Source organism: Fictibacillus sp. WQ 8-8, assembly GCF_024494405.1.
GTDB classification, from domain to species: domain Bacteria; phylum Bacillota; class Bacilli; order Bacillales; family Fictibacillaceae; genus Fictibacillus_C; species Fictibacillus_C marinisediminis.
In genome coordinates, this window is record NZ_JAMXKG010000017.1 from 1 (window position 1) to 56748 (window position 56748).

Here is a 56748-nt window from a genome sequence, read left to right on the forward strand (position 1 = left end):
GAGAACACGTTTTTGGTGTTCGTAGGAGGGATTGAAACGACCTCGAGGATATGGTTCATGGAGCTGGACGTTAGCATCAGTGAAAGTTTGGATGGAAAGTTATCTAGTTTTGAGGGAATATACCTCATTTTTTCTAAAAAAGCTCTTGTCAAAAGAGCAAATACATTGTAAAATGTAACTTGTCCTTGAGAAAATAGGACATCCTTTGAAAGACAGTCTGGTGGCGATAGCGAAGAGGTCACACCCGTTCCCATACCGAACACGGAAGTTAAGCTCTTCAGCGCCGATGGTAGTTGGGGGCTTCCCCCTGTAAGAGTAGGACGTTGCCAGGCTATCATTTCATACATACTCGTATGTGGTTTTATTATTATTCCACAGTAGCTCAGTGGTAGAGCTATCGGCTGTTAACCGATCGGTCGTAGGTTCGAGTCCTACCTGTGGAGCCATGCTTCCATAGCTCAGTAGGTAGAGTGCTTCCATGGTAAGGAAGAGGTCACCGGTTCGAGCCCGGTTGGAAGCTCCAGTCGGCCCGTTGGTCAAGCGGTTAAGACACCGCCCTTTCACGGCGGTAACACGGGTTCGAATCCCGTACGGGTCACCAAGTTTTTTCGTTAAGAAAATAACATTCATTAATACGGAGGATTAGCTCAGCTGGGAGAGCACCTGCCTTACAAGCAGGGGGTCGGCGGTTCGAACCCGTCATCCTCCACCATTATTTATCCCAACGGCAGGCCGGTTTAGCTCAATTGGTAGAGCAACTGACTTGTAATCAGTAGGTTGGGGGTTCAAGTCCTCTAGCCGGCACCATTTTTTTATAAGTAATGTCTGAAGCCTTTTTTTATGTGGAGGGGTAGCGAAGTGGCTAAACGCGGCGGACTGTAAATCCGCTCCTTTGGGTTCGGCGGTTCGAATCCGTCCCCCTCCACCATCTTTATTTCCGACAGATTATGTTACAACACGAGCCATTAGCTCAGTCGGTAGAGCATCTGACTTTTAATCAGAGGGTCGAAGGTTCGAGTCCTTCATGGCTCACCATTTGAACTTCTGAATAAAAGATGATATCAATGGTTACAAAGTATAATATGCGGGTGTAGTTTAGTGGTAAAACAAGAGCCTTCCAAGCTCTGGTCGTGAGTTCGATTCTCATCACCCGCTCCATTATGGGGCCTTAGCTCAGCTGGGAGAGCGCCTGCCTTGCACGCAGGAGGTCAGCGGTTCGATCCCGCTAGGCTCCACCATACATAATAAGTACTGTCCTTAGACGAATGTCTAAGGGCTTTTTTATGTCTTTCAAACCTTCAAGGATTCCTGATCCAATAAAGAGGACGGTGCTTTTGTCCTAATAATTATCCATCAACCTGCTCGAAAGCGCTTACGTATCGGTATATCTATGCATATTTCTGTCCAGTTGAACCAACACGAATAGACAGGCTACAATGAATTTATAGAATTTTTTGAAACACAGCATAAGGGGAGGCCGTACAGAATGAAGAAGGATATTACGATCATCGGAGTACCGATGGATTTAGGGCAGACAAGGCGCGGCGTTGACATGGGGCCAAGCGCCATTCGATATGCAGGAATTGTGGAACGTTTAGAAGATATAAATTATAATGTCCAGGATTTCGGGGACATAGAGATTGCCCGGCCTGGGACAATAGAAGAAAAAATAGACACCAATCTTAAGAACCTTCAAGAAGTTTCAACTGCAAGTGAAAAGCTGGCAGACACGGTTTCTAATGTCATTCAGGAAAACCGGTTTCCTCTTGTCTTTGGGGGAGACCACAGTATCGCGATCGGCTCTCTTGCTGGAATTGCCAAGCACTACGAAAATCTTGGCGTCATCTGGTATGATGCTCATGGAGACTTGAATACCGCTGATACTTCACCAAGCGGAAACATTCATGGTATGCCCCTTGCAGCAAGTTTGGGAATCGGGCATGAATCCTTAACTTGCATTGGAGGATATGAGCAAAAAGTTAAGCCTGAAAATATTGTTATTATCGGTGCCCGTTCATTGGATGAAGGAGAAAAAGAATTAATCAAAGAACGCGGTATTAAAGTATACACGATGCATGAAATTGATCGGATCGGCATGACCAAGGTAATGGAGGAAACGATTGAATACCTTTCTAAAAAAACGGACGGTGTTCATTTAAGCCTTGACCTTGATGGATTGGATCCGCTTGACGCACCGGGTGTAGGTACACCGGTTCTTGGTGGAATCAGCTACAGAGAAAGCCATTTGGCGATGGAAATGCTGGCCGAGTCTCAGATTATTACTTCAGCTGAATTTGTAGAGGTCAATCCAATTCTTGACGAAAGAAACAAGACAGCGACAGTAGCTGTGGCGCTAATGGGATCACTATTTGGCGAAAAATTATTATAATTATAAATCAAAAAAACAGCTCTCGATTACGAGTAGCTGTTTTTTACGTTTGCTTTTTGGAATTCATTTAATAGAGCATCTATGTGTTGGCTGATTTCAACAATTTCTTCAGCGATTAAAGGCATAATTTTAGACATTTCATTCATTTTTTTCCGTGAAACTTCAATTTCTCTTAGCAGGATATTGCGGTCCATGTGTACACGCTCCTTAAAAAAAATCTTTAATTCCACTATTCCCTCAATTATCCAAATTAAAACTCATTTTCTAAATTTTGTACAAAACATTTCTCTATCCCTGTCTGTTTTCATGCTAAAATAAAAATTGCTCAATTTTTTATGGAATATGAAACTTTTTTGAATACTAAACGTAGAAAAATACGAACCGCAACTGGTGGTGGAAAATTGAAATGGATTCATTAATTAATAATCTGGTTACCCAAGTGAAAGCAGGAAACCAGGAGGCTTTTGAAGGTCTTGTTGAAATTTACAAAGATAAAATATACCGGCTGTGCTACAGAATGGTCGGAGACAGCCATGAGGCGGAGGACCTTGCTCAGGAAGCATTTGTCCGCGCTTACGTAAACATTGATAAATACAGTGGAAGCTATAAGTTTTCAACGTGGCTGTATCGCATCGCCACAAACTTGTGTATTGATAAACTGCGGAAAAAGAAACCGGATTACTCTATGGATGCTGAAATTCCAGGAACGGAAGGAGCAACGCTTTACAGCCAGGTGGCAGGAGCGGATCCACTTCCGGAAGAGGAAGTGGAGGAAAAGGAGAAGCGGGATCATCTCCAGCAGGAAATCATGAAACTTCCGGAAAAGTACAGGACAGCGATCCTGCTAAAGTATGTCGAAGATCTATCGCTTGAAGAGATCAGCTCTGTTATGGATTTGCCCGTTCCGACTGTCAAAACACGGATACATCGGGGAAGAGAAGCGTTAAAAAAGGTGTATAAAAAGGTTGCAAAATCGAGGTGAACATAATGTCATGTGATACAGAAAAATATATGAGCCTGATTGATAAAGCCCTGGATAGGGATATAACGGAGCTGGAGCAGAAAGAGCTGAACATACATCTGGAAAATTGCGAAGCCTGCAGAGAGCACTATTATGCCCTGAAAGAAATCATTTCCGACATGAAAGAATCAGCGCCTGTTGTTGCTCCCGACCATTTTACAGAGAATGTAATGAAGAAGCTTCCTGCCGTGAAAAAGAAAAGGATGCCGGCTCAATGGATCAGGCGTTATCCAGTCCTGACTGCGGCTGCAGTATTCTTAATCTTAATGTTCGGTTCAGTCATGGCCAATTGGAGTACGGGGAATGAACTATCAGTAGTCTCCGGCTCGGATAACGTTCAGATCAAGCCATCCACGCATACAGTTATCGTTCCTAAAGGAAAAACGGTCAAAGGTGACCTGGTCGTAGAAAATGGCGATGTTAGGGTGGAAGGAAAGGTTGACGGCAATGTCGTCGTCATCAAAGGGAAAAAATATATGGCTTCCGCGGGCCAGATAACCGGTGACAGCCAGGAAATCCATCAAGTGGTTGAATGGGTCTGGTATAAACTTAAAATGTTCTTCACAGGAGAGGAACAAAAATAATATTTAGTATCGAACTAATATGAAGATCTAAAAAGCCGCCTGTTTATGGCTGGCTTTTTACTTTTTCGGGACTTTATAACGCAGCCAAAGACACCCGGCCAGCCAGTCTCCAACTTTTATGGCAGCGGATGGGATATGCTATAATAAGGGATACCGAATAATTATGATCATTGTTGCACTACATTAACATAGAAAGAGTAGTTCCCTGAAGTGGAGTGATGTCATGTTGCCTGTTGGAAGTTTTAGTTTAGGTAGCTATATCAGCCAGATCGTTGATATTTTGCTGGTTACCTATGTTTTTTATAAATTAATAATGCTGATAAGAGGAACCAAGGCGGTACAGCTTTTAAAAGGAATTGTGGTCATTGTAGCTGTATGGCTTGCGAGCAGTTTCTTTGAACTGCGGACAATGGGCTGGCTGATGGATAAAGCCATTACATATGGATTATTGGCCATTATTATTATTTTCCAGCCTGAATTAAGGAGAGCGCTGGAGCAGCTCGGCAGGGGAAAACTGTTTTCCCGATCTGGTTTAGCTGACGAAGAGGAGATGGGAAACTCCATTGATGCGATCGTTAAGTCAACCAGTTATATGGCCAAGCGCCGAATTGGGGCCATCATATCGTTTGAAAGAGAAACCGGTCTTACCGATTATGTGGAAACAGGGATTCCTATTCATTCGAAATTGTCATCAGAGCTGCTGACCAATATTTTTGTGCCCAACACGCCTCTGCACGACGGAGCGGTTATTTTGCGGCAGAATGAGATCGTTGCGGCAGGCTGTTATCTTCCGTTGACCGAAAGCCCGTTTGTTTCCAAAGAACTGGGTACAAGGCACAGAGCGGCTATCGGTGTAAGTGAAGTGACAGATGCGATTACTGTCATTGTCTCAGAAGAAACCGGTGGCATCTCGATTACGAAGAACGGAGAAATCCATCGCAACCTGAATGAGGAAACACTGAGAGTTTTATTGAATGCGGAATTAATGGTATCAGGCAGAAATGCTTCCTCATCACGCTGGAATTGGAGGGGGAAGAAAAATGGACAAACTCCTTAAGAGCAATTGGTTTGTAAAAATTATCGCTTTTCTTTTGGCATTAATGCTTTATACCGTCCTATCCATGGAAAACCAGCAGCAATCTGACCGGCAATCCCTGTTCACCTCCGTCTCCAAGACGAGTGAAACAGTAAGCGGGGTTGCCATTACGCCTTTTTTTGATGAAAATAAATACGTACTTACAGACTTGCCCCGATCGGTGAACGTCAAGCTGACGGGTTCTTCCAATCTGCTGACGAAAGCATTAAAAGTAGACCGTCGAATGGAAGTCTATATCGATCTTACGAAGATGGGTCCAGGTACAAAAAAAGTTCCTGTGAAAATCAGGAATGTTCCGGAAGGGTTAAGAGCCGTTCCATCACCTCAGGAAGTGGAAGTAACGCTTCACAGAAAACAAACGAAGCAGATCCCGATTTCTGTGGATATCAAGAACAAGAATAAGCTGCCGGAGGGTTATGAAGCCGGAAAACTTAGCTACTCGCCGAAGAGTGTGTATGTAACAGGTCCAGAGGATTACATCAGTGATATTGCAAGTATCCGGGCATCAGTGGATGTTTCGAATGCCAAGGATAAGGTAGAATCAAGGGTGCCGCTGCGGGCTTACGACAGTCAAGGCAATCTGCTCGATGTACTGATTGATCCAAAGTCTGTCAATGTTACGGTCCCTATTACAAAACCAAGTAAAACGGTACCGCTGAGCCTGAATGAAAAAGGCAACCTTCCTGACGGGCTTACCCTTGCAGGTATAACTGTGGATCCAAAAGAAGTGACGTTAACAGGTCCTTCATCCGCCCTTGATAAAATCAGTGAAGTAAGCGGCGTAGACATAGATTTAGACAAGATTAAAGAAGATTCAACGATAGACGTTGATGTGCCTCTTCCAAAAGGCACAGAAGCTGTAAATCCCAAACAAGTCCAAGTAAAAGTGGATGTAGAGAATGACGTGAAAACAAAGACCTTTAAGGATATCCCTATTGAAATGAGGGGAGAGACTCCTGAACAGCAGGCGTCCTTCTTATCTCCTGCGAGCGGAAAGATGGATGTGACCATTACAGGCAGCAAAAAAACAGTTGATGCATTGGTGGCTTCAGATATTAGGGCATATGTTGATGTCAGCAAGCTGAAACCAGGCGAGCATACGATTTCGATAAAAGCCTCAAACTCCAAGAACCTTCAAATGAAAAAGGAGTTTACGACGGCGAAAATCAAAATCGAAACCACAGAAACCCAGACTGGCTCTGATAACCAGACTGACCAAACCACATCGCAGAGCGGGGATAAGAACAGCAATAACGAGAATAACGGCACTGCCGGCAGCAAGCCGGACAATAACCCAACCTTTTCTCAATCAAAGGCAGAGGGACAATCGGATCGTACCGAATCAATTACTGAAGGAGAGAATTAAATCATGGGAAAATACTTTGGAACAGACGGGGTAAGAGGAGTTGCCAATACAGAGCTTACACCAGAATTAGCTTTTAAACTTGGCCGATTTGGGGGATATGTATTAACAAAGGAAACCCAAAAACCAAAAGTACTGATCGGCAGAGATACACGAATTTCTGGTCATATGCTTGAAGGAGCATTGGTGGCTGGCCTTTTATCTACGGGAGCTGAAGTATTGCGTTTAGGTGTCATCTCGACACCTGGCGTTGCTTTCTTGACAAAGGCACTTGGCGCTCAGGCAGGTGTCATGATCTCTGCTTCCCATAACCCAGTCGCTGACAACGGAATTAAGTTTTTCGGAGCGGATGGCTTTAAGCTTTTGGATGAGCAGGAAGCAGAGATTGAAGCTCTCCTCGATCAGGAGAAAGACGAGCTTCCGCGCCCTTCAGGCGGCGATATCGGCTCAGTAGGCGACTATTTCGAAGGCGGACAAAAGTACCTTCAATATTTAAAACAAACCGTCCCTGGCGATTTTTCCGGTATGCATATCGCACTCGACTGCGCTCACGGTGCAACATCTTCTTTGGCTCCGCATCTGTTTGCTGACCTGGAAGCCGATATCTCAACGATGGGAACGAGCCCAAATGGTCTAAATATTAACGATGGTGTAGGTTCCACACACCCTGAAAAATTGGCTGAACTGGTCAAGGAAAAAGGAGCAGACATGGGTCTGGCCTTTGATGGGGACGGAGACCGTCTGATTGCGATTGATGAAAAGGGGAACATCGTGGATGGCGACCAAATCATGTTTATTTGCGCCGTCTACTTAAAAGAACAGGGAAGACTGAAGAACGATACCATCGTCTCCACTGTGATGAGCAACCTTGGATTCTATAAAGGACTTGAAGACAGAGAAGTAAAATCGGTTCAGACTGCTGTCGGCGACCGATATGTGATGGAAGAAATGAGAAAGAGCGGATATAACCTGGGCGGAGAGCAATCAGGACATATCATTTTCCTTGACCATACCACGACGGGTGATGGCATGTTATCGGCTATTCAATTAGCAAGTATCGTCCAGCAGACGAAAAAGCCATTATCTGAGCTTGCGGATGAAATGAAAAAGTTCCCTCAGCTTTTAATCAACGTAAGAGTTGTAGATAAAACAAAGCTTGAAGGCAATACAACGATCCAATCTGCGATCGAGAAGGTCGAAGCAGAATTGAACGGAAACGGGCGTGTACTTGTCCGTCCATCGGGAACTGAGCCGTTGGTGCGTGTCATGGTCGAAGCACCTACGAAGGAACAATGCCAAATCTATGCTGATCAGATAGCTGATGTGGTCAAGGCGGAACTTGTTTAGTCAAATGCACCCTCATTCATCAAGATAGGCACGAAACCTATGCATAAGCGTATCACCAGCGGGTTCGCTTATGCATATTTTATTAAATATTTATTAAGCTGCTTAGCAACCAATTGACGCTTAAATCGAAACAAGATATCATTAGGTTTGAATTTACTTCGAAACGGGAAGGTGGATAGAGCGGCCAATTTATTAACCTAAGCGCCTGAACTATTTTCGGACGGAAGAAAATAGTTGACGAGGAAGAGGTTCATCGATTTTTCGGCGGATGCCTCTCGGAACCAGTCACTTTCGTAAGCTTTTAAATAAAACAGGCAAGGCGACTTCCTGTACAAAATTAAAAGCAGTGGCTAACAAAATAAATCAAACATAGGTGGGGCTGTGAGCCCCGCTCACAGTCCCCCTGTTACAGAGGCAGGTGCCAGCCCATATTTTGGGCTATACCTGACCCAAGGGAGGATATATTAAATGTGCGGAATTGTAGGTTATGTAGGGAATAAGGATGCTAAAGAAATCTTGCTTCGCGGACTGGAAAAATTAGAGTACCGCGGTTATGACTCAGCAGGTATTGCTGTAGTTGATAACGACGGCGTTCAAGTCTTCAAAGAAAAAGGAAGAATTGCTGTATTGCGTGATATCGTTGACTCAGGCGTTGAAACATCAATGGGGATCGGACATACCCGCTGGGCAACACACGGAGCGCCAAGCAAGGTGAACTCTCACCCACACCAAAGTACTGCAGAGCGATTTACGCTTGTGCATAACGGTGTTATTGAGAACTATGAGAATATTAAAAGAGAATACTTACCGAATGTTGAATTCGTAAGTGATACAGATACAGAAGTTGTTGTACAGCTTATTGAAAAGTTTGTCAGCGAAGGAGAGAACGTGGAAGAAGCATTCCGCCACGCGCTTTCTGTTATTAAAGGCTCTTACGCGATTGCGTTAGTCGATAACCAAGATTCAGACACCATCTATGTTGGTAAAAATAAAAGCCCGCTATTGGTCGGCGTAGGAGAAGGATTTAACGTTGTAGCAAGTGATGCTATGGCCATGATTTCTCAAACAGACCAATACGTTGAACTGATGGATGAGGAGATCGTTATCGTAACACGTGACTCCTATACCATCAAAACACTGGACGGCAAAGAAGTAGCACGTGATCCATACACAGCTGAATTGGATGCAAGTGATATCGAAAAGGGAACGTACCCTCACTATATGCTGAAAGAAATTGATGAGCAGCCATTTGTTATGCGTAACATCATCAAGCAGTATCAAAACGAAGAAGGCAATCTTAAGCTTGATGACGATATTCGCAGCGTGATGAAAGGTGCAGACCGCATTTACATCGTGGCTTGCGGAACAAGCTACAATGCAGGACTTGTAGGTAAACAGCTGATCGAAAACATTGCCAATATCCCTGTAGAGGTTCATATTGCCAGTGAATTCGTTTATAACATGCCGCTTCTTTCTCAGAAGCCATTGTTCATCTTTATCTCTCAATCAGGAGAGACAGCCGACAGCCGTGCGGTATTGGTAGAAGTGAAAAAGCTTGGCCATAAAGCGTTGACGATTACTAACGTTCCTGGCTCTACCCTTTCAAGGGAAGCTGACCATACACTTCACCTATATGCAGGACCTGAAATCGCAGTAGCATCAACAAAAGCTTATACAGCGCAAATTGCTGTCCTTGCTATTCTTGCCGTTGATTCTGCTCGTGCAAAAGGCATCGAGCTTGATTTCAATCCGCTTCAAGAGCTTGCGATTGTGGCAAACGCAATGGAAACATTGACAGACCAAAAAGAAACTATGGATCGTGTAGCACAGGAATACCTATCAGTAACACGCAATGCCTTCTTTATCGGCCGTGCGGTTGATTACTTTGTTTGTTTGGAAGGTTCTCTAAAGCTTAAAGAAATCTCTTATATCCAAGCAGAAGGCTTTGCAGGAGGAGAACTTAAGCATGGTACGATTGCTTTGATTGAAGAAGGAACGCCAGTTATCGCTCTAGCTACACAAGAACACGTGAACTTGAGCATCCGCGGAAATGTAAAAGAAGTAGCAGCCCGTGGAGCAGAAACTTGCGTGATCAGTACAGAAGCGACGAAGGACGAAGGCGACCGCATCGTACTTCCAGAAGTACATGAGTACCTTACTCCGCTCGTATCTGTTGTACCGCTTCAATTGATTGCTTACTATGCAGCACTTCACCGTGACTGTGATGTTGATAAGCCGCGTAACCTTGCGAAAAGTGTAACAGTAGAATAAGTATTAAGTAAAAGCCAGTGGAAATTTACTGGTGTTTTACGCTAAAATAGCATTTTACTAGATAAAGAAGTCCTTTACTGAATAATAAAGTGCTTTTCTCCCTTGGAATTTAACTTCCAGGGGTTTTTTCATTATGGAGCACTTAGTGAAATATTATATGGATATTTCACTCTTATAGCATTCCACTATGAAGCAGGCTATGTCCTTGATCAAGTGTTTAGCACAACAAAAAAGTTTGACAAGTATCAGTAAAGAACTCTTTTATCTTACAACAGAAATGTCTTTTTAAAACTAAGTTGTACCCTGGCTGTCCAAGAAGTCTGTAAGCTGTTGATTTCCGTTCCAGGGTGCTCGCTTTCCGCGGGGCGTGCGGTGAGCCTCTTGGCGCTAGCGCCTACGGGAGTCTCACCTGTCACGCTAGTCCCGCAGGAGTCTCGCACCTTCCACTTCAATCAACTTTTCATTGAAGATTTTCAAGCCAAAAAGGAGCTGCTGAAGGTCAATTTTCGACTTTCAGGACAGCCCCTTTTTTTGTAGTAATTATTTCAAGTTATTTTTACATCAACTAAATCAGACAACTTAATCCTATGTACTTCTTTGTGGTTATCGACAATTCTCAATTCTTTTTTATAAATGGTGTCTTCAAATTAAACCCGTCGGTGAACAAGTTTAAAGTGGCTTAAAATTAATTATAACTGAAATAACATCTAAATACATATGAATCGTTCACAATTATCATTTAATTAACGAAGTGAACGCTTCCATCATCCGTAATATAAATAGATTGATGGCTACTTAAATATTTCAGTGCATCTTTCATTATTCCATGCTCTTTTAAATCAGCCTGTCCACGTATGTAAGTGTGCACATCTAAGATCAGCACATAGGAATAGCATTGCTGGCCATCGATCGGCTCAACATTTGAGAGCTGAAAAGCATCGCCATACTTTTCTTTAAACCATAACTTTGCCTGTTCATGAGTCTTAAATGAAGGGATTTTTGCTTCGTCAATTACTCCTGCAGCGTACACTCCTACACCAACTCCTTTATGTAGATTTTCCCTATAATCATTCGCTGCCTCAGGATGAATTGCTGTTGGTCAAATCCTTTGTAATTTTAACCAGCACCAATATATATAGATATTATTTGATCAGAATAGTGCTGAGATGTTATTTGAAGGTGTGTTTAAGCTCCGCGAGTTTATAGAACAAGAGGCATAAATAATCACGAAAATGAGCCAAAGGTAATTGTTTCAGGAGGTGAGTCTAATGAAGAAAAAGGACAAGGACAAGCTACGTAAAGAAATTTTAGATTTTGAAGAAGGCTTTCCAGATGGTATTTATGGATGGCAGCTTTTTTTATGTTTTAAACATGACAACAAGTATGGTGACAAAATGCCCTTTTCTTTTAATTGAAGTATGGTGTGTAAACGCTTTATTATTAGAGCATAAGACCTATAGATTGTACGAATAGTACCAAATAGGAAAGGGGTTTCGATTGATATGGCAAGTTCTGAACAGACAAAGACAGGCGCTAAAGTAAAAATACAGCGGTTTGGCAGCTATTTGAGCGGTATGATCATGCCAAACATAGGGGCGTTCATCGCCTGGGGAATCATCACGGCATTATTCATTCCTACAGGATGGCTTCCAAATGAAGATATGGCAAAACTGGTTAGCCCGATGATCACTTACTTGCTGCCGCTGCTTATCGGATTTTCAGGCGGACGCATCGTTTATGACCTGCGAGGCGGTGTCGTTGGTGCCACGGCAACGATGGGGGTTATTGTCGGAGCTGACATTCCAATGCTTCTAGGTGCCATGATTATGGGGCCTCTTGGCGGGTATGCCATTAAGAAGTTTGACAAGATGATTGAAGGAAAAGTGAAATCCGGCTTCGAGATGCTCGTGAATAACTTTTCCGCCGGGATTATTGCCGGAATTTTAACGATTATTGCCTACAAAGGAATTGGACCGGTTGTATTAACGTTAAACAAAACGCTTGCTGCAGGAGTACAGGCTATTGTAGACGCACACTTGCTGCCGCTGGCCAGCATCTTTATCGAACCAGCAAAAGTGTTATTCTTAAACAATGCCATTAACCATGGGATCTTAAGCCCGCTGGGAATTGAGCAAGCCACCAAAGCAGGAAAATCCATTCTGTTCTTGTTGGAATCCAATCCGGGACCAGGGCTGGGTGTCCTATTGGCTTACATCCTTTTTGGAAAAGGAATGTCGAAACAATCGGCACCAGGGGCTGCCATTATCCATTTCCTTGGCGGGATTCATGAGATCTACTTCCCGTATATTCTGATGAGACCGTTACTTCTTTTAGCGGTAATCGGAGGCGGTGCTTCCGGTGTATTCACTTTCTTGCTGTTTGACGCAGGATTGGTAGCCGCTCCGTCACCAGGAAGTATCTTTGCTCTTATTGCCATGACACCGAGAGGACACTACCTTGGGGTCATAGCTGGAGTTCTGGTTGCGGCAGCCGTATCCTTCTTGATTTCTTCTGTCATCTTAAAATCTTCCAAACAAACAGATGAAGATGATTTGACAAAAGCGACAGAAAAAACATCTGCACTTAAAGGAAAAGAAAGCCGTGCTTCATCACTTGTCCAACCGAAAGAAACGCAAGCGCAACAAACGTCTGGTGGTGCCAGGCACCACATCGCTGTAGAAAAAAGCCGTGCCGACGTTCAAAAGATTATTTTCGCTTGTGATGCAGGTATGGGTTCAAGTGCAATGGGCGCCTCAATCTTAAAAAACAAAGCACGAAAAGCGGGACTGGATGTATCGGTGTATAATACATCGATTACGAATATTCCCGCTGATGCAGATATCGTCATTACGCATAAAGATTTAACAGACCGGGCGAAAGCAAAACTGCCGAATGCCGAACACATTTCAGTAGAAAATTTCTTGAACAGTCCTAAATATGAAAAACTGCTGAATGAGTTAGTAGAAAGCAAAGGTACAACAGCATCTGCCGAGCCTGAAGGTATGCCAATCGCAGAAAACGAGTATGAAGACGTTTCGAAAATTATCTTTGCCTGTGATGCGGGTATGGGTTCGAGTGCGATGGGAGCTTCTATACTCAAAAATAAAGTTCAAAAAGCAGGGCTGGATGTTTCCGTGTCCAATACTTCGATTACCAATCTGCCCGCTGATGCAGACTTGGTCATCACCCACAAAGATTTAACCGATCGTGCAAAAGCTAAACTACCGGGCGCAAAACATATTTCAGTTGAGAACTTTTTAAACTCACCGAAATATGAAGAACTGCTTGAGAAGTTAAAAGCAGCCAAAAGCCTGCACTGATCGAAAAGTCCGGTTCCCAGGAATCGGACTTTTTCTATACTTTTTAAATCATGGCAACAATGATGATGACGAAATCGGCTTTTCATTTCGTTGTATTAAGGAACGGCGGGGCTTTATTATTTAATTAAGGGTATACAAATTAAATATTGTCATTAACGTGGAGTGAAGAACATGTATATATCGGCAAGAGAACGACTGATATTTGAAATCTTATTATCTAAAAAAGAAGAGATGACGGTCAAGGATCTTGCGGATGAAATTGATGTGAGTACCCGGACGATCCACCGTGATCTAAAAGAACTTGAAAATACGCTAAAAGAGTATGAACTGGAGCTGATCAAAAAATCAGGAGTGGGTATACAGATCATCGGGGACGAACAGAGAATGGAAGAACTGAAGCTGGCGCTGTTTCATTTATCGTATAACGAGTACACGCCTGAAGAGCGGCAGACCATGATTTTTTGTTCCCTTCTGGAAGCGAAGGAACCGGTTAAGCTTGTCTCACTGGCTCATGATTTAAACGTGACCATCGCTACGATCAGCAATGATTTAACAAAATTAGAAAGCCGTCTGCTTGAATTTGATCTGACCCTTGTTAGAAAAAGAGGATACGGGGTAGAAATTACAGGGGACGAAAAAGCAAAAAGAAGAGCGATGAGCCAAATCATTGCGCAAAATCTTAACGAAACTGAATTCTTATCACTCGTAAAAGAAAATATCCAGAAAAAATCTCTTCATACGGCTGATTCCATTTCTGAGCGGTTATTGGGACTCGTTGAAAAGAACCGGCTATTGACGGTAGAGAAAGCGATCGAAGAAGTGAATGAAGAGCTTCCCTATCCCATTGCAGACAGTGCGTATATCGGCCTGGTCGTCCATCTGACACTGGCCATCGAACGAATTCTGCAGGGAGAAAACATCAATATGGACGAGGCTTTTCTGGAGACGTTAAAGACTGCACCGGAATATAAGGCAGCTGAAAAAATTATTGAAAAGCTGAAGAAGGTCATTCATGCCGACATACCTGAAGCAGAGGTAGGCTATATTACGATGCATCTGCAAGGTGCCAAGCTTAGGCAGGACAAAGGATACTTGCTGGAGGAGTCGAGTTTTCAAACGGCTTTAAAAGCGAAAAGCCTGATGATGTTTGTCGGTGAAAAGACCGGTATTGAACTTTTAGGGAACGCATCGCTCTTTCAGGGGCTAGTTACGCATTTAAAACCGGCGCTGTACCGGATCAAGCAAAACATGGGGATCTCTAACCCGCTCATGCCCAAGATTAAAAAAGATTATGAAGATCTCTTTCACATCGTACAGGATGGGGCCGCAGCTATTTTTCCGGATTTGCATATTCCAGATGAGGAAGTGGCCTATCTTGTCATGCATTTTGGTTCCGCTTTGATGAACGGGCGCCATGCTGAACGATTGAAAGCTTTAGTGATCTGTTCTACGGGTATTGGGACGTCCAAAATGCTTGCGACTCGACTGAAACGGGAAATACCTGAAATTAAGGAACTGAAAAATGTATCACTCTTTGAATTGAATGAGATGGACACGGAAGAGTATGATCTTGTCATTTCTACGATACATCTGCCGGATTATCATTCTCCGTATATTGTCATCAGCCCCATCCCTAATGAGGAGGAACTGCAGAAGGTTAAGCAATACATCGCAGAGACAGCCGGAGCACATTCAGAAGAGAAGCGTTCGGCTTTGCTCGAAACCAGCACGGGGGAAAAAGATCCTAAACAGTTTTTGGAAGGGCTGGAGAGCATCAAGAAGTATACCGATGCCATCGTGGACCTCTTACAAGGATTTAAACTGACCCCTGTCCATGGCCGGAAAGGCGTTGAGCTCATCCTAAAGGAAGCCTGTGAAGCTCTGGCTGCAGCAGGTGCCCTGCATAGCAGCGAACAGGTTGCTGCTGCACTGTTTGAACGTGAAAAACTGGGCGGACTTGGGATACCGAATACCGAGCTTGTGCTTTACCATGCACGCAGTGATGAGGTCGTTAAACCTTCCTTTACCATTTATGGGCTGGAAGATGCCGTCAGGGTGCCCGCCATGGATCAGACTGTCATTGAAGCTGACAATATACTGCTTCTGCTTGCGCCCAGCGAGTATTCAAGCCAGGGATTAGAGGTACTCAGCTTTATCAGTTCCATTATTATTGAAAACGAACAAAGCATTGCGCTGTTCGAATCAAAGGATGAACAGAAACTATCGGCCTATCTGGCGGAAAAGTTTGATCAGTTTTATAAAGAAAAACTAACAGAATTAAGGAGAGGATAATATGTCATCAGTGTTAACGAAAGAAAACATCCTATTAAATGCGGAAGTGGAGAGCAAGGAAAATGCGATCCGATTAACCGGAAACCTGTTAGTGGAAAATGGATATGTTGAACCGCAATACATTGAAAAAATGCTGGAGAGGGAGCAGCTGACCTCTACGTATATGGGGAACTTTGTGGCCATCCCGCATGGTACGGAGGATGCAAAGCAAGCGGTCAAGGAGTCAGGGATTGCTATTATCCAAGTGCCGGGCGGAGTGGAATTTGGACCTGGAAATGAAGTGAAACTGCTGATTGGAATTGCCGGAAAAGGCGACGAGCATTTGGAGATTCTTTCACAAATCGCCATTGTTTGTTCTGAAGAAGAAAATGTACTGGGGATCGTAAATGCCGGTTCAAAAGAAGAGATTCTAGACTACTTTGAAGGAGTAAACTAATATGCTGGCTGTACATTTTGGAGCGGGTAACATTGGCAGAGGATTTATTGGCAACTTATTGTTTCAATCAGGCTATCAAACAGTATTTGTAGATGTAAACCAGGAAATCGTAGACTTATTGAATGAAAAGAATCAGTATACTGTAGTTCTTGCGGATAAAAGCCAGGAAGAACTTCAGATCAGGAATGTATCAGCGGTTAACAGCGGAACAGATCCTGATCAGGTAATTGAGCTCATCGCAAATGCGGACCTGGTAACAGCAGCAGTTGGACCAAACATTCTTCCGTTTATCGCTGGCTCCATTGCTGAAGGACTTCGTAAAAGAATAGCAGCAACTAACGCTCCTTTAAATATCATCGCCTGTGAAAACATGATCGGCGGAAGTACACTTTTAAAAGAAAAAGTTTACGAGAAATTGGAAGAAAGCGAGAAGCAGCTGTTTGATTCCCGCTTTGGATTTCCGGATGCAGCGGTTGATCGCATCGTTCCCAATCAGTCCAATGAAGATAAACTGATGGTTAAGGTAGAACCTTTCTATGAGTGGGCAGTAGATGAGACGAAAATCATCGGGAGCAGACCTGAAGTCGAAGGAATCACCTATGTAGAGGATTTGAAACCGTATATTGAGCGAAAGCTGTTCACGGTGAACACTGGACATGCAGCAGCTGCATACATCGGGTATCAAGCTGGCATGCGAACCATTGATGAAGCGATGAAAATCAAAGAACTGCAAGAACTGATTCAACAAACGCTGCAGGAAACAGGACGCATGCTCGTCAGCAAATATGCCTTTGACCCTGATGAACATCAGAAATATATCGAAAAAATTGTAAATCGTTTTGTGAATCCTTATATCACGGACGAGGTGACGAGAGTTGGACGTTCTCCGATCCGTAAACTTGGACCGGCAGACCGTCTTGTGAGCCCAGCCGTTCAATATCTTCAGCTGACTGGAGATGTCCCAGTTTCGTTAACAAGAGTCATTGCTTCAGCTCTTCTCTATGATTATAAAGAGGATCCAGAAGCAGTCGCTATTCAAGAAGCGATATATGAAAAAGGTATCGAACGAGCTATAGAGCAGTTTACCGGAATTGAAGCAGGGTCCATCCTGTCTGAAACCGTGCTCAACCACTATCATCAATTAAAATCGGGCATCACAATAAAGTAAAAAGAACAAAAAGCAGTGGATTCCTTAAGGGAGATCTCACTGCTTTTCTGATTTTAAAACACTCTCCCTGTACTTACGACGGTTTGACCGCCAGTCTCCTTTAAAATTCGGTTTAAATCGGTAAGTATGGCACCTACATCCCGCAGGATCGTCAATGACTCGTAGCGTTTTAGAATGAAAAGACAATGAGACTGAATTTCCTGTGCTTCTTTTACAGTTGAGATGAGTTTTAACAAATTTTCGGCGGATGGATCAATGACCGTCATTCCATAATGAGCAATACAGTCTGACGTATGTTCAATGGCCAAATTTAACTGCGTGATTTCTTCAGAGGCGGCATGATCATCAAGATTAGTGGAAAGATCCCGAATCCCGCGGGCAATGCCGCGAATCTGCAGTGTAATGTGATTCAGATGCTTCATTCCGGTTTCAAGGTGCTCCAGCCGTATGCGCCGCTTCGTAAAGAAAGGGGTGAACCGGAGATTTTGACTGGCGAGAACAACAGCTTCAATGCCTTTCTCGTTCTGCTCTGTCAGTTCTTTGACCTCCTGCTGGATCTCTCGGCGGTGAGAGAGCGTCCTGTCCCAAAGGAGAACAAGATTTTTTAAGGTTATGGATGCCTTATTCGATAACTTTAAGAGCAGCTCTTCTGCAGCAGGTATCGTGTTGGGAGGGACGAGCAGAGCATTTGTCAGTACTGCGATGGCTGAACCGATGATCGTTTCCACAATACGGCTGAGGGCATAACCTTGTCCAAACGCGAGGACAAGAATGGAACTTACTGACACCTGAGAGACCACCTGAGATGGCATCCGGAAGGCCGTTGTTACTGCCATGCCGACCAATACGACTAGAAGGATAGATCCCGCGTTCAATTTTAGCCAGTGCCCAATCAGCATGCTGATAATGACTCCGCCAATGACCCCGCTCACTCTATAGATCGCCTTTTCCATCGATCCAGCAATAGTGACCTGCATCGTCAGCACAGCTGCCAACGGAGCAAAGAACGGATAGTCATTTTGAGAGAGATGGGAGGAAACCATCCAGCCAAGGGCTGCGGCGATTGCTGTTTTCAATACTTGTAACGTCAGACCGAGACGTAAAAAGACTTCCAATCCTTTTCTCAATGGCGTTATCCTTTCTGCACATAGTCTTGTAAGTTGTTTTTTCCAAAAAGGCTTGAGCTGAAACCTGTTCAGCAGCCTTACCTGTTTACAGTATAACCTTGTTTCTTAGTAAATGATGCAGTTCTATACTCTCTGCAAACGGTTCTTGACTTTTTCCAGAAAAATGAATATATTATTTCTTAATCCAATATAGAAGAAGCGTTGAAAAGGATTAGTAGAATGTAGTGGTTTTTTTCCTTCAGAAAAAAACTTTGTCTTTCCAAAGAGAGGAAACTTACAGCTGAAAGGTTTCCGGGAGACAGCATTCGAACCTGCCTTGGAGTTCGGCATCGTTCATAAGATGTCTGCGGAAAGTGCCGTTACCAAAATGAGTGTACAGAGTGAATTCGTCTGTAAATAAGGGTGGTACCACCAATACCCCGGTCCCTTTTAAAGGATCGGGTTTTTTGCGTTCTTTTTCACGGTTTTTACAATAGAAAGGAAGAGATAATGATGCGTAAAGAAAAAAAGCTGGTTGAAGAAATTACTGCCATGGAAGATGATTTTGCACAATGGTACACTGACGTCGCCCGTAAAGCGGATCTCGTCGATTATGCAAGTGTAAGAGGATCCATGATCATCCGTCCATACGGATATGCGATCTGGGAACATATCCAAAAAGAACTCGACCGCCAGATTAAGGATACCGGTCATGAGAATGTCTATCTTCCATTGTTTATACCAGAGAGCCTCCTTCAAAAAGAGAAAGATCATATCGAAGGATTTGCTCCTGAAGTGGCATGGGTTACACACGGGGGAGAGGAGAAGCTTGCGGAGCGCCTCTGTGTCCGTCCGACTTCTGAAGTGCTTTTCTGCGAGCATTATGCGAACATCATTCATTCATATCGCGACCTTCCAAAGCTGTATAACCAGTGGGGCAATGTTGTTCGCTGGGAGAAGACCACGCGTCCTTTCCTTCGCTCTCTTGAATTTCTTTGGCAGGAAGGCCACACGTGCCATGCGACCGATGAGGAAGCGGGAGAGGAAACCCGAAGGATGCTTGAAGTTTATGCGGATGTATGTGAAGAGTATTTAGCGGTGCCTGTACTTCGCGGCCGGAAAACAGATAAAGAAAAGTTTGCCGGAGCGAAGTTCACACTGACGATTGAAAGCTTGATGCATGACGGAAAAGCATTGCAGACAGGAACATCCCATCACCTGGGAAGCGGATTTGCTGAAGCATTTGGCATTCAATACACCGACAAGAAAGGGAAACTTCAGCACGTACACCAAACGTCCTGGGGAATCACGACTCGCCTGATCGGTGCATTGATCATGGTGCACGGAGACAACCGAGGGCTTGTTCTTCCACCAAAAATCGCTCCAGTCCAAGTGATGGTCATCCCGATTGCTCAGCATAAAGAAGGGGTGCTCGACAAAGCGTATGAGCTTAAAGACCAGCTGAACAAAACGGTCCGTGCGGGGATTGATGCATCCGATAAGTCACCGGGATGGAAATTCAGCGAGCATGAGATGAAAGGTGTACCACTTCGCATTGAGATTGGCCCGAAAGATATCGAAAAGAATCAGGCCGTTGCGGTCCGCAGGGATACAGGAGAAAAAATCTTCCTTTCTCTTGATGAACTGAAAACACGTATTCCGCTTCTGCTGGAAGAAATCCAAAAAGGTCTGCTGCAAAAAGCAAAGGCACACCGCGAAGAGAAAACGAACATCGCCCTCAGCATGGACGAATTCAAAGCGGTGCTGGAATCTAATCCTGGTTTCATTAAAGCCATGTGGTGCGGAGACCGTGAGTGTGAGGATCAAATAAAAGAAGAGACAGGCGCGACTTCCCGCTGTATGCCATTTGAGCAGGAAGTTATTTCGAAAACGTGTGTTTGCTGCGGACAAGAAGCGGAAGAGCTTGTCTATTGGGCAAAAGCTTATTGATCGATTCCTATATAGTTTTAATATAAAACAAAAAGGGAATGTACCGAATTACAGTTAAGAATTTTGCTTCTAGAAACCATGGAAGCACAATAAACTACAGTTATCCATTTAAAAAACTTCACAAAATTTTTTGACTACTCAGGCAACAGGCGTTATAATCATTGAAAAGGAAGTGAGAACAATGAATACTTTAAAAAAGATAGTTGTTCGCGTAATAGGATCTAATCTTCTAGTGCTTTTCGCCATTTTACTTCTTCCGGTGTTCCTGCTGACTGACAATGTCAATGTGTTTCAAGATCTTGTAGACTATATTTTCAAGCCAGATTAATAATTAAACACCACCAACTGTGTGGTGTTTTTTGTTGAGTAAAAGTACATAGTTGAAAAAAACAAAGAGCAAGGAGAGAATGCAATGGCAAAAGTCATCGTGCTGTTGCTTGCTTTGTTTTCCGGAATGGGGCAAAGCATGCAGGCGGCTGTAAACGGAACGCTTGGAAAGAAGATTGGTTCAATCGAAGGTGCTTTCGTTTCCTTTTTTACGGGAACCGTGATGCTCCTTATTTTTATGCTGATTTGGGGGAACGGCAGTCTCAGTACAGTGTGGAACGTTCCAAAATGGAACCTTATCGGGGGTGTGCTGGGGGCCATCTATGTATTTATAGTTATCATGGCTGTTCCGAAGATTGGAGTAACAAGTGCCATTACGGCAGTCATCATTGGCCAACTGATCATGAGTGTTGTCATTGACCATTTTGGATGGTTTGGCAATGAACCTGTCCAATTTACGTATAAAAGGATGATCGGGCTCGTTCTAATGTTTGCCGGCCTCTATTTTGTTTTCTCGGACAAGCATTAAGCACAAGTAGTTTCTAAATAAAAGCATTGTTTAAAAAAAATTGCTGTGATAAATTTTTAAATAGAGCTACTTTTCAGTTACTTATCCATTGGTAAGATAGCCGGGGAGCAGCATTTTTTATATTCAATCTGAAAGCGTTAACAAAGGGAGAAGTATCGAAAGGGAAAAAGGGGGAGAAACAATGGAATATGGGGTAATAGTGTCCATCGGCATTTATATGGCCGGGATGCTGCTGATCGGCTGGTTTGCTTACCGAAGAACAGCGAACTTGACTGATTATATGCTGGGAGGCAGAGATTTGGGGCCTGCCGTCACAGCACTGAGTGCGGGGGCATCTGATATGAGCGGCTGGCTGCTCATGGGTCTGCCGGGAGCAATGTATGTTTCCGGTTTAAGTGCGGGGTGGATCGTTGTTGGTCTGACAGCGGGTGCCTATTTAAACTGGCTTTTTGTTGCACCACGCCTTCGTACGTATACGGAAATAGCAAATAATTCTATTACTATTCCGGATTACTTTGAAAATCGATTCAAGGATACATCCCGAATTCTAAGAATTACATCAGCAATTGTTATTTTGATTTTCTTTACGTTTTATACTTCATCTGGAATGGTTTCAGGCGGCGAACTATTTAAGACGGCTTTCAATCTCGATTACACATGGGGAATTTGGCTGACCGCCAGTGTCGTGGTTCTGTATACGCTGTTTGGCGGTTTTCTTGCCGTCAGCTGGACAGATTTTGTTCAAGGGACGATCATGTTTATTGCGTTAATCCTCGTGCCGGTCGTAACAATCTTTCAACTCGGCGGGACAGGGCCAACTTTTACAGAAATTCAATCCATCGATCCGAAATTGCTCGACGCCTTTAAGGGGACAAGCTTGATCGGAATCGTTTCTCTCTTAGCGTGGGGACTTGGTTATTTTGGACAGCCTCATATCATCGTCCGTTTTATGGCCATTTCTTCTGTCAAGCAGATGAAAAATGCGCGAAGAATCGGAATGGGCTGGATGATTTTCTCCATTGTTGGAGCAATGTTTACAGGTCTGGTTGGTATTGCATATTTCAATCTTAACGGCGGAGGGCTTGGTGAGAAAAAGGCTGAAACCGTATTTATCGTGCTATCGGAAGTGCTGTTTCATCCGCTGATTACGGGATTCCTGCTAGCCGCTATTTTAGCAGCGGTTATGAGTACGATTTCATCACAGCTGCTTGTCACATCGAGTGCTATGACAGAAGACTTTTATAAAGCGTTCTTTAAGCGATCCGCTTCAGACAAAGAACTTGTATTGGTCGGACGCCTTTCTGTATTGGCGATCTCAGTGATCGCTTTAGTTCTTGCTCTTAATCCGAATAAAACCATCCTTAACCTTGTTGGCTATGCGTGGGCAGGATTTGGAGCGGCGTTTGGACCGGTCGTTCTTCTAAGTTTATACTGGAAAAGAATGACGAAATGGGGAGCCTTTTATGGCATGCTTTCGGGTACACTGACCGTTATTATCTGGGAGCAAATTAAAGCGTTTGAAGCAGTGTACGAGATTATTCCAGGCTTTATCGTTTGCTCCGTCGTTATTGTAGCGGTCAGCATGATGACAGCAAAACCATCTGCTGAGATCGAATCAGAATTTGAAGAAGCACAAAAGATTGCATAAGACGTATGAAAGGCCGTCCTGTCTGACAGGGCGGCTTTTTTAAATTTCTGGAAAATTCAATCTTGACCGGAACCGCCATTCTGTCATATAGTTATCATCGTGAACAGTTCAATTCTTGAACTAGTTATAGTCTAAGTCGGAAAATGGGTGAATACAGTGGATGTTGGGAAATGGCAAAGCATACTTGGCCGGTATGAAGCGGCTTCCTTTACAGTAAATAAAAGGTTCGGTGCCCTGATCAAGGAGCAGCTTCAGGATGTGCTGACGAATGACCAGCACATGACATTGAGCTATATTAAAAGATTCGGATCCTGCACGACGACTGAGCTGGCAGAGGCGTTTTGTGTACATAAGAGCGCCATTACAGCTATTGTTACGCGGCTGGCAGAGAAAGGATATATCGATCGGATAAGAGACCAAAAGGATAGAAGAATTGTGTACTTGTCTTTGACAGAAGAAGGGTTAAAGGTCTTTCAATGGGCAGATGAGAAAGTTTTTGAGGTGGTTGCTCCTTTTCTTAAGGTGTTCAGTGAAGAAGAGATTGAATCGTTCTTGAACCTGTACGAGAAACTGGCATCTGTATTGAATGAGGAGTAGGGGAGGAGAGAAAGAATGAGAGCGGTGTTAAAAGGAAAGTGGATCATTGCAGCAGTCTGGCTGGCACTTGTCGTTGTGCTGGCGCTGCTCGCACCTAATATGGCAGACCTGGTGAGGGAAAAGGGGCAGATTAATGTTCCAGACGGATATTCGTCGAGCTATGCCCAAAAAATGCTGAATGATTTGGATAAAAAAGAAAAATCGGCGGATGAATCGCAGGTTGCCCTTGTGTTTCACAGCAGTAAAAAACTGACTGAAAACGAAAAAAACGAGGTCAAAAGCGCTGTAGCGAAACTGGAACAGGATAAGAACGACCTTGGGATCAGCGAAGTGTTATCACATTTCAAAGAAAAAGAGCTGAAAGACCAGCTTGTGTCAAAGGATGGAAAGACCATCCTTTCCTTAGTCACGGTAAAAACAGGCGACAAGGAGCCGGCTGACATTTCAAAATCACTCTACAATGAATTAAAAGACGTAAAAGTACCGCATTATTACACAAGCAGCTGGATGATTGACGAGGATGTGGTCGCAAGTTCTCAGGAAGGGCTCAAAAAAACCGAATACATAACGGTCGTCTTCATTCTTGCCGTTCTGTTCGTTGTTTTCCGTTCGTTTATTGCACCGCTAGTCCCGCTTGTTACCGTTGGAATCAGCTATGTTGCGGCACAGTCGATCGTAGCTTTTTTAGTGGATAAATGGAACTTCCCTCTGTCCACGTTTACACAGATCTTTCTTGTCGCGGTCTTGTTCGGCATCGGAACAGATTATTGCATCCTGCTTCTCAGCCGCTTTAAAGAAGAGATGGGCCGGAATGAGAGTTTACTGGATGCCATTATCACCACGTACAAAACGGCGGGAAGAACCGTATTTTTCAGCGGTCTTGCTGTGATGATCGGCTTTGCAGCCATCGGTTTCTCAACTTTTAAACTCTATCAGTCTGCTGCAGCTGTTGCAATTGGAGTCGCGGTGCTGCTTCTGGCATTATTGACGCTCGTTCCGTTTTTCATGGCGGTGCTCGGCACCAAGCTGTTCTGGCCGTCTAAAGCCGCGATGGAGCATAAACAAAGCAGGATTTGGGGAGCTGCAGGGTCGTTCTCCTTTAAACGCCCGCTCGTTACGCTTCTTATCGTAGCCGCCATCGTCACTCCTTTTCTTGCAACTTATGATGGAGATTTGTCCTTTAACTCTTTGGATGAGATCGGCGATAAATATAACTCGGTAAAAGCGTTTAATGTTATCTCTGACAGCTTTGGTCCAGGAGAATCCCTTCCTGCCAAAGTTGTCGTAAAGAATGATGAGCCGATGGACCGCTCGGAGTATTTGGCAACCATTGAGAAAATCAGCCGTGAAGTCGGACAGATTAAAGGTGTGGACCGGGTGCGCAGTGCCACACGGCCGGTCGGCGAGGAGCTGAAAGATCTCCAGGTTGCTAATCAGGCAGATTCTCTGGATAATGGATTAGAAAAAGGCAACAACGGATTGAAAAAAATCAGCGGAGGATTGGCCGAAGCAAGCACGCAGCTTAGCAATTCCCAGCCCAAGATGAAGCAGACGACAGACGGAATCAGTGAGCTGGTGACAGGCACCAACAAACTTAAAACAGGAATCGGTGACCTGTCCGGCGCGCTTTCCCAGATCGAAAAAGGAATGCGTGACGGCTCCAAAGGCGCAGGAGACCTGAAAAAGGGCGTGCAGCAAGCGAAGTCGAGTGCAGACCTGCTATACCAAAGTAATCAGAAGCTTTTTTCCGGCTATAAAGAAATGGAAAGCGGTCTGGGACAGCTGCAAGGCGGCTATGCCAAAACGGCAAAGCAGCTGAGTACCACCTCAAAAAGTCTTGCCCAACTAAAGGGAAGCTTCACTCATTTAGAAAAAAAATACACGAGTACAGATAAAAGCAAAGACATTAACAGCGATTCTGATTACCAGGCCATCAAAGGCACGTTTACTCAGCTTCAAGACGGCCTAGGCCAGCTGGCAGCGGGTCTGGACCAGTTGAATGGAAATTTGAATAAAGTAAAAACCAACATGGGGAAAGCCAATGACGGCTTGAGTAAAGTAGTCGGCGGCCAAAAACAGCTGGCTGACGGACTCGGCTCGATTTCAGCGGGGATTGGCCAGTTAGAAACAGGAATCAATAAGGCTGCAGACGGACAGAAGCAAGTTATCGGAAAGCTGCCAGAAGTACAGGGCGGTTTAGCTAAAATCGCCGGTGGACAGGAGCAGCTGAAGAGCGGTTTTTCACAGATGGACCGCCAGCTTTCAGAGCTTTCTGACGGGCTTGGGCAAAGCGCGGCAGGCATTAAAAAGGTTTCAGGCGGAATCGATTCTGCCAACGATTACCTTCACTCTCTGTCTTCATCACCCGACCCGGAGATGGCGGGCTGGTTCCTGCCTGAAGATGTACTGAACAACAAGGATTTTCAGCAGGTGTTCGATAACTATATGCCGGGTGACCGCAAACTGACAACGCTTGATGTCATTTTTAAAGAAAACCCTTATTCACAGCAAGCGCTCGGACAGGTGGATGAAATCAAGCAAGCGGTTAAGCGTGCAACAGCCGGTACCAACCTTGAGAATGCACAGGTTGGGATCAGCGGAGTAACAAGCATCTACTCTGATCTGAATGATATCTCGGCTTCTGATTATTCGAGAACGGTTGTTTTAATGTTAGTAGGAATTGCGATTATTCTCATCATCATGCTGCGATCCTTTATTATGCCGCTTTATATTATCGCTTCCCTGGTCTTAACGTATTATACAGCGATGGCTTTTACAGAAACCATTTTTGTCAATGTACTGGGTTATTCCGGCATCAACTGGGCGGTACCGTTTTTTGCCTTTGTTATCTTGGTAGCGCTGGGAGTAGATTATAGCATCTTCCTTATGGACCGGTTTAACGAATACAAGTCACTGTCCGTAAAAGAAGCGATGCTTTCCTCCATGAAGAATATGGGGACCGTCATTATCTCAGCGGTTGTCATTCTCGGAGGAACATTCGCGGCGATGTATCCTTCAGGGGTATTGTCGCTGCTGCAAATCGCGACGATTATTTTAAGTGGTCTATTGCTTTATGCGTTTGTCATTTTGCCGCTGTTTGTCCCGGTTATGGTGAGAACGTTCGGAAAAGCAAACTGGTGGCCATTTATGGATTCAAAAAAAGAATAGAAATATTGATTAAAGCAGCGTACGGAATGTGCGCTGCTTTTTTGACGCCAAAAAAAAGAGACAAGATACAGATCTTGTCTCCAGAGGGTTAGCAGCAGCCTTTAACGCTACTTTCGCCGAAGCCACCAAGAAAGTGTCCGCCGCCAAAGCCAATTGAGCTGCCGATAATGATCAAGAGGATGAACAGGACGACAATGATAGCAAATCCGCCGCCACACCCAAATCCGCAGCCGCCGAAGCCAGGATAACCGTAGCCATATCCGCCTCCGAATCCGCCTCCGAATCCACCAACACCGCCATATCCGCCTCCGAATCCACCAACTCCACCTGGGTAACCGAATCCACCAGGACCGCCGCCATACCCGTATCCATAACCACCAAATCCTTGACGCTTATTTCTTATTCCAGACAATGTGTAGATCTCCTTTCTTCCAACAATTTAAAAGTTACTTGCCCTATAGAGTATGTAAATACGGAAGAAGGGTTTGGACAATTGTCGGGGCAATGGTGGAATTTGTTATATAATAAGGGAGCTGTAAGTTTTTTGGAAATTCAAATGAGGTGAGATCATGCTTGAAAAGGTCAATCAAATTCTGCGGCATAGCTGCCTTCCTGCGTTAAAAGATTCTTCGGATTATTACTTTCTGGGTGAGGGTGCCTGGCACGCCGCTTATCGTGCCGTTCTTTCTGAAGGGGATTATGTAATACGGATACCTAAGCCTGTCGCCTATGATCGAATGGTGGAATATCATGAAGAGAGCTTACTGGCTGAATATGATGGGGCAGAGTGGTATTACAGAACAGCCAACAGGGCAGTAAAGGGAATCTGCCCGGAATTCTACCATTATCATGTATCCCGGGAACTGACTTACACGATTGAAAGTTACATGGGAGAAACTCTTAACCTTTCAGCAGCAACAAAACAGCAGATGTATGACTACGGGTTTCAGTTAGGCTTATTTTATAAAAAGATGGACAGTCTTCCTTTAGAGCGCCAAGGCTTTGGGTATTTAAAATGGAATGGAACAGAAGCGTCGGGTGAACTGGAGGAAGACCCTATTCAATATCTGATTCATGAAAAGGCGGAATATCAGCAGGAGCTTGATAATCTGTTGAGATCTGATCTTCCTTTTCGTAAGAATCTCTTAAAACAAAAAGTAGAAGAACTTCTAAATTTAAGACAGATCGAAAAATTCGGGGTTACACTATCCAATCAGGATACGTCGCCAGAGAACCTCATCATAAATGGCCAACGGGCTAAGCTGATTGATCCGGTCCCTATTATCTACAGTGGGGTCAGCCTTGCTGCTAATCATATACATAACTACGAAGTTACTTTTCCTCTTTATAGGAATGCACCAAGGTACAAGAGACATCAGTTTCATTTATATAAAAATCAGCTGTCGGCAAACAGCCAAGGATTCAGAGAGGGATATGTGGAACAATCAGAAGAGATGGGGTTAGCCCTGGAAATTGAGCGGATGCTGAAGCTATTATCAATGGCTCATGTTCATTATCAAAAGACAGCCAGCAATACACTGAGCAGGGAACAGCAGATCCGGATGGGTAATCTGAACGAGGTGAAAGAACGGCTCATGCTGCTCCTTGGACTGCTCGAAAACTATGAAGTAAGAGATAAAGTAGGCGTACGATGAGTCTTGTGAAGTCATTTGCTGAACAAGTAGACTGGCTGGAGGAACTAAGGACGGTGAAAGAGGAATTGTGGCTTGAGCCTATTTCAAGCGGGAAATGGTCAATAGGTGAAGTGGTTTCTCATTTTAAAGCATGGGACTTGTTCGTGATCCACCACCGTTTTCCTTATTTTCTGGAACATCAAACTTTCCCGGAGAATGAGATCGATGCGGAGAAGATCAATCAGGACGCCGCTCTTTATGCCAAGTCGGGTGTTTCCAAATCTCAATTGCTTCAGGAAACGATTGAAACAAGGGCCAGTCTGGTCCAGCAGCTACAAATGATTCCGGAAGAATGGTGGATTCAGTCTTTTTACTATAAAAACAAGACACTGACGCTCGCCGCTTATATTGAAGGATTGTCAGAGCATGACAAGCACCATCAGAATCAGATCAGCCTCTTTCTGCAAAAGACAGCCAATCATGCAGGGTAATGGATTGCCATGATGGGGAAAGATGGCGCAGGAGATCGAATTTCCCCGGAAATGATCGACAGAATCAGGAGGAATGAGAAAACGAAACACCCTGCTTTAGAGAAACAGGGTGCTAAAGGGACAACCTTTTCAATTCTTGCTCGAGCCTTCCTGTCAGGGTAAAGAAAAACATCTTAAAGTCTGCGCGTAATGACCAAAGGGGATGCCCGAATGTAGCCGGCTTGTTGCCTTCGATAAAGAAATGACTATACCACGCAAGCCCATAGGCTGTAACGGGAGCCGCCAGTAAAAACCAGGCATTGACCGAAGCACCAAGTGCCAAGAAGATAAATACAAAGGAAGTTCCAAGAAAATGCCAGGCCCTTGTGCTTTTCTTGGAATGCTGAGTTAAATAGAATACCCAAAATTCATCAAATGTTTTTAGTTTGTTATCCTGTAGAATACCTGGTTGCATAAAAATCAGCCTCCTAATCATCTTTTCTTTATGTACTTCGGTATAGGTTAGGTTTTTCCTTTAATAAGAGCTTCGTCACTTCATCAGGTGACGCTCTTAGCTTTTGATAAACGCAAGGTTAGTATTTTGTCAGACGGGTAAATTAAATAAGACATGCGTAACAGACAAAAAGGAAGGTGCCAAAAAATGTTAAAAACACAAACAGCCGAACGCGTAAATATACTGTATTCACTATTAGGGCAGCAGCTTGAAGAGAAGGAATATAACAAAGATCGTCTGCAAAAAATAACCGAACTTTGCCAGCTGTTAAAGGAAGACGTTGAAGTTGGCGAACAAACTTCTGAAGTTTTTAATGACATTGTGGCCGTTGGGCAGGACGCTCTCGAAACCCAAGGGGATAAAAAAAGTTTCCTTCATTCAAAGGAAAAAGAGTTAAACGAGTATTACGAGCATCTCAAAAAACTGTTGGAGGAGCAGTAATGTTTTAGATGCATTGAACAAGGGTACATGCTTTAATAGAACTTTATTAAAACTTGGAGGGATTACGATGGATCAGAAAAAAGTCATTGGTGTTTTTTCGACAGAAGAAGAAGCCGTATCAGCGATTAATTCTTTACGGGAAAGAGGCTATGATGAAGGGGACATCTCAGTAATCGCCCAGGATAAAGAAGAACGGAGACACATTGAAGACGAAACAGGAACAAAAGCAGGTGAAGGAGCAGCAGCGGGTGCTGCGACCGGCGGTGTGCTAGGCGGTGTAGGAGGCTTGCTCGCAGGTATTGGCGCACTCGCTATTCCTGGGATTGGTCCGATTGTAGCTGCCGGTCCGATCGCAGCTACCCTTGGCGGAGCAGCCATCGGTGCAGGTGCAGGTGGACTTGTGGGTGCATTGGTTGGTATGGGTATTCCTGAAGAGGAAGCAGAAGAATACCGGAACTACGTAGAAAATGGGAAAATTTTAGTAATGGTGGATGCTGATGCTGAGCGCCGGGAGCATGTGTACGACACATTCCGGAACAACAATACGCTGAACTCCCGCTATTATGAAAGAAACTTGCCTGGAGGAGACAGCGGTAGAATCTATTAACAAGTGGCACGCGGTAAGGCAACAGTTTGAAAAGTTTAGGTTGGAGCTAAAGCTGGAATGCTTTAGCTTCTTTTTGTTTGTTCATCGGTCTATTTGTCGAAGGATAATAGTTGAAGAGGATGGGAAGTTATGTAAAAATAAAATAAAACGACTAGTCATTTTTATTGGAGGTATAAGATTATGGTTTCCATTAAAAGGTTGAATACACTCAATTTTCAAGAGGCTGCTGATTTATTTAATGAAGGTTTCAAGCATTATTTTACAGATATCACGTTAACTGTCGATTCGCTGATTAAAAAACTGGCCAATGAAGATCTCTCTCCTGAAAAATCAGTGGTCGCCTTTGATCAGGAAAAACCGGTTGGCTTTGTCATCAACGGATTCAGAACTGTAAATGGTCAAAAGATTTCCTGGAATGGCGGAACGGGCATCATACCTGAATACCGGGGCAAGGGTATAGGCAAAGAGATGATAACCGCTTGTATGGATATTTATGAAGAAGAAGGAGTAGAACTGCTGCTTCTTGAAGCGATTTCTGAAAATACAAGAGCCATCAAGTTGTATGAGAGCATGGGTTACAGCATATTTGATGAACTTACTTTCCTCGTAAATAATGAGCCTCTCTCTGAGGGCGCCTTTTACTTTGAAGGTGATTATGACTTGATTCACGGAATTCCGCAGGATGTAAGGGATATTGAATTTTATCAGCATATGACACCATGGCAGACACAGTATCAGAGCCTTAAAGACAGTGAATCGCTCATTGTAAAATGTGGCCAGGAAACGGTTGGCTATGCTGTGTTCAAACGTACGAAAAATGCGGAAGGAAAGATTGAGGGCATCGCACTTTATCAGTGTGAAGCAAAACCAGGATATGAGAAAGCGTATGATGTTATTCAATTTATGCTTCGTTCCGTTTATAGTCCTGCTGAACCTGCCTGCCGCCGCATGACCGTAAACTTTTCAAAGAGCAATAAGCTGGTTTGTGATGCCCTTTCTAAAGAAGGTTTTACAGTGATGATCGAGCAGGTCCATATGTCCAAAGCGGTACGTACACCGTCCAGCAGCGAAACAGAAACAAAAGCAGTACAATCATAAATAAAGGGTTTCGTAATTTTCATGCAGAAAAAGGTGTGCATACAACCACGAGATCAAAACATTGGGGGAAAGAGCATGCCAAAGGTTTCAGAAGAATACAAAGAAGAGAAGAAGAACAGGATTCTGGAGAGTGCCCTTCGCTGTTTTGGCGAAAAAGGGTACGAAGCGACCATTATTGATGATATTGTGAGAGAATCCAATTTGAGCAAGGGCGCCATCTACAATTACTTTAACAGCAAGGAAGAAATTTATCTTCAGCTCCTTCAGGGGCGAACGAAGGATTTCTTCTCAGAGGTAGAGAGTGAATATCATAAGCGATCAAGTGCAACAGATAAACTGCGTTTTTTATTTGAAAGGTTCCAGAATCAGCCGTTAACTGATGAGCGCAGGAAATCCATGAGGTTATATACGGAATTCTGGCTGTACAGCGCCCGTCAGGAAGATCTAAAGAAACTGATGGAAGAAAGGTACCTGCAATTTACTGGGTTTATAAAAGACATTATTAAAGAAGGACAAGAGACCGGAGAGTTCAACGAACAGGTCGATTCTGAGTTTATTTCTCAAATTTTTTGGGCGCTCAGGGACGGCAACGTTCTTCATTACTCTCTGCTTGGAGAAGAAGAACAGTATAAAAAAACGTGGGAAATGATTGAGGGGTTTTTTATTGGCTGCTTAACCACACCAAAGAATCGGGAGTAGAATCCCGATTTTTTTTGTGGAGAAAAAGAGAATAATTTCCCGGGATATAAAAGATTTTGTCGAATGGAGGCAGGGTCAACTCGCGAGGATAGGCCAGAACGGAGAGCATGTCAAAATACCCCGATATTTCTATATTAATAGCGACTGGTTATGCATTGTAATTTACAAAAATTGGAGTACACTTAAGTTTGGGTTTTTTTTTGAAACCTTTTACTTCAAAACAACGACTAAAAAAATAGATAGATAGGGGGGCAACGCAGTGAAAGACTCGTTTGACCGGCTATATGAGGAATACCATCATTCCTTGTTTCAGTTTGTTTTCTACATGGTCAGAAACAGGGAGGCGGCAGAAGATATTGTACAGGAAGTGTATATAAAAGTTCTCAAAGCCTATGAAACATTTGAAGGTAAAAGCTCTGAAAAGACATGGCTTTATTCAATAGCAAGGCATGTCACCATTGACTGGATCCGCAAGCAGAACCGCCGGAAGAAGAAACTCCTGTTTTTTACTTTATCGGAGAACGAGAACCAGCTTGCGGATCTCCAGCCCCTGCCGGATGAATTTGTCACCCAGAAGGAATCGGTCAAAGAGTTATATCACGCGTTAAAAAAATGTACGATACAGCAGCAGCAAGTGCTAATCCTCCGCTATATCCAATCGCTCTCCATCGCGGAAACTGCTGCAGTGCTCGGTTGGACAGAAAGCAAAGTGAAAACAACACAACACCGGGCGATCAAGGGACTAAAAGGTCTTTTGGATCAGACGTCAGGCCAGGAGGAGGAACGGAAAGATGGAATCGTCTAAATGGACGGAAGAAGAAATACAAAAGCAGCTTGAAAAGATGCCCCCTGTTAAAGACAAGCGCTCCCGTGAATTAATATTTCACGAGATAGAAGGAAGACTGGAAGAATCCAAGCATAGTAAGAAGATCACAAGAACCTGGATTATGCCGGGGCTTGCTGCCGCCTGCTTGCTGGCCATCATCATGATCCTGGTGCCAGGCACCTTGTTTAAAAAAGAAGTCTCGGCGCCATCATTGCATGAGAATTCCATGGATAACAAAATGGCCGGAAAAGCAAAAGATCAGGTCAAAGAACCCAGTCCGGCGGCCCAGCCGAAGCAGTCAGTGAAAACAGCACGTTTGGAAGAACAAAAGAAACCTGCGGCTCCTCAGGAACGGGTGAAGCCATCAGGTCCAGCAAAGCCTGAAACAAGTGCTGATACTCCTGTACAGCGAAGCAAGGTTAAGGTTGTTGCACCTCCAACCGTTTCCATTACGGCTGCTGTTGAAAGCGGAAAATACCATCCTCCGATGACAATGAAAGCTCTCAATCAGCAGCTGTCTTCAGGAAAATCGGTGGTGACGGTAGCCTATAGTGACGAACAGGCGCAGTTCGTTGTGCCGGTATCTTTCCTCGTAAATGGGAAGGGAACATACGTGGATAAGGTGGAGAATGTGCTAGGAAGCTTTAACCCAGAGAGAGTGGGGCTTCAGCCGACCTTTCTGAACAAGGCGAAGCTTACTGAAAAAGAGGGATCGGTAGTAGTGGATCTGCCCCCAGGTTCGGTTTCTTCTGCAGAAGAAGCACTGCTTCCAAAAATTTTAAACTATACCTTTGCGTACAACAAGGAATACTCCAACGTGAAATTTATGACAGACGATAAGCCAGGCTATGAATTTTCCAATCTTGGACCAAAAGAGGAAATGGACATTAATAGGAGCATTGGAGGAGCCAGCTATCTCTATACTTCTCCATCAGGTGATGAGTTTCTGGTGGAAAGCAATGCGACGAGCTTTGCAGATTCTGCCGGAAGCCTGCAGGGAGCATTGGAGCAGCTGAGCAAGGGTTATAAGGATCAGAAACTTATGCCGGCGGTTCCCGATGGTATTAAGCTTACAGCGACCAGGTCGGGAACAATGACCGCGATCCGGGTGGATGGAAATGATTTGAAAAATGATGAGGAAACAAGAAAAATGATGGATGCCATCTTAGTGACGGCTAAGAACTATGGAAGCCAGTCTGTTTCGGTGACCAATACTGACCTTGAAGCTGTTGGACCCTATGACCTTGAACAGCCAATTGATTATGTGGCTGGTGTTAATTTTATGAACGTTAAATAATTTTCCAATATATGTAACCTTTTGATCGGCAGGGCGTCTAATACGTTGGAGCGAGGAAAAGAAAACATGGCTTCGTCTTCCAATCCATTTCAGGAGGTAAATGATGATGAAACGAGTAATAATGTCACTTGTATCGTTGGGAACGGCTATAGGAATTTTATTGGGAGGAACCCATATTGCCAATGCTTCGCCTTCCTATGATCAGGAGGTAACCGCAACAGCAAAACACTTTGTGGGAACTCCTTTTAAATGGGGAGGTACAACACCAAAAGGCTTTGATGCATCTGGGTATACTCAATATGTTTATAAGCATTCTGCAGTTAACATGACTTTGCCAAGGACTTCTGCTGAGCAGTATAAAACAGGTACAGCAGTCAAAAAAGAAAATTTAAAACAGGGAGACATTGTTTTCTTTAAAACAGATGGCAAAAAAGTATCCTTTTCAGGCATATACCTTGGAAACAGTGAATTTGTCGGGGCAACCTCCAAAGGAGTAAGAATCCAGTCTCTTAAAACAAAGTACTGGAAAGACGCTTATGCAGGAGCTAAACGGGTATTAAAATAAAACGGATAAATAATCAGGCTGAAAAACAGTCCTGATTATTTTTTTGTTTAGTACCTTGCAATGTACAGTAGTGGATGATACTCTATAGTGAGTAAAGCAATTAATTGGAAAATAAGCCAATTATCTTCCATGGACAGAAAACAGAAAAAGATGGAGACAGATTGGAAGGCGGCGGGAAACAAATGAATGCCCAGTTTAAAAAAGGAATATTAGAGTTATGTGTTTTAGTGCTTACTGCCAAAAGCGACAAATATGGATATGAACTCGTACAGATGATCTCTGAGAAATTTCATATTGCCGAAGGAACGGTCTATCCTCTTCTTAGGAGACTGACGAAAGAAGGTTATTTTTCCACCTATTTAAAGGAATCTTCAGGCGGTCCTCCACGTAAATATTACACGCTGACAGAAGAAGGAAACCGTTATATGGAGTCCTTGGTAGGCGAATGGAAGATGTTTTATGAAGGGGTTAATCAAATTATTGAGGAGGGGTTAGCGGATGGTGCAAAATGAATTTTTGTCACAGCTGAAGGATCAATTGAAGGAATTGCCTGAAGCAGACCGCCAGGACATTTTATATGACTATGAGGAGCACTTCAGGCTGGGCTTGGAAGAAGGAAAAACAGAAGAGGAAATCGCAGCTTCGCTCGGCCAGCCAAAAGCGATTGCGAAAGAAGTGAAAGCAGAATTTCGTGTGAAGGAAGCAAAATCTAAGCCATCGTTTGAATCCGTAGTAAAAGCGGTTCTATCTACCGTCAGTCTTGGTTTCTTTAATCTTATCTTTATATTGGGGCCGTTCTTTGCAGTTGTGGGTGTACTTCTTTCTATTTATGCGGCATCTATTGGCCTGCTGCTGTCCCCAATCGCCGTCTTATTTGGATGGGGGCAACTAGGAGGTTCTGCGAATTGGCTGATGGGGTTGTTCTCCATCGTCGCCTTGCTTAGTGCAGGGGTTTTGTTAGGAGTAGCATCCATTGTCCTGACACGATGGTTTGTGAGAGTTCTTATTAAGTATCTGCAATTCAATGTCAATATTATTAAGGGGCGATAGGGATGAATTCAGTGTTGAAAGAAATTACGGTCATTGCAGCAATCGGTTTGGCAGCCGGGTTGATTGGAACCTACAGCATTTATGCTTCAACCAGTCATTCTGTTTTCTCTTCCTTCAACAAAAGCAAAGAAACCGTGCTTTATACTGAAAAAACCTTCAGCAGCGATTCACTTAAATCGGTAGAGCTCACCTCAGATACGGCTGATATTACCGTGAAGAAATCTAACGGACCGATAACCAGAGTGGTTCTTGAAGGCCAAAAGGGCGACAAGAAAGACTACAGCATTCAGGCTGAGCAGAATGGCGGCGTTCTGGATGTGGAGGTTATCGGAAAAAATAAGTTCTTTAACATGGGCTTTCACTGGAGTCCGAAGCTGACGGTGTATGTGCCTGATAAAAAGTATGGCCATTTTAATATTTCAGCTGACACAGGAGATGTAAGTATTAAAGATTTGAAGTCCGATAGGGCAAACATCGAGACGGATACAGGTGACATTGAAGCTTCAGGGAAATTTACAGTAAGCAAGCTGAATGCAGAGAGCGACACAGGAGATTTGTCGTTCAATGACTATCGTGGAACATCTATAGATCTATCAACTGACACAGGTGATATACAAGCCGGCCGCATTTCAAAGAATGCGAAGGTGATGATCAGGACCTCTACCGGAGATATTCAAGGCCTTTCAATGGAAAGTGCCAGCAAGGACGTTCACATTGAATCGGATACAGGAAATGTTGAAATGCAAATGGATCAGGCTCCATCTGATTTTAAGCTGCGTGCATCCTCTGACACTGGCGATGTTGAAGTTTCCCCGGACTGGAAAGTGAATTATGAAGAAAAAAGCGATCACGAGGCTAAAGGAAAAGCGGGTCAGGGAGGATTCAGCGTTACTGTAAAAACGGATACGGGAGATATTTACCTAAAGTAACATAAAAAAGCTCCAGACCGGGTCTGGAGCCTTTTAGTGCTAGATTGCTTTATTCATGTTCACTTTCTTGGAACGAGTACTTTCTTTTTTTCGCGCAAGACCGAGGTAAATGCCTGCCACAATCAGGAGAAGGGCAAGTGCGTGGTACCAGTGAATCTTTTCATTCAAAAAGAGTGAAGCGAAAATTAGGGAGCTGATTGGCATGACGTTTAAGAACAGGGTGGTTTTACTTGGACCAATTTCTGAGATGGCCATGTTCCACCATGATGTACATAGAGCCGTTGCGATACAGCCAGAGAAGGCCATGACACCAAATGAGAACCAGTGAACCTGATAGACGGCAGACTGAACAGGATGAACGGCCCACATGATCATCAGCAGCATGGCACCAAACAAATGGCTGAATGCTGTTACCTGATAAACACTGGCTTGTTTGACCGCCTGTTTGATCAGCAAGCCTCCCGCCACGTAGGCGAGCATGGATAGGAATACGAATAGGTTTCCTTTTATCGCATCTGTACCTGTTGCCCCTGGGTGGCCAACGACAAGAATGACGCCAATAAACCCCATACCGATCCCGATGAACCGCTTGAGTTCGAACTTATCACCGAGAAACAGCATAGCAAGAAGAGCGGTTGTAAGAGGATTAAGCCCCAAAATGAGCGATCCGGCAGAGCCAGTCGTATAGCGCAGGCCCTGGGAGATTAATAGCTGATGCAAAAAGATCGACGTAAACCCGACAAGGAAAATGAGGAACCAGGCAGATGTAGAAAGCTGTTTAATCCCAAGTTTCCACTTCCCGTATGTAAAGAGCATAAGACCCAAAGCTGCCATGGAAATCCTCCAGGCAGAAAGCTGAACCACAGGGAAAATACCCGACAGATACTTGATCATAATGACATTTAATCCCCAAATAACCGTAACTAGACTTAATAAAACAAGCAACAGATAATATCGTTTTTTCTCCATAGTCAAATCCCTCTGTGTTGGTTAGTGAGCTGCTAACCGAATATTAAACCCATTTCAAATATTTGTCTATAACCTGGGAGATGATCGAAGAAAATATTTTTTGGGAATACTGTTAGTAGAATTGAGGTGAACGGTATGACCATTATACGTCTCGGGTATGTGGCGATGAGCATGGAGCTTCAAAATTCCTCTCCGTCGCAAACGATGACTTATGCCCGCTTTTCGCAGATTGAGGACAGGGCAGCAGCGTTAAGAAAACTGGAGCGGATTGCAAATTCCAACCTGAAAAACACGCTAAGGCTACTTATGCACAATGCAGCCAACGATATCCAATTTTACCGGATGACATCAAGGCTTATTCCACTGGCCAACCATAAAGAACTGCTGGATTGGAAGTACATGCTTCCACTAAAAGAGGCGCTGCAGGCAATCGGATCTTTTGCAAAAAAACATCAGATGAGACTGGACTTCCATCCGGATCATTTTGTACTGATCAATTCGACCAAAGATGAGATACTTAAGAATTCCATACAAACGCTGAATCTTCATTATAAGATCTTACGAGGGATGGAGATTGATCCTGTCCACCGATGTGTCATGCATGTTGGAGGCAATTACAAAGAAACCGATGTCGCACTTGAACGTTTCATACATAACTGGATGTATGTTCCGCATCATATTCAGCAAATGATAATGCTTGAGAATGATGATTCCTCATTTACGATGGATGATACCCTTTATCTGTGTGAGAAGCTGGGTATACCGCTCGTTTTTGACTACCATCATCACTTGGCTCATCATCAGAACATCCATTGGGAAGAGAACTGGGATCGTGTCGTTCAGTCATGGGAATATTCGCCCCTTCCGCTGAAAATTCATATTTCCAGTCCGAAAAGCGAGAAAGAATACCGGCATCATGCTGATTTTGTGGATCCTGAAATGTTCTTCCGATTCCTTCAGGGCATAAAGGGAAGCGTGGGGCAGGTCGATTGCATGATTGAAGCCAAGCGAAAGGATGGCGCGCTGTTTCAGCTGATGGAGGATATAAAGAAAAGAAACGATATAGAGATTATAAACGGAGCTTCTTTTTATTTAAAATAACCAGCCAAAAACCTCTTGCTGCAAGGGGTTTTTTTCATTTGTCGAAAATTATCGGGCGAAAGACATTGACGTTTGAAATTTCATACAATTATAATAAAGATACTTATTAAACAAAAATGTATAAAAAGTATAAAAAATAAGGAGGAATAAAAAATGAAGAAAGTAGTGATGATTACCGGAGCCTCAAGAGGATTAGGAAAGGCACTCGCTCTTTACTTTGCAAAGGAAGGATTTAACCTAGCGATCTGTGCCCGAACAGAAGGTGAACTGCTCAACGTAAAGGAGGAAACAGAAGCATATGGTGCTGACGTTCTGGCGGTAACGGCGGATGCCTCCCGGGCGAGAGATGTGGAACGTTTCGTTGCGCTGACAGAAGACTATTTCGGACATATTGATGTACTCATTAACAATGCCTCCATGCTCGGACCAAGCCCGATGCCTTATTTGCTGGATTATCCGGAAGAGGATTTTGCTGAGGTGATCCGCGTCAATTCCATCGGACCGTTCCTGGTGACACGCAGAGTACTGCCGGCCATGCTGCAGCGGAACAAAGGAAGCATCATCAATGTAACGTCCGAGGCTGGAAACGTAGGATACGCAGGCTGGGGAGCATATGGAATTTCGAAGTTTGCACTTGAAGGGCTGACTGAAACGTGGGCAGACGAAGTGGCAGAGACTGGTGTAAGGGTGAACATGGTGGACCCTGGGGAAATGGATACCGAAATGCATGCCCTTGCTGTACCGGATTGTGATTATGAACTGGCTGATCCGAATGATCTTGTTCATGTCTTCGGATACCTTGCTTCCGAAGATTCTTCTGAAGAGAACGGTAAACGGTTCAGTGCGCAGGAATTTACGATGGAAGGGAGAGAAAGCTGATGAGTGCAGAAGCCATTTCCTTTTTCCTTCCAGAAGAGTTAAATGCCAGCATGCCTCCTGAACGGAGAGGATTGCGCAGAGATTATGTAAAAATGATGGTCATAGACAGAGTAAACGGCCATACTTCTCATACGCAGTTTTATCAGCTGGACCACTTTTTGAAAGCGGGAGATGTTCTCGTGTTGAACGCAAGCAGAACGATTCCTGCGGTGCTGCAGGGACAGCTTGAGGATGGAACCGTGGTAGAAGTCAGGCTGGCTCACCGGAAAAGTGAAGGGATCTGGGAGGCCTTGATCCTTTCCAATACCGTGAAAGCAGGGGACAAAATCATGTTTTCCCCACTCTTAACCGCTTCTATCTTAACAACGGAAACAGCCAATCCATTTGCTGTACTTGAGTTTAATCTCTGCTGCTCGGCACTGTATGATCAAATCTATCAGATCGGACAGCCGGTACGTTATGAATATATTAAGACACCGTGGGAACTTGATTACTATCAGACTGTTTTTGCGACCTCTCCAGGCTCTGTTGAAATGCCGTCAGCCGGGCGGGCATTTAGCTGGGAACTGCTTTTCCGCCTTCAGAAAAAAGGAGTAAAGATTGCCTATATCCAGCTGCATACGGGGCTAAGTTATTTAATGGATGATAAATGGCATGTAGAGCCACGCGAGAATATGGAAGAATATATGGTACCTGAAGAAACTGCGCAGGCGGTTCAAAAGGCCAAGGAGAGCGGAAATAAAGTAATTGCTGTTGGAACGACGGTGGTCCGTGCCCTGGAGTCGGGTGCCGACCATGAAGGCCGCATCAGGGCGGCTAGCGGGTGGACGAATTTATATATTACCGCCGAAACCAAACTTCAAGTTGCAGACGGATTGATCACCGGACTTCATGAGCCCGAAGCAAGCCATCTTGATCTGCTGTCAGCCTTTGTTTCTCCAGAACTATTAAAAGTTTCATACGAAGAGGCGATCACCCAAAAGTACTTTTGGCATGAGTTCGGTGACATGAACCTGATCCTATAAGGATGGAAAACATGAGGGTCCATCATTACGGGATTGCAGTGAAAGACTTGGATGCGGCAGCGGAATTTTATATAAAAGCATTAAACATGGAGGAACTGTTTCGTACCCGCTGGATGGGGGAGGACATCTTGTTCTTAGAGAGCGGAAGCATGAAGATCGAACTGATTGCACAAACGGGTACGATAGGTGAAGCAGCCCATGTTGCTTATCAAACTGACGATTTAGAATATTTGGCTGGCAGACTTCAGCAGGAAGGAATTGTTCCGTCAGAAGGACCATATGTTTTGGAAAACGGCTGGCGTACTGTCTTTTATGAAGGGCCATCAGGTGAAATGATAGAGTTTGTGGAAGAACAATAGGTGGAGAATGGCTGGAGGTCAAGGTACCTCTGGCTTTTTTAATGAGTGTTTCCTGGCATTATAAAAAATTATCAAGTAACACTTTTAAATAACTTTGTAAATTTTTTCAAAAGTGTTTTGGCGTTCGCTGTTTTTGCTACAATAAAAGACAGCGGGCTAAAATACCCGAGGTAAAGCTCTTGATCCGATAGAGAAATCTTCGTAATTAGCGAAATACGCGCGGCTTAAGCTGGTTTACGCGCCAATCTGCCCGGAATACGCGCCGATTCTCGCAAAATACGCGCCAAACCGTATTCTTGACAGCCCGGAGCGGGACAGCCGATAATTTACGTGACCGCAGAGATATACATACGGTACAATAAAAAGAGAAAATGGGTGACTAGTTCACCTGACCAAGAAAGGTGTGAACATTATGGAGCAAAAAGCTAAAAAAGGGAATGAACTCTTCAGCTGGATCAAGTCTATCGTATTTGCTCTCGTCCTTGTATATATTATTAAAACCTTTTTCTTCGCACCATACATGGTAGAAGGAGCATCCATGTCTCCAACCTTGCATAACCATGATAAATTATATGTAAATAAAATTATCTATTCGGTATCTGAACCGAAAATAGGGGATATCGTGATTATCAAAGGCACGGACAAACGGTATGTTAAACGTGTAATTGGAGTGGAAGGTGACACCATCCAAGTTCACAGTGACAAGCTTTTGGTAAACGGCAAGCCGATAAAAGAACCCTATTTATCTAAAAACAAAAAGCAGGCGCGAAGCCTCGGTGTTTATTTAACAGAAGACTTCGGGCCGATTAAAATTCCTAAAGGAAAAATCTTCGTAATGGGTGACAACCGATTGAACAGTATGGATTCGAGAAACGGCCTGGGCCTCATTAACATCAGCTCAGTGGAAGGCCGCTCCGAAGTGGTCATCTATCCGTTCAAAGACATCCGACAAACAAAGTAATCCAAAAAACCTGACCAAACTGGCCAGGTTTTTATTTTAGAGATGCTATTTCGAGGTGCCAGGCACGGGGTTTTACACAAGTATGTAATTGGCGGTGCCTGGCACCAAGGAGGTTAAAGAAATGGAAAAGACAGTGAGATGCAAGTGGAGCCGTGACAGTGAACTGTTGACGGCATATCACGATGAAGAGTGGGGGAAACAGGTTAAAGAAGACACTAAATTATTTGAGTGTTTAACTTTAGAGATGTTCCAAGCGGGCCTCAGCTGGAGGACGATCCTGCACAAACGTGAGAATTTCAGAGAAGCATTCTGTCAGTTTGATATCAAAAAAGTTATGAATTTCACTGAAGATGATATTGAACGGATGTTAAGAAATGAAGGCATTGTCAGGCACCGAAGAAAGATTGAAGCAACCATTGAGAATGCAAGAAGATGTGATGTGCTGATTAAAGAGCACGGGGGCCTTATTACTTTTTTTGAGCAGCTGCCAGCAGATCATCTGGAGAAGCAAAAGGCCATCAAGCAGACATTCAAACATATCAGACTGACAACTGCGGAAAGCTTTTTAATGGCAACGGGAATGATGCAGCCGCAGCATGAGGAAGGCTGCCATCTCCATTCACAGGCAATAAAGGAAAAGGCCAGATAACAGAACCACCTCCACTTACATACTGTAAGAGTGGAGGTGGCTAAATTGGCGTATGAAATTTTAATATCAGTTGGCCGCAAGAGACTTGCTTTAATGCAAAACGGAAGGACAATCAAGCGATATCCTATAGCAGTGGGTAAAATGCTGACACCGACCCCAGTGGGTACGTATCGAATTATTAATAAACAGCCTAATCCAGGCGGTCCCTATGGAGCCATGTGGATGGGCCTCTCAGCGCCCCACTATGGGATTCATGGGACCAACAACCCGTCATCCATCGGAAAAAGGGTATCAAAAGGATGCATCAGAATGTTTAACAGAGATGTGCTCGAATTGTCCAGAATTGTTCCAGTTGGTACGAAAGTATATATTGGGAGATGAAAAAAGAGCCCTTAATAGGACTCTTATTAAAATAGATTGCTTAAGTTGTTGCCCTACCGCCAGGCATATCGTCGTAAGCTATCAATTTAGTAAAGTTTTTACCAGGCATATCGTCGTAAGCTGTTAATTTAGCAAAGTTCTTCCCAGGCATATCATCGTAAGCTGTCAATTTGGCGAAGTTTTTACCAGGCATGTCATCGTAAGCTGTCAATTTGGCGAAGTTTTCCCCAGGCATGTCATCATAAGCAGTTAACTTATTCTTCCCGGGCATATCATCGTAGGCAGTTAACTTATTCTTCCCGGGCATATCATCGTAGGCAGTTAATTTATTTTTCCCAGGCATATCATCATAAGCAATATTGCTTGAGAAAGGTAAAACAAAAGTTATTATACTAATAAAAAATAGAACGGATAATATTTTTCTTTCCATCTTGCTGGCCTCCTGCTAAAATATATTTTTTCTCGCATTATTTGCAATTCGGTAATAGTGACTCGCTTTTTTATATTGGCTTTGATCAAAATAAAAGTCTGCTAAAAGCTCTGAGTGAAGAGAAACATACTCCCACATATTCCTTTTCTCAAAGTGTGGGATGGCTTCTTTACTTATAAATGTATCAAATTCTTCAGAATTTGTTCCTTTAACTCTAAAGTCTAATACTTTTAAATGATAGTAAATGTCATTATTAGTATCATCCCCAAGGGTTTCAAAACTTTTATTAATCCAATATTCAGCTTGATCGAGATCATTGATGTTAAAATATTCTTGTGCCAGTAAAAAGGTTGTAGTAGTGATTCTTTCTGGATCCAATGATTTTTCTTTATACCTAAGGGCTTTTTTAAAATGCTCAATAGCTTTTACATGTTCTCTTCTACAAGAAAAAACATAGCCTAAATTATGGTAAATTACACCGGATGTAAAATCATCATGAAAAGAAGTAGAGTATTTTAATGCTTGATTAAGATGAAAAATAGCTTGTTCATAATTTTGTACTCTTCTATAACTAATCGCGAGCAGTATTTGACAATCTGCACTTCTGCTGTAGTTATACTCCTTGTCAAATATTGCAATCGCTTTAAAAGCATATGAATTTACTGCACTAATCCGCATTAAATAACCATAGGATAAAGCTGTAAAATAGTACAGTAGTGCGACATTACTGTCATTAATATTGTTGCTGGAATTATTGTAAATTTCTTCAGCTTTTTTAAAAAACTTGATTGAAAGTTGATAATTATTTTGGAGGATATTTAAACTACCTGATGTAAGATTGAAATAAAAGTTAAGCTCTGAATTAAGTTGTTCTTTTAAACTCTCAACCTTAGATAAAAGATTTTGGGCAGCTACTGCATCAGGCTTTTCTTTAGTTATATGGTACCTTGCCGAAAAAATCTCGAAACGCAAAATAAGCTCAGGCTCATTTACGATTTGCATTTTTTCCTGAACTTTCTCAAAAAAATCATCCGCTTCCTCAAACCGACGATTCACCATCAGCATATTCCACTCATTGAGCAGTTCGAGGATCTCGTTGCTGTCGACTTCCTCGGGCGAAATACCTAAACGTTCACATAGGAGATTAATGACTTCCTCGCTGGACTTCGCATCCCCTTTCTCAATCTTACTCAAGTAGGAAACAGAACAGATTCCCTGAGCCAGTTCTTCCTGGGTTAGGCCTTTGGTTTTTCTATAATATCTTATTCTCTGACCGACCATAAAATCCCCCTTTCCGAACTTGGGAAAATTGTCATGCTAACCCCCTACTCATCACGTACCAATACTACTACTTTTCCCAATACATACCTACAGAATAGTCTGTTAAGATAAATATAACAGAAAATAATCAGTTTTTGCTAGAATTACACAATTAAAATAATTTCAAAGACTTGTCCGGATGGTAAGAAAGTTATAACCGGCCATAAAGAAATGGAGGAGAACATAATGGCGAAAATGTATACATTATCAGCGCAAGAATCAGACATCCAGGAGCTGCTATATGTCTCAAATGATCCAGGTTCAGCCGGAAAGCCTTCAGCCAGCGAACTTGATGACTCTACTCCATATACTGATGTGTTCATGGATAATAAAAAAAATTACTGGTTTGCCAAAGCCCAGGATACAAAAAACAAACGGCACACCATCTATATCTTTGACCATGAAAATGGCAGGCTCATCTCACATAAAGTCAACGGCCGACCGAATTTTTATGAGTTTGATGACAGTGTTGTCATCGCTTGTGAAGGTGATGGGTCTAAAGGCTCGCTTCTTATTTTCTCAAAGGAACAGCCGAAGCTTATAAAAGAATGGAAAGTGAACGGTTACCTGTGGGAAGTCGAGAAGAACCAAGGAGCCATTTATGTTTCCTGTTATATTGTAGAGGAAGATCAAGCTGTCCTCTACGTCATTAAAGACAATAAGAAAAAAAGGGTGAACCTGGGAAAGAATATGGCACCTACCGATATCCTTTGCATTAAGGATGAGGTTTACATTTCAGCGGCCCCCATTCTAAACGGCGATCCAAAGAAAATCATTGTCTTGAACAGTAAAGAGAAAGTGGTAAGAGAATATCCGCTGAGTATATCGCCGAGAACACTCTATCATGTAGAGGATGAGATCATGGTGTATGAATTGGATCTTGCCACAGGGAAAACGGAAAAGATTGTGTATGTTAATCTGCATACCGGTGAACAGTTCACACATGCAATTCCAAACTCGCAAGTGGTGGAATGTACAAGCCGCTCGCTTTCTCTCTTGCAGCAAGACAGCAAAACCTTGTTTACTTGGGACCATACGAATCGTAAAATCGTTGAAAGCCGAAAGATTTCTTAAATCAAATACACATAATGTTCAATCCTGCGGTGGTGATACTGCAGGATTTTTTCTTATTCGGAAGAAGAGGTTATCTAATGAATGAACGTGCTTTGGAAAGGAGGGAGATACGTGAAAGAAAGAGAATGGATCCCTGGAATCAACCATATTGAATTCTGGGTGAACTCGATAGAAGAGTCTCTGAAATTTTATGAAACGCTGTTTGCTTTGATTGGGTGGAAAGAGATCGGGAAAGGCATGTTCAGTTCTGGACATATCGAGGTCTATTTAAAGGAGGCCGTCGTTCCGCGGACTGATTCTGCAGGGCCAAGGCACATTTGCTTTCAGGCAGTCTCACGCGATGTGGTTGATCGTGTCGGCAGCTATCTGCAGGAAGCCGGTGCAGAGATGATCATGGGCCCTGCCCTGTTGAAGTACCCCGCTATTCAAAGGGATATTATACGGTAGACTTCAGAGATCCTGACGAATATGTGCTGGAAGTTGCACATACTCCTCACATGAAGCTCTGATAAAGGAGAAATGATAAAGGATGGACGCAGTCTGGTATGGAGCGGCGGGAATTTGCAGAAACGAAGAAAACAAAAACGTCATGGTGCTGCAGGGTCAGATGGGGGAAGAAAAGAGATGGAGCGTTCCATCAGGGCAGGTTGAACCCAGGGAAACGTTTCAAGAATGCTGTGCACGGGAATTTTGGGAGGAAACAGGTTATCGGGTAAAAGTGGGCAGCCGTCTTTTCATTAAAAAGGGCATAACATATGGCATTGAAGTTGAGGTACATTACTTTGAGGCAACTATTCTTTCGGGTGTTCCGGCTATACAGGACCCCGACCAGCTGATCCATGAAATCTCCTGGAAAACGGCAGAAGAAATTGGCCGGTTAATTTTCTCTTTTCCGGAAGACCGGCCTGTTTTAATTGAAATGGCTGAACCGGTCTCTGTTTAGAAAAAATGTTAGGGGAGGAGAAAAATGAGCAGATCTATTCGAAAGGGCACGGCTGCTGATTTTCAAAATATGAAAGAATTAGTAGGAAATCCGGATAATTTAATGGATGAATGGTCAAAAGAACAATGGGTCTCCGCGTTGGAACGTGAAGATGTCGGGGTGTTTGCTGCGGAAGAAGAGGGAGTTCTTCATGGTTATGCGGTTGTCCGGCTCAACAAGAAGGATCCCGTTTCCTTAACTGAAAAGCCGAGGGCTCTCATCACCCATTTATGTACCATGTCCGGGGAGGGCCAGTTGCGCCAAATGCTTGTGCAGCACTGTTTGGCCTGGGCGAGGAAAAAAGGAGCCGGAGATTTTGAGATGTAGCAGCGGTCAGGAAAGGAAGAGATCTTGTGAACCATCAATTTTTAGCGAAGTGGAAATGGTATGAAATAGAGTCAGCAGGACAAAAGGCACAATACCTCAAGAACATGGTTCACGAGCTGCCGGATAGTTCTCACTGGATCAACAATATAAAAGAAGAAACAAGCAATTATTTACGAATAGAGCACGACGGCAATCCCGTCCTGAACGGCTGCCTTATCTATGAAAAAGATGATCTTGGAGAAGATGAATATAACAATGATTTCTTTCATTTCTACGTAACAAAAAATTATTTTGTTACAGTAGGGCTGGATGTTACGAAGCTGATCCGGACAGAGAAAAAAGGCATGCTTGAACAGATGCATCGATGCGAAACAGCGGCAGAAGGCTTTTTTATCCTGCTTGGCGAAGTGCTGAACAACTATCTCGACGGAATCGATGAGTTCGAGCACAGGCTGAAAACCCTTCAGCATGATATGAAGAAAAATAATAATCAAAACCTGCTGGAACGCATTTATGATCTGCGCCAGGAATTATTAATTTGGACAGACCTGACCATACCAGTTGAGGAAATTAAGCTGGCAGCGGAAGAAGCATTTTTAGATGACATTACAGAAACGAGAGAATACAGGAGGACGTGCGTCAGGATCGAACGTACACTGAATCTGATCAGCCATTACAAACAAGATATAGATACAATGATCAACCTTGAAGAAGTTCTTTCTTCACATCGAGGAAACGAAATTATGAAGACACTCACGGTTATGACCGTTATCTTCACTCCGGGTATGATGCTCGGCTCAATCTGGGGTATGAATTTCAAGAACATGCCCGAGCTCGATTGGAAAACGGGTTATGCTTGGGCACTCGGTCTCATCGGTTTATCTATCATCAGTATCTACATATGGCTCAGGATGAAAGGGTGGACAGGAGACCTTTTAAAAAGCCGCAGAAAAAAACACCCGTTTAAATAAATACACACTCCCATAAAAAATAAATATAAACATTTGCCGCAAAAATCCGATAGAAAAAAAGATTTGACTACTTTTGTCGAATCCAAAACTATTGGAAAAAAATTTTAATTAAAAACCAACCAACTTACCATTAATAGTAGGATATTTCGTTCGAAATGTTATAGGGAGTATGTAGACGGGAGTTGTCAGCGGCGAATGAAGAAAATTTTTCAAACCATCATGTCCTTATGTTTATTATCTGGAATTCTGGCACCAACGGTACCGGCGCACGCCAGCACAAGCGAAGCACCGAAAGTAAAAAGCCAGAGTGCCATCCTGATTGATCAGAAAACCGGGAACGTTCTTTATAATAAAAAGGGCAGCAAGAAGATGTATCCTGCAAGTATCACTAAAATTGTAACGGCAATCCTTGCCATCGAGTCCGGTAAAATGGATGAAATGGTAACCATTAGTAAAAATGCGACCCTGACAGATGGAACAAGGGTCTATTTATCTGAGGGAGAACAGCTTCCTTTAAAGAAGCTTGTTGAGGGAATGATCGTGAACTCCGGAAATGACGCAGCTGTAGCAATTGCGGAATATCTTGCAGGAGATGTGCCTTCATTTGCCGATAAAATGAATGAATTTGCGAAAAAGGCAGGAGCCACGCATACCCATTTTGTGACGCCGAACGGATTATTTAATCCTGATCATTATACAACAGCAGAAGATATGGCCAAGATCACTCAAGTCGCCATGAAAAATAAGGAGTTCCAAAGAATTGTGAGTATAAAAGATCTCCCTTGGCATGTAAAGGGCTGGAATACAACCCTTGTGAATCATCATCGTCTGCTATGGGACTACCCGGGCACGACAGGGGTCAAAAACGGCTATGTCAGTCAGGCGAAACACACGCTTGTCACCTCGGTGTCCAGAAATGGAATGGATTTTATTGCGGTGGTCTTAAAAGCTCCGACGGCTAAGGCGTCTTACAGAGATACCATTTCACTTTTCGAATACGGGTTTAACCATTTTCAGAGGCAGAAACTTTCCAAAGGAACCATGATTGAGGATTCTGCCGGAAAAGAACATGCCTTGAAAAGGGACCTTGAATTTACACTCCCTATGGGGGAGAATTATACAAAGAATGTTTCTTCAAACGGGGAATTAACGGTGCAGGACAGCAAAGGAAATGAGCTGGCCGCAGTTCAGCTGTTTCATCCAAGCCCCAAAAAAGCAGCCAGCAAAATGGCTTCAAGCACGGCAGAAAAGGTAAAAGAAATAACGCCGCTGCAGTTAACCACAAGGACGGCAGTCTTCTTCTACAGCCTGTTTCTACTGCTTGTCTCCTGCATGGTGATCGTCCGCATGAAAAAGAAAAAGAGAAAAGAACAGCGGATGAAAAGGCTGGAGAAGAACTATACGTTTATTAAATAACACCTTCTTTGGAGGGTGTTTTCTTCTGAAATCATCATAAATTCGGCAGTTGAATCGAAAGAAATATAGTAGAAGTATAAATAAGGGTGCTGATAGGTGGGTTTTTATGGATATTAATACGAAAATCAGGATACTTGTAGTGACGGTGTTTATTTTAATGATGATGACCGCGATCATGTCGCTGACCAATTAAAAAAGTGTATTTATACGTAAAGAGAGGATCTCCTCTCTTTTTTTATGCCGCAGTACTCACATAGTTTCCCCTTAATATCCAACTAATGGAAATTACTAAATGAAGCTGCAGTGTTTTGTTATACTTCAGGAGCTTGCAGCAATCGTTCCTACTGTCAGACAAATACGCTGAAAAGCGCGTATAAGCATGACCTGGATACGATGCTGTTCGATTTTACCGGTGCAGGCTCTATTACATGTGAAGGGCTGCAGCAGATGGAAAGCTTGTTCACTGCCTTATCCTATATGGGCGGGATTGAAGCAGTCATCGTCGGAGTAAAGCCTGAACATGCGAAACAAATGAACGCGCTGAATGCAGATGAGGAATTCTCCTTTTTATCGACGCTGGAGGAGGCCATGAAAAAGCACCTATAAAAAGACACCAGAGAGCTTGGTGTCTTTTCGCTGTTTTACCGGAATTTTTGCCTTGGCACAAACGCCATTAAGACGGGTGCCAGGGCAGCGCCGGCAATGAGGCCGAATAAATGGCCGTAAATATTAATTCCTTCGCTGGTAAACGTGGTGATTAAGCTGAAGACCAGAACGACAAGCAATATCTGTTTGTTGCCTGCCCCTACTAAATATTCTTTGCGTGCATACATCAAATAAAGATAGATGCCGAACAGCCCAAAAATAGCACCTGATGCTCCGATATGGGCAAAGTTAAGGGGGAGAATAAAATAGGTTGCGATATCTGCAATAATGCCGGCGCCAAAATATCCGATCAGAAATTTGCCTTTGCCAAGAATTCTCTCAAGGGCAGGCCCGAAAATAACGAGTGAAAATGAATTGAAGAGCACGTGCGTAAGGCTGACGTGTGTAATGATCGGTGTGGCGAGCCTCCAATATTCTCCCTGGGAGATGTAATAGTTAGAGCCGGCAAAATAATAATAAAGAAAGTCCGCCTGCGGTCCAATATTAAGCAGGAGAAAAACGATCAAATGAAGAGCTGTCAGGATTGAAATGACAGGGTAAAGCCTGATAAAAGTCTTGAAATTTTCCTCCCTTACAAACAACCAGCATCACCACCTGTATGTAGTATATTTATCTTAGCACAACGGCAATACAAATAAGAAATACGAAAGCCGTAGAAAGGAAGCAATGATGATTATTGGCACGGGAATTGACATTGTGGAGATTGCAAGGATAGAAGAGGTCCGCCAGAAGCAAGTTCGTTTTCCCAATCGGATCCTCACTAAAAAAGAGCTTGAGGCGTATGGCGTTTTAAAGGGAAGAAGGCAGGCTGAATTTCTGGCGGGGCGTTTTGCTGCCAAGGAAGCCTATGCAAAGGCAGTGGGAACGGGAATCGGGAAGCATCTGTCGTGGCAGGATATCGAGATTGCGAAAAATGATAACGGGAAGCCTGTCATATTCGGCGGAACGGATAAGATCGTCCATCTTTCCATTTCACATTCCAAAGAATTTGCTGTGGCACAAGTCGTGCTGGAAACTGCTCCGGAATAAGCTTCGATTTTCAGAGCTCGTCATGCTAGTCTGCATATTGTCCCATTTGCCCACATATATTGTAATGCGGTCAGGAAGGACATCCTGTTTGCGTGGTTGAGAGCGTAAATACAGGGTGCCCTTCCTTTGTAAAATAAAGGGCAAAGGGGATAAGAACATGAAGAAGACACTGTCAATAACCTTGATGGCGTTTCTATTCATATTCGGATTGGCGGGCTGCGGAGCGAAAAGCCAGGAAGATGTAGTAACGTCGCTGGATAAGAAGATGGAGGAAATGACGGGATACAAAGCAGATGCCGTCATGACACTGAATACGGGCGAGAAACCAATTCAGTATCAGCTGGAAGTGTGGCATAAGAAACCAAACTTCTATCGTGTGAATCTAAAAAACGCCAAGAAGGATCAAAGCCAGATGATCCTAAGGAATAAAGAAGGTGTTTTTGTTTTAACGCCTGCTCTGAATAAAAGCTTCAGATTCCAAAGCGACTGGCCGGAAAATAACAGTCAGGTCTATTTGTTCGAGTCTCTGGCAGCAGACATACTGAATGATACGGACCGAGGATTTAAAGCGAAGGAGAATTCGTATGTTTTCCATACGAAAACCAACTATCAAAATAAAAACCTGTATCAGCAGGAGATAACGCTGAATAAAGATCTGGCTCCGAAAACAGTAAGAGTTATGGATAAGGATGCAAAGGAACTGGTGAAGCTGCAATTCTCCAATGTGAAGTTCGATGCTAAATTTGATAAGGGCGCTTTTGACATGGAGACTAACATGACAGGAGCACAGCTGGAACTGCCGGCGATGAGCCAGAAAAGTGACCAAAAGGCGATGGAAGTATTGTATCCGAAGTACAGCGGCCCTGGGAATATCGAATTGACCAATGAAAAGGAAGTTAGCGTGCATGACGGCAAACAAGTTGTTCTCAGTTTCTCGGATGAAAATAATAAAAAAACATTTACATTGATTGAAAGAAAAAATGAAGCCGTTCAGACAACTGCCGGAAAACCAGAAAGGCTGACCATGCCTGGCGGAGAACCCGTTGATCTGGGCTACACCGTTGGAGCGATGAATGATAAGTCGATATCATGGACGTATAAGGGAGTGGATTTTTTCCTTGCATCCAATTCGCTTGATCAGGAAGAACTGATGGCCATTGCGCGTTCGGTTTCCGCTCAAGGCTCAAAATAATAAAGTTAAAAGGATTTGGCTGATTTCGCATTTTGTGAATCAGCCTTTTTTATTCTGTATTTGCCCTTACGGAAATAGGATGAATGTTGTAGAATAACGAATAGACGAATTTCTATAAGAAGAAGATATAGATAGATGGGACGGATAAGTTTGGATACTCGGGAGTTTTACAGAGACACTTGGGCAGAGGTTGATTTGTCCAGCATCAAAGAGAATATTCGCTCATTCCGCGGCCTGCTTCCAGACCGAACGGAAATTATGGCCGTAGTGAAAGCGGATGGATACGGACACGGAGCGCTGCCTGTCGCAAAAACGGCACTTGAAGCAGGGGCAACCTATCTTGCAGTTGCATTATTGGATGAAGCACTGTCTCTTCGAAAACAAGGCATACAGGCACCAATTCTTGTACTGGGCCGGACCAGGCCGGTAGATGCGGCACTTGCAGCGGAAAATGATATTTCACTTACCGTTTTTCAAGCGGACTGGGTCGATGAGGCTTCAGTTTATCTTCAAGGAGAGAAGAGGGTCAACCTCCACCTTAAAATTGACACGGGTATGGGACGGATTGGAACGAGAGAAGCAGAGGAAACGAAGAATCTGGCCTTGAAAATAGAGGAAGTTCCCCAATTTTGCCTGGAGGGCGTGTTTACCCACTTTGCCACGGCGGATGAACTGGAATCTGATTTGGTGGACAAACAATTTGAAAGGTTTGCGCGAAGCTTGGAATGGATCCGTGAAACGGGTGCAGCACCGCTCTTTATCCATTGCGGAAACAGTGCGGCCTCTCTAAGGTTCCCTGACAGAGTCTTTAATATTGCAAGAATCGGAATCTCGATGTATGGACTCGCTCCTTCAGAGGAAGTGAAAAGCGTACTTCCTATTCCGTTAAAAGAAGCCTTTTCCCTGCATACCCGGCTTGTTCATGTAAAAAAAGTTCAACGGGGAGATACGGTAAGCTATGGCGCCACCTATACCGCCAAGGAGGAAGAGTGGATCGGCACGCTTCCGATCGGCTATGCCGACGGCTGGATGAGACGCTATGCTGAAAAAGGTCATGCACTGGCTGGGGGCAGGAAAGTTCCGTTCGCAGGAAGGATCTGCATGGACCAATGCATGATCCGCCTTCCCCATGAGATGAAGGTCGGTGATCTTGTTACGTTAATCGGCTGCCAGGGGGACGAAAAGATCTCTATTGATGATCTTGCCGCTCAAATCGGTACGATAAACTACGAAATTCCGTGTTTAATTACATCTCGTGTCCCCCGTGTTTACAAAAAGTAAGGTCGAATTTTAGAAAAAATGAATGTAATTTTAAATTTTTAGCAGAATATTAGCAGGACTATTAAAAATCTTGAAGAATATTTACTTTGAAATCGTTTTGCAAACCCTTATCTTAAGTGATAAGATTATATTTGGTTAAGAATGATCGTAGCAAATCGTAGATAAGCTTTGCTCTGGAGGTGTAGGTGTGTCCGAATTGGCTAACACAAAGAGGATCGTAATTAGTCTTCCTCAACAGATTATCAATGAGGTAGACCGGATGATTAAGAATGAGAATTTGGACCGCAGCGAATTTATACATCAGGCGACTAAGATGTATATCCGCGAGAAGAAGAAACGTCACATTCGTGAATCTATGAGACAGGGTTATATGGAAATGGCAAAAATCAATTTGAACATTGCATCAGAAGCCTTTCTTTTAGAGGAGGAAGCTGAAATTACCTTAGACCGCTTAGTTAGCGGGGTGTAGCCCTTTGATCGTAAAACGCGGAGACGTTTACTTTGCAGACCTTTCCCCTGTAGTTGGATCGGAACAAGGGGGAATCAGACCGGTTTTGATTATTCAAAATGATATCGGTAACCGATTTAGTCCTACTGTTATTGTCGCAGCCATAACCGCTCAAATCCAAAAGGCAAAACTGCCGACGCATGTTGAGATCAATGCGAAGAAATATGGATTCGAACGGGATTCTGTTATCTTGCTGGAGCAAATACGTACGATTGATAAACAAAGGCTGACCGACAAAATCACGCATCTTGATGATGAGATGATGCGTCGCGTTGATGAAGCGTTACAAATCAGTCTCGGTCTTATAGACTTTTAAACAAACTGCCATTTCTCCCTGGGAATTGGCAGTCTTTTTAATTGGAAAATCTTTACTAATGTAAATAAGCACAGCTTTTGGGAATTGCAGGCGAACTATATAGCAAAAGATTGCAAGAATGAGTGAGAAATGGAATAATAAATATAGTGTACCGATCGTAAGGGGGTATAGAATGAACGCGGCCATCATCAATATTATCTTAAGTAAACGCAACGAAATAGATGAGCTTTGGTCCAGGGAGCTTAATGCTTTCAAAAGTGAGACAAGCGTTATGACACCCCACATGTACAATCAGCTGAACAAGGAATTTTTATCATTGCTGATTCATCATATCAGCCAGGGCGATATTTCAGCTGATGGGACATTGGAACGTTTTTTCGATAAAGTATTGCGGACGAACATGCCGCTTGAATATTTAACACAAGGTCTTCAGACGTTTCGAAGGATTGTTCTGGAGATTATTATTGAGGAAGATATTCAAAAGGATACAGCAATAGATATATACAGGGAAGTAGACCGCTGGATGGATCCTATTTTAAATTCAGTAGTTCAAAATTCTTCTCAGATTTGGGAACGTACCGTTTCTATTCAAAAGTCAGCGTTGCTTGAATTATCAGCACCGCTTATTCCGGTATTTCAGCATATTAGTGTTATGCCGCTGATTGGAACCATCGATACAGAACGCGCAAAGCTGATTATGGAGAACCTGCTCGAGGGAGTGATTCAATATCGTTCTCAAGTCGTTCTTATTGATATTACAGGTGTTCCCGTTGTCGATACAATGGTTGCTCACCATATTATCCAGGCTGCTGATGCAGTCAGGCTGCTGGGCTCCACTTGTATTCTGGTCGGAATCAGGCCGGAAATCGCCCAGACCATTGTTAGTCTTGGAATTGATTTAAGCCTTTTTCCTACGAAAAGCACACTGCAAAAAGGGATGGAAAGAGCTCTGGAAATTACAAACCAACAAATCGTTAAGGATAAATAGGGAGTGGGAAAAATGAGGATTCCTATTTTGAAACTGCATGAGTATCTTCTTATTACGATTCAAGTAGAGCTCGATGATCAGACAGCTCTGCAGTTTCAAGAAGATCTGCTTAATAAGATTCATGACACCGGCGCCAAAGGTGTAGTAATTGACCTGACATCCGTAGATATGATCGACTCCTTCATCGCCAAAGTATTAGGAGATGTCGTCCGTATGTCAAAACTGATGGGAGCACAAGTGGTTTTGACTGGTATTCAGCCTGCAGTTGCAATTACACTGATTGATTTAGGGATTTCAATGAGAGAGGTTCCGACGGCGCTTGATCTTGAACAAGGGCTTGATAAATTGCGACTGGAACTGGAGGGATGAGTATGGACATCCAATCCTGTGTAGAAGTTTGCAATGAATGGGATATCGTCAGTGCCCGGCAGTTAGGCAGAAACATGGCAAAAGAACTGGGGTTCGGCAATGTGGATCAGGCGCGGATTACAACCGCCATTTCTGAGTTGGCACGTAACATCTACTTGTATGCCGGCAGCGGAAAAATTTGTCTGGAGCCGGTTGAACAAATGGGCAGGAAAGGACTCCGGATCATCGCCGTTGATAACGGTCCTGGGATTCGGGATATCCGAAAGGTTATGCAAGATGGATACACGACTTCTGGAGGACTAGGGGCGGGGCTGCCTGGAGTCAAGCGTTTAATGGACGAGTTTTCCATTGATTCAACGTTAGACAGCGGGACAGAGATCCTTGCTACGAAGTGGCTTCGTTAGGAGGTGTTCAATGAACGAAAGAGAAATGATTATAGATCGATATAAAGACTTGCTGACTACCTATCTTAAAGGGAAAAGCGAGACCGCCCTATATAAAGGGCAGCAATTCAGCAGGAAGCTGATCGAGCAGCAGATCTCTCCCGAAGATGTGATCAGCCATCACGTTAACGTGCTGAATGAGCTTTTTCCCGACATGACGGATGGAATGAAGGATTCTTTTGATTTTCTTCTGGAAGTCATGATCGGGTATGGGTTTGCTTACCGTGAGCATCAGAGCTTAAGGACACGGCAGCGCCAGCTTGAATCTGAAATTGAAGTCGCTGCGAGCATGCAGCAGACACTTCTGATCAGTGATGTCCCAGAGGTGGATTCTCTGGATATTGGAGTGATCAGTGTTCCGGCCAAGAAG

The 56748-nt window shown here is 43.6% G+C and carries 60 protein-coding genes, 9 tRNA genes, 1 rRNA gene, 1 pseudogene and 1 other annotated feature (1 of these 72 only partly in view); of the genes and pseudogenes, 62 read left to right on the forward strand and 9 right to left on the reverse strand.

The window, feature by feature from the left end:
• Nucleotides 1–216 precede the first annotated feature (216 nt).
• The 11 genes from rrf (at nt 217) to rocF (ending at nt 2389) form a co-directional block, all read left to right on the forward strand.
• Nucleotides 217–332: ribosomal RNA gene (gene rrf, locus M1K46_RS22060) — 5S ribosomal RNA — on the forward strand.
• 39 nt (nt 333–371) lie between these two features.
• Nucleotides 372–446, forward strand: a tRNA-Asn gene (locus M1K46_RS22065).
• A gap of 1 nt (nt 447) precedes the next feature.
• Nucleotides 448–523: transfer RNA gene (locus M1K46_RS22070), tRNA-Thr, on the forward strand.
• Between the two features lie 3 nt (nt 524–526).
• Nucleotides 527–601, forward strand: a tRNA-Glu gene (locus M1K46_RS22075).
• Nucleotides 602–636: 35 nt separating this feature from the next.
• Nucleotides 637–712: transfer RNA gene (locus M1K46_RS22080), tRNA-Val, on the forward strand.
• Nucleotides 713–731: 19 nt separating this feature from the next.
• A tRNA-Thr gene (locus M1K46_RS22085) sits at nt 732–807 on the forward strand.
• A 37-nt stretch (nt 808–844) separates the two neighbouring features.
• Nucleotides 845–928: transfer RNA gene (locus M1K46_RS22090), tRNA-Tyr, on the forward strand.
• A gap of 31 nt (nt 929–959) precedes the next feature.
• Nucleotides 960–1035: transfer RNA gene (locus tag M1K46_RS22095), tRNA-Lys, on the forward strand.
• A gap of 49 nt (nt 1036–1084) precedes the next feature.
• Nucleotides 1085–1158, forward strand: a tRNA-Gly gene (locus M1K46_RS22100).
• 4 nt (nt 1159–1162) lie between these two features.
• A tRNA-Ala gene (locus M1K46_RS22105) sits at nt 1163–1238 on the forward strand.
• A 248-nt stretch (nt 1239–1486) separates the two neighbouring features.
• A complete protein-coding gene (gene rocF, locus M1K46_RS22110; protein ID WP_256227728.1) occupies nt 1487–2389 on the forward strand; it encodes an arginase in 903 nt (300 codons plus the stop codon).
• A 26-nt stretch (nt 2390–2415) separates the two neighbouring features.
• On the opposite strand, the gene M1K46_RS22115 is transcribed toward rocF, so the two are convergent.
• A complete protein-coding gene (locus M1K46_RS22115) occupies nt 2416–2583 on the reverse strand; it encodes an aspartyl-phosphate phosphatase Spo0E family protein (protein ID WP_082683650.1) in 168 nt (55 codons plus the stop codon).
• A 212-nt stretch (nt 2584–2795) separates the two neighbouring features.
• On the opposite strand from M1K46_RS22115, the gene sigW reads away from it, so the two are divergent.
• The 6 genes from sigW to glmS all read left to right on the forward strand — a co-directional run bounded on the left by sigW (nt 2796) and on the right by glmS (nt 10071).
• Nucleotides 2796–3371 carry an RNA polymerase sigma factor SigW gene (gene sigW, locus M1K46_RS22120; RefSeq protein ID WP_062240018.1) on the forward strand — a complete coding sequence of 192 codons (576 nt, stop codon included), beginning with the start codon at nt 2796–2798 and terminating at the stop codon, nt 3369–3371.
• 5 nt (nt 3372–3376) lie between these two features.
• The gene (locus M1K46_RS22125) at nt 3377–3994 is read left to right on the forward strand and encodes an anti-sigma factor family protein (RefSeq protein ID WP_256227729.1); all 618 of its coding nucleotides are present in this window, start codon (nt 3377–3379) and stop codon (nt 3992–3994) included.
• A 226-nt stretch (nt 3995–4220) separates the two neighbouring features.
• Nucleotides 4221–5051, forward strand: a complete 831-nt coding sequence (gene cdaA, locus M1K46_RS22130; protein WP_305586218.1) for a diadenylate cyclase CdaA — start codon at nt 4221–4223, stop codon at nt 5049–5051.
• Nucleotides 5035–6456: a CdaR family protein gene (locus tag M1K46_RS22135; protein ID WP_256227731.1), complete on the forward strand. Its 1422-nt coding sequence runs from the start codon at nt 5035–5037 to the stop codon at nt 6454–6456. Before cdaA ends, M1K46_RS22135 begins: the two co-directional genes overlap by 17 nt.
• A gap of 3 nt (nt 6457–6459) precedes the next feature.
• A complete protein-coding gene (gene glmM / locus M1K46_RS22140; protein ID WP_256227732.1) occupies nt 6460–7800 on the forward strand; it encodes a phosphoglucosamine mutase in 1341 nt (446 codons plus the stop codon).
• 468 nt (nt 7801–8268) lie between these two features.
• Complete coding sequence (gene glmS, locus M1K46_RS22145; protein ID WP_256227733.1) at nt 8269–10071, forward strand: glutamine--fructose-6-phosphate transaminase (isomerizing); 1803 nt, start codon at nt 8269–8271, stop codon at nt 10069–10071.
• 739 nt (nt 10072–10810) lie between these two features.
• Here the strand turns inward: glmS and M1K46_RS22150 are convergent.
• A complete protein-coding gene (locus tag M1K46_RS22150; RefSeq protein WP_053356135.1) occupies nt 10811–11101 on the reverse strand; it encodes a hypothetical protein in 291 nt (96 codons plus the stop codon).
• A gap of 238 nt (nt 11102–11339) precedes the next feature.
• Here M1K46_RS22150 and M1K46_RS22155 point away from each other — a divergent pair, with 238 nt between their 5' ends.
• From M1K46_RS22155 to M1K46_RS22175, 5 genes are all read left to right on the forward strand, one after another.
• Complete coding sequence (locus M1K46_RS22155; RefSeq protein WP_256227734.1) at nt 11340–11486, forward strand: hypothetical protein; 147 nt, start codon at nt 11340–11342, stop codon at nt 11484–11486.
• An 87-nt stretch (nt 11487–11573) separates the two neighbouring features.
• Nucleotides 11574–13391: a PTS mannitol-specific transporter subunit IIBC gene (locus tag M1K46_RS22160; RefSeq protein WP_256227735.1), complete on the forward strand. Its 1818-nt coding sequence runs from the start codon at nt 11574–11576 to the stop codon at nt 13389–13391.
• A gap of 171 nt (nt 13392–13562) precedes the next feature.
• Nucleotides 13563–15683, forward strand: a complete 2121-nt coding sequence (locus tag M1K46_RS22165; RefSeq protein ID WP_256227736.1) for a BglG family transcription antiterminator — start codon at nt 13563–13565, stop codon at nt 15681–15683.
• A 1-nt stretch (nt 15684) separates the two neighbouring features.
• Entirely contained in the window at nt 15685–16119 is a 435-nt protein-coding gene (locus M1K46_RS22170; protein WP_053356132.1) for a PTS sugar transporter subunit IIA, read from the forward strand.
• 1 nt (nt 16120) lies between these two features.
• Complete coding sequence (locus tag M1K46_RS22175; protein ID WP_256227737.1) at nt 16121–17287, forward strand: mannitol-1-phosphate 5-dehydrogenase; 1167 nt, start codon at nt 16121–16123, stop codon at nt 17285–17287.
• Between the two features lie 53 nt (nt 17288–17340).
• On the opposite strand, the gene M1K46_RS22180 is transcribed toward M1K46_RS22175, so the two are convergent.
• Nucleotides 17341–18414, reverse strand: coding sequence for an FUSC family protein (locus M1K46_RS22180; RefSeq protein ID WP_256227738.1), 1074 nt, complete (start codon nt 18412–18414; stop codon nt 17341–17343).
• A 192-nt stretch (nt 18415–18606) separates the two neighbouring features.
• Nucleotides 18607–18845, forward strand: a binding site (T-box leader).
• Nucleotides 18846–18903: 58 nt separating this feature from the next.
• On the opposite strand from M1K46_RS22180, the gene proS reads away from it, so the two are divergent.
• The 5 genes from proS to M1K46_RS22205 all read left to right on the forward strand — a co-directional run bounded on the left by proS (nt 18904) and on the right by M1K46_RS22205 (nt 26612).
• On the forward strand, nt 18904–20343 hold the full coding sequence (gene proS, locus M1K46_RS22185; RefSeq protein ID WP_256227739.1) for a proline--tRNA ligase: 1440 nt from the start codon (nt 18904–18906) through the stop codon (nt 20341–20343).
• Between the two features lie 412 nt (nt 20344–20755).
• A complete protein-coding gene (locus tag M1K46_RS22190) occupies nt 20756–21199 on the forward strand; it encodes a DMT family transporter (protein ID WP_256227740.1) in 444 nt (147 codons plus the stop codon).
• 181 nt (nt 21200–21380) lie between these two features.
• Nucleotides 21381–22847, forward strand: coding sequence for a sodium/proline symporter PutP (gene putP, locus M1K46_RS22195; protein WP_053356127.1), 1467 nt, complete (start codon nt 21381–21383; stop codon nt 22845–22847).
• A 156-nt stretch (nt 22848–23003) separates the two neighbouring features.
• Nucleotides 23004–23444, forward strand: coding sequence for a MarR family winged helix-turn-helix transcriptional regulator (locus M1K46_RS22200; protein ID WP_256227741.1), 441 nt, complete (start codon nt 23004–23006; stop codon nt 23442–23444).
• Between the two features lie 15 nt (nt 23445–23459).
• Nucleotides 23460–26612 (forward strand): efflux RND transporter permease subunit, encoded by a 3153-nt coding sequence (locus tag M1K46_RS22205; protein ID WP_256227742.1) that lies wholly within the window; start codon nt 23460–23462, stop codon nt 26610–26612.
• An 88-nt stretch (nt 26613–26700) separates the two neighbouring features.
• On the opposite strand, the pseudogene M1K46_RS25695 reads toward M1K46_RS22205, so the two are convergent.
• Nucleotides 26701–26922 (reverse strand): annotated as a pseudogene (locus tag M1K46_RS25695) (YjcZ family sporulation protein); the annotation flags it as partial.
• Between the two features lie 259 nt (nt 26923–27181).
• Here M1K46_RS25695 and M1K46_RS22215 point away from each other — a divergent pair.
• Together M1K46_RS22215 and M1K46_RS22220 are read left to right on the forward strand one after the other, a co-directional pair.
• A complete protein-coding gene (locus M1K46_RS22215) occupies nt 27182–28267 on the forward strand; it encodes a hypothetical protein (RefSeq protein WP_256227743.1) in 1086 nt (361 codons plus the stop codon).
• A complete protein-coding gene (locus tag M1K46_RS22220; protein ID WP_256227744.1) occupies nt 28264–28737 on the forward strand; it encodes a DinB family protein in 474 nt (157 codons plus the stop codon). The genes M1K46_RS22215 and M1K46_RS22220 overlap by 4 nt, the downstream gene beginning before the upstream one ends.
• A 112-nt stretch (nt 28738–28849) precedes the next feature.
• Here the strand turns inward: M1K46_RS22220 and M1K46_RS22225 are convergent, their stop codons facing one another.
• Nucleotides 28850–29191 carry a DUF962 domain-containing protein gene (locus M1K46_RS22225; RefSeq protein ID WP_256227745.1) on the reverse strand — a complete coding sequence of 114 codons (342 nt, stop codon included), beginning with the start codon at nt 29189–29191 and terminating at the stop codon, nt 28850–28852.
• Nucleotides 29192–29377: 186 nt separating this feature from the next.
• On the opposite strand from M1K46_RS22225, the gene M1K46_RS22230 reads away from it, so the two are divergent.
• The 10 genes from M1K46_RS22230 (at nt 29378) to M1K46_RS22275 (ending at nt 36742) form a co-directional block, all read left to right on the forward strand.
• On the forward strand, nt 29378–29671 hold the full coding sequence (locus M1K46_RS22230; protein WP_062240075.1) for a hypothetical protein: 294 nt from the start codon (nt 29378–29380) through the stop codon (nt 29669–29671).
• A 67-nt stretch (nt 29672–29738) separates the two neighbouring features.
• The gene (locus M1K46_RS22235; protein ID WP_053356120.1) at nt 29739–30278 is read left to right on the forward strand and encodes a general stress protein; all 540 of its coding nucleotides are present in this window, start codon (nt 29739–29741) and stop codon (nt 30276–30278) included.
• 180 nt (nt 30279–30458) lie between these two features.
• Complete coding sequence (locus M1K46_RS22240) at nt 30459–31376, forward strand: GNAT family N-acetyltransferase (protein ID WP_256227747.1); 918 nt, start codon at nt 30459–30461, stop codon at nt 31374–31376.
• Nucleotides 31377–31451: 75 nt separating this feature from the next.
• Nucleotides 31452–32075 carry a TetR/AcrR family transcriptional regulator gene (locus tag M1K46_RS22245; protein ID WP_091010529.1) on the forward strand — a complete coding sequence of 208 codons (624 nt, stop codon included), beginning with the start codon at nt 31452–31454 and terminating at the stop codon, nt 32073–32075.
• A 259-nt stretch (nt 32076–32334) separates the two neighbouring features.
• Nucleotides 32335–32880 carry an RNA polymerase sigma factor SigX gene (gene sigX, locus M1K46_RS22250; RefSeq protein ID WP_091010531.1) on the forward strand — a complete coding sequence of 182 codons (546 nt, stop codon included), beginning with the start codon at nt 32335–32337 and terminating at the stop codon, nt 32878–32880.
• Nucleotides 32867–34198 (forward strand): hypothetical protein, encoded by a 1332-nt coding sequence (locus tag M1K46_RS22255; protein ID WP_256227749.1) that lies wholly within the window; start codon nt 32867–32869, stop codon nt 34196–34198. The genes sigX and M1K46_RS22255 overlap by 14 nt, the downstream gene beginning before the upstream one ends.
• Before the next feature lie 106 nt (nt 34199–34304).
• Entirely contained in the window at nt 34305–34763 is a 459-nt protein-coding gene (locus M1K46_RS22260; protein WP_256227750.1) for a C40 family peptidase, read from the forward strand.
• Between the two features lie 182 nt (nt 34764–34945).
• Nucleotides 34946–35275, forward strand: coding sequence for a PadR family transcriptional regulator (locus M1K46_RS22265; RefSeq protein ID WP_248251126.1), 330 nt, complete (start codon nt 34946–34948; stop codon nt 35273–35275).
• Entirely contained in the window at nt 35262–35813 is a 552-nt protein-coding gene (locus M1K46_RS22270; protein ID WP_256227751.1) for an HAAS signaling domain-containing protein, read from the forward strand. Before M1K46_RS22265 ends, M1K46_RS22270 begins: the two co-directional genes overlap by 14 nt.
• A 2-nt stretch (nt 35814–35815) precedes the next feature.
• Entirely contained in the window at nt 35816–36742 is a 927-nt protein-coding gene (locus M1K46_RS22275; RefSeq protein ID WP_256227752.1) for a DUF4097 family beta strand repeat-containing protein, read from the forward strand.
• Between the two features lie 39 nt (nt 36743–36781).
• Here the strand turns inward: M1K46_RS22275 and M1K46_RS22280 are convergent, their stop codons facing one another.
• On the reverse strand, nt 36782–37711 hold the full coding sequence (locus M1K46_RS22280) for a DMT family transporter (protein WP_256227754.1): 930 nt from the start codon (nt 37709–37711) through the stop codon (nt 36782–36784).
• Between the two features lie 135 nt (nt 37712–37846).
• Here M1K46_RS22280 and uvsE point away from each other — a divergent pair, with 135 nt between their 5' ends.
• The 7 genes from uvsE (at nt 37847) to M1K46_RS22315 (ending at nt 43066) form a co-directional block, all read left to right on the forward strand.
• The gene (uvsE, locus tag M1K46_RS22285; RefSeq protein WP_256227755.1) at nt 37847–38812 is read left to right on the forward strand and encodes a UV DNA damage repair endonuclease UvsE; all 966 of its coding nucleotides are present in this window, start codon (nt 37847–37849) and stop codon (nt 38810–38812) included.
• 153 nt (nt 38813–38965) lie between these two features.
• On the forward strand, nt 38966–39691 hold the full coding sequence (locus tag M1K46_RS22290) for an SDR family NAD(P)-dependent oxidoreductase (RefSeq protein WP_256227756.1): 726 nt from the start codon (nt 38966–38968) through the stop codon (nt 39689–39691).
• The gene (locus M1K46_RS22295) at nt 39691–40716 is read left to right on the forward strand and encodes an S-adenosylmethionine:tRNA ribosyltransferase-isomerase (RefSeq protein WP_256227757.1); all 1026 of its coding nucleotides are present in this window, start codon (nt 39691–39693) and stop codon (nt 40714–40716) included. Before M1K46_RS22290 ends, M1K46_RS22295 begins: the two co-directional genes overlap by 1 nt.
• A gap of 11 nt (nt 40717–40727) precedes the next feature.
• Nucleotides 40728–41075: a VOC family protein gene (locus M1K46_RS22300; RefSeq protein WP_256227758.1), complete on the forward strand. Its 348-nt coding sequence runs from the start codon at nt 40728–40730 to the stop codon at nt 41073–41075.
• A gap of 412 nt (nt 41076–41487) precedes the next feature.
• Nucleotides 41488–42036 carry a signal peptidase I gene (gene lepB, locus M1K46_RS22305; RefSeq protein ID WP_082683654.1) on the forward strand — a complete coding sequence of 183 codons (549 nt, stop codon included), beginning with the start codon at nt 41488–41490 and terminating at the stop codon, nt 42034–42036.
• Between the two features lie 121 nt (nt 42037–42157).
• Nucleotides 42158–42685, forward strand: coding sequence for a DNA-3-methyladenine glycosylase I (locus M1K46_RS22310; protein ID WP_256227759.1), 528 nt, complete (start codon nt 42158–42160; stop codon nt 42683–42685).
• Between the two features lie 45 nt (nt 42686–42730).
• Nucleotides 42731–43066 (forward strand): L,D-transpeptidase, encoded by a 336-nt coding sequence (locus M1K46_RS22315; protein WP_305586203.1) that lies wholly within the window; start codon nt 42731–42733, stop codon nt 43064–43066.
• Between the two features lie 40 nt (nt 43067–43106).
• On the opposite strand, the gene M1K46_RS22320 is transcribed toward M1K46_RS22315, so the two are convergent.
• Both M1K46_RS22320 and M1K46_RS22325 read right to left on the reverse strand, forming a co-directional pair.
• Nucleotides 43107–43496 carry a hypothetical protein gene (locus M1K46_RS22320; RefSeq protein ID WP_256227761.1) on the reverse strand — a complete coding sequence of 130 codons (390 nt, stop codon included), beginning with the start codon at nt 43494–43496 and terminating at the stop codon, nt 43107–43109.
• 15 nt (nt 43497–43511) lie between these two features.
• Nucleotides 43512–44777 (reverse strand): helix-turn-helix domain-containing protein, encoded by a 1266-nt coding sequence (locus tag M1K46_RS22325; RefSeq protein ID WP_256227762.1) that lies wholly within the window; start codon nt 44775–44777, stop codon nt 43512–43514.
• Between the two features lie 225 nt (nt 44778–45002).
• Between M1K46_RS22325 and M1K46_RS22330 the strand changes: the two genes are divergently transcribed.
• From M1K46_RS22330 to M1K46_RS22360, 7 genes are all read left to right on the forward strand, one after another.
• Entirely contained in the window at nt 45003–45890 is an 888-nt protein-coding gene (locus tag M1K46_RS22330) for a hypothetical protein (RefSeq protein ID WP_053356102.1), read from the forward strand.
• Between the two features lie 111 nt (nt 45891–46001).
• Nucleotides 46002–46337, forward strand: coding sequence for a VOC family protein (locus tag M1K46_RS22335; protein ID WP_256227763.1), 336 nt, complete (start codon nt 46002–46004; stop codon nt 46335–46337).
• 82 nt (nt 46338–46419) lie between these two features.
• Nucleotides 46420–46833, forward strand: a complete 414-nt coding sequence (locus tag M1K46_RS22340) for an NUDIX domain-containing protein (protein WP_256227764.1) — start codon at nt 46420–46422, stop codon at nt 46831–46833.
• A 24-nt stretch (nt 46834–46857) separates the two neighbouring features.
• A complete protein-coding gene (locus tag M1K46_RS22345) occupies nt 46858–47199 on the forward strand; it encodes a hypothetical protein (RefSeq protein ID WP_053356100.1) in 342 nt (113 codons plus the stop codon).
• A gap of 26 nt (nt 47200–47225) precedes the next feature.
• Nucleotides 47226–48170 carry a magnesium transporter CorA family protein gene (locus M1K46_RS22350; protein WP_062240137.1) on the forward strand — a complete coding sequence of 315 codons (945 nt, stop codon included), beginning with the start codon at nt 47226–47228 and terminating at the stop codon, nt 48168–48170.
• Nucleotides 48171–48365: 195 nt separating this feature from the next.
• Nucleotides 48366–49586, forward strand: a complete 1221-nt coding sequence (locus M1K46_RS22355; protein WP_256227765.1) for a D-alanyl-D-alanine carboxypeptidase family protein — start codon at nt 48366–48368, stop codon at nt 49584–49586.
• 303 nt (nt 49587–49889) lie between these two features.
• Entirely contained in the window at nt 49890–50192 is a 303-nt protein-coding gene (locus tag M1K46_RS22360; RefSeq protein WP_256227767.1) for an STAS domain-containing protein, read from the forward strand.
• Nucleotides 50193–50227: 35 nt separating this feature from the next.
• Here the strand turns inward: M1K46_RS22360 and M1K46_RS22365 are convergent, their stop codons facing one another.
• Complete coding sequence (locus tag M1K46_RS22365) at nt 50228–50833, reverse strand: rhomboid family intramembrane serine protease (protein ID WP_053356096.1); 606 nt, start codon at nt 50831–50833, stop codon at nt 50228–50230.
• An 88-nt stretch (nt 50834–50921) separates the two neighbouring features.
• Between M1K46_RS22365 and acpS the strand changes: the two genes are divergently transcribed.
• The 9 genes from acpS to M1K46_RS22410 form a co-directional block, all read left to right on the forward strand.
• On the forward strand, nt 50922–51281 hold the full coding sequence (gene acpS, locus M1K46_RS22370; RefSeq protein WP_256227768.1) for a holo-ACP synthase: 360 nt from the start codon (nt 50922–50924) through the stop codon (nt 51279–51281).
• Between the two features lie 157 nt (nt 51282–51438).
• Complete coding sequence (locus M1K46_RS22375) at nt 51439–52473, forward strand: LolA family protein (protein WP_062240149.1); 1035 nt, start codon at nt 51439–51441, stop codon at nt 52471–52473.
• A 135-nt stretch (nt 52474–52608) separates the two neighbouring features.
• Complete coding sequence (alr, locus tag M1K46_RS22380) at nt 52609–53754, forward strand: alanine racemase (RefSeq protein WP_256227770.1); 1146 nt, start codon at nt 52609–52611, stop codon at nt 53752–53754.
• A gap of 187 nt (nt 53755–53941) precedes the next feature.
• Nucleotides 53942–54223, forward strand: coding sequence for a CopG family ribbon-helix-helix protein (locus M1K46_RS22385; protein WP_053356092.1), 282 nt, complete (start codon nt 53942–53944; stop codon nt 54221–54223).
• A 4-nt stretch (nt 54224–54227) separates the two neighbouring features.
• A complete protein-coding gene (gene ndoA / locus M1K46_RS22390; protein WP_007200228.1) occupies nt 54228–54578 on the forward strand; it encodes a type II toxin-antitoxin system endoribonuclease NdoA in 351 nt (116 codons plus the stop codon).
• A gap of 172 nt (nt 54579–54750) precedes the next feature.
• The gene (locus M1K46_RS22395; protein WP_091010564.1) at nt 54751–55566 is read left to right on the forward strand and encodes an STAS domain-containing protein; all 816 of its coding nucleotides are present in this window, start codon (nt 54751–54753) and stop codon (nt 55564–55566) included.
• Between the two features lie 12 nt (nt 55567–55578).
• A complete protein-coding gene (locus tag M1K46_RS22400; protein WP_007200230.1) occupies nt 55579–55935 on the forward strand; it encodes an STAS domain-containing protein in 357 nt (118 codons plus the stop codon).
• A gap of 2 nt (nt 55936–55937) precedes the next feature.
• Nucleotides 55938–56339: an anti-sigma regulatory factor gene (locus M1K46_RS22405; protein ID WP_053356090.1), complete on the forward strand. Its 402-nt coding sequence runs from the start codon at nt 55938–55940 to the stop codon at nt 56337–56339.
• 10 nt (nt 56340–56349) lie between these two features.
• Nucleotides 56350–56748, forward strand: partial view of a PP2C family protein-serine/threonine phosphatase gene (locus M1K46_RS22410; RefSeq protein WP_256227771.1) — the 5' end (the start) only. It continues 609 nt past the right edge of the window; the window shows 399 of its 1008 coding nt (coding positions 1–399); its start codon is at nt 56350–56352; the stop codon falls past the right edge of the window.

Excerpts from the sequence above, each read along its gene's own strand:
- rocF (WP_256227728.1), top strand. The coding sequence starts at position 1,487 with ATGAAGAAGGATATTACGATCATCGGAGTACCGATGGATTTAGGGCAG.
- M1K46_RS22115 (WP_082683650.1), bottom strand. The coding sequence starts at position 2,583 with ATGGACCGCAATATCCTGCTAAGAGAAATTGAAGTTTCACGGAAAAAA.
- sigW (WP_062240018.1), top strand. The coding sequence starts at position 2,796 with ATGGATTCATTAATTAATAATCTGGTTACCCAAGTGAAAGCAGGAAAC.
- M1K46_RS22125 (WP_256227729.1), top strand. The coding sequence starts at position 3,377 with ATGTCATGTGATACAGAAAAATATATGAGCCTGATTGATAAAGCCCTG.
- M1K46_RS22135 (WP_256227731.1), top strand. The coding sequence starts at position 5,035 with ATGGACAAACTCCTTAAGAGCAATTGGTTTGTAAAAATTATCGCTTTT.
- glmM (WP_256227732.1), top strand. The coding sequence starts at position 6,460 with ATGGGAAAATACTTTGGAACAGACGGGGTAAGAGGAGTTGCCAATACA.
- glmS (WP_256227733.1), top strand. The coding sequence starts at position 8,269 with ATGTGCGGAATTGTAGGTTATGTAGGGAATAAGGATGCTAAAGAAATC.
- M1K46_RS22155 (WP_256227734.1), top strand. The coding sequence starts at position 11,340 with ATGAAGAAAAAGGACAAGGACAAGCTACGTAAAGAAATTTTAGATTTT.
- M1K46_RS22160 (WP_256227735.1), top strand. The coding sequence starts at position 11,574 with ATGGCAAGTTCTGAACAGACAAAGACAGGCGCTAAAGTAAAAATACAG.
- M1K46_RS22165 (WP_256227736.1), top strand. The coding sequence starts at position 13,563 with ATGTATATATCGGCAAGAGAACGACTGATATTTGAAATCTTATTATCT.
- M1K46_RS22170 (WP_053356132.1), top strand. The coding sequence starts at position 15,685 with ATGTCATCAGTGTTAACGAAAGAAAACATCCTATTAAATGCGGAAGTG.
- M1K46_RS22175 (WP_256227737.1), top strand. The coding sequence starts at position 16,121 with ATGCTGGCTGTACATTTTGGAGCGGGTAACATTGGCAGAGGATTTATT.
- proS (WP_256227739.1), top strand. The coding sequence starts at position 18,904 with ATGATGCGTAAAGAAAAAAAGCTGGTTGAAGAAATTACTGCCATGGAA.
- M1K46_RS22190 (WP_256227740.1), top strand. The coding sequence starts at position 20,756 with ATGGCAAAAGTCATCGTGCTGTTGCTTGCTTTGTTTTCCGGAATGGGG.
- putP (WP_053356127.1), top strand. The coding sequence starts at position 21,381 with ATGGAATATGGGGTAATAGTGTCCATCGGCATTTATATGGCCGGGATG.
- M1K46_RS22205 (WP_256227742.1), top strand. The coding sequence starts at position 23,460 with ATGAGAGCGGTGTTAAAAGGAAAGTGGATCATTGCAGCAGTCTGGCTG.
- M1K46_RS22215 (WP_256227743.1), top strand. The coding sequence starts at position 27,182 with ATGCTTGAAAAGGTCAATCAAATTCTGCGGCATAGCTGCCTTCCTGCG.
- M1K46_RS22220 (WP_256227744.1), top strand. The coding sequence starts at position 28,264 with ATGAGTCTTGTGAAGTCATTTGCTGAACAAGTAGACTGGCTGGAGGAA.
- M1K46_RS22225 (WP_256227745.1), bottom strand. The coding sequence starts at position 29,191 with ATGCAACCAGGTATTCTACAGGATAACAAACTAAAAACATTTGATGAA.
- M1K46_RS22230 (WP_062240075.1), top strand. The coding sequence starts at position 29,378 with ATGTTAAAAACACAAACAGCCGAACGCGTAAATATACTGTATTCACTA.
- M1K46_RS22235 (WP_053356120.1), top strand. The coding sequence starts at position 29,739 with ATGGATCAGAAAAAAGTCATTGGTGTTTTTTCGACAGAAGAAGAAGCC.
- M1K46_RS22240 (WP_256227747.1), top strand. The coding sequence starts at position 30,459 with ATGGTTTCCATTAAAAGGTTGAATACACTCAATTTTCAAGAGGCTGCT.
- M1K46_RS22245 (WP_091010529.1), top strand. The coding sequence starts at position 31,452 with ATGCCAAAGGTTTCAGAAGAATACAAAGAAGAGAAGAAGAACAGGATT.
- M1K46_RS22255 (WP_256227749.1), top strand. The coding sequence starts at position 32,867 with ATGGAATCGTCTAAATGGACGGAAGAAGAAATACAAAAGCAGCTTGAA.
- M1K46_RS22260 (WP_256227750.1), top strand. The coding sequence starts at position 34,305 with ATGAAACGAGTAATAATGTCACTTGTATCGTTGGGAACGGCTATAGGA.
- M1K46_RS22265 (WP_248251126.1), top strand. The coding sequence starts at position 34,946 with ATGAATGCCCAGTTTAAAAAAGGAATATTAGAGTTATGTGTTTTAGTG.
- M1K46_RS22270 (WP_256227751.1), top strand. The coding sequence starts at position 35,262 with ATGGTGCAAAATGAATTTTTGTCACAGCTGAAGGATCAATTGAAGGAA.
- M1K46_RS22275 (WP_256227752.1), top strand. The coding sequence starts at position 35,816 with ATGAATTCAGTGTTGAAAGAAATTACGGTCATTGCAGCAATCGGTTTG.
- M1K46_RS22280 (WP_256227754.1), bottom strand. The coding sequence starts at position 37,711 with ATGGAGAAAAAACGATATTATCTGTTGCTTGTTTTATTAAGTCTAGTT.
- uvsE (WP_256227755.1), top strand. The coding sequence starts at position 37,847 with ATGACCATTATACGTCTCGGGTATGTGGCGATGAGCATGGAGCTTCAA.
- M1K46_RS22290 (WP_256227756.1), top strand. The coding sequence starts at position 38,966 with ATGAAGAAAGTAGTGATGATTACCGGAGCCTCAAGAGGATTAGGAAAG.
- M1K46_RS22295 (WP_256227757.1), top strand. The coding sequence starts at position 39,691 with ATGAGTGCAGAAGCCATTTCCTTTTTCCTTCCAGAAGAGTTAAATGCC.
- M1K46_RS22300 (WP_256227758.1), top strand. The coding sequence starts at position 40,728 with ATGAGGGTCCATCATTACGGGATTGCAGTGAAAGACTTGGATGCGGCA.
- lepB (WP_082683654.1), top strand. The coding sequence starts at position 41,488 with ATGGAGCAAAAAGCTAAAAAAGGGAATGAACTCTTCAGCTGGATCAAG.
- M1K46_RS22310 (WP_256227759.1), top strand. The coding sequence starts at position 42,158 with ATGGAAAAGACAGTGAGATGCAAGTGGAGCCGTGACAGTGAACTGTTG.
- M1K46_RS22320 (WP_256227761.1), bottom strand. The coding sequence starts at position 43,496 with ATGGAAAGAAAAATATTATCCGTTCTATTTTTTATTAGTATAATAACT.
- M1K46_RS22325 (WP_256227762.1), bottom strand. The coding sequence starts at position 44,777 with ATGGTCGGTCAGAGAATAAGATATTATAGAAAAACCAAAGGCCTAACC.
- M1K46_RS22330 (WP_053356102.1), top strand. The coding sequence starts at position 45,003 with ATGGCGAAAATGTATACATTATCAGCGCAAGAATCAGACATCCAGGAG.
- M1K46_RS22340 (WP_256227764.1), top strand. The coding sequence starts at position 46,420 with ATGGACGCAGTCTGGTATGGAGCGGCGGGAATTTGCAGAAACGAAGAA.
- M1K46_RS22345 (WP_053356100.1), top strand. The coding sequence starts at position 46,858 with ATGAGCAGATCTATTCGAAAGGGCACGGCTGCTGATTTTCAAAATATG.
- M1K46_RS22355 (WP_256227765.1), top strand. The coding sequence starts at position 48,366 with ATGAAGAAAATTTTTCAAACCATCATGTCCTTATGTTTATTATCTGGA.
- acpS (WP_256227768.1), top strand. The coding sequence starts at position 50,922 with ATGATTATTGGCACGGGAATTGACATTGTGGAGATTGCAAGGATAGAA.
- M1K46_RS22375 (WP_062240149.1), top strand. The coding sequence starts at position 51,439 with ATGAAGAAGACACTGTCAATAACCTTGATGGCGTTTCTATTCATATTC.
- alr (WP_256227770.1), top strand. The coding sequence starts at position 52,609 with ATGGGACGGATAAGTTTGGATACTCGGGAGTTTTACAGAGACACTTGG.
- M1K46_RS22395 (WP_091010564.1), top strand. The coding sequence starts at position 54,751 with ATGAACGCGGCCATCATCAATATTATCTTAAGTAAACGCAACGAAATA.
- M1K46_RS22400 (WP_007200230.1), top strand. The coding sequence starts at position 55,579 with ATGAGGATTCCTATTTTGAAACTGCATGAGTATCTTCTTATTACGATT.
- M1K46_RS22405 (WP_053356090.1), top strand. The coding sequence starts at position 55,938 with ATGGACATCCAATCCTGTGTAGAAGTTTGCAATGAATGGGATATCGTC.